Genomic DNA, 53,139 nt, shown 5'->3' on the forward strand with positions numbered 1-53,139 from the left:
GGTGGTCGCCGGCGTCGCGCAGGATCTGCGCATCGGCCTGGAAGATCTGCGCCTGGTCGACGGCCTCCGTAGGCTTCAGCTCGGCCAGCTGCTTGCGGGCTTCGTCGATATTGCCTTTGCGGGCAGTCAGCTGCGCCATCTTCATGCGCGCGGCCAGGTAGATTTTCTCGTCGCCGCCGTCGACCTTGTCGAGCCAGTTGTAGGCCGCGTCGAAGTCGTTGCGCTGCTCGGCGATCTGCGACAGTATCATCAGCACCTTGGACGGATCGCGCTCGTCGCTCGGATGTTCGGCCAGCACGTTGACGAAGCTGGTGAAATACTTCTCCGCCGCCGGAATATCGTTGGACTGCATGCCGATCACGCCCAGCGCGTACAGGGTGGCCAGGTTGTCCGGCTGGTCTTTCAGCAGCAGCAGGAATTCTTTGCGAGCCTGCTCGGTCTGTTTGGAATCGACCAGGATGCGGGCATAGGCGGCGCGCACTTCGCGCGACTTCGGATATTTGTCCAGGAAGGTCGACAGCACTTTCAGCGCCGCGTCGATATCGCCCGATACCTGCGCCGTGGTCAGTATCGCCAGCTCGGAATCGGGCTTGATGCGCAGTGCCTGTTCGGCCTCGGTGCGGGCGCGCTCGTTGTCGCCCAGCGCGAACGCCCCCTGCGCCAGGATCAAATGGCTTTCCAGCATGTCGCTGTAGGGCGCCAGCACGCGGTCTTCCAGCGCGAAGGCGGCGGCCTTGTCCTTGGCGCGCAGCAGGAATTGCTGCATCTGGAACATCGCCAGCGGACGCGCGCGCAATGGCGCATTTTTCAGGCGCTCGACAAAGATCTGCTCCGCTTCGCCGAGATCGTCATTGACGACGGCAAAGCCGAGGAAGTATTGGGTGGCCTCGTCCGAATCCGGCGCCAGGCTGCGCCACAGGCGGATCGCCGACAGCGCTTCCGAACCCTGCTTGGCGCCCAGCGCCATTTCGGCGGCGCGGCGTGCCAGGCGCGGATCGCGGGTTTGCTGGGCCAGCGCCATCATCGTGATGTAGGCGCCCTGCCAGCGCCCCTGCTTGAACTCCAGCTCGGCCTTGGTAATGCGGTACAACATGTCGCTGGTGAGGTCGACATTGGGCAAGGCTTCCTCCACCGGTGCCGCAGCTGGCGGCGCGGCGCTGTCCGCAGCCGCCTCGGCGGGCGCGGCCGGCTCCTCGGCGGCGGACTCCCCCTGTTTTTGCGGCGCGATGGCGCACGCGGACAGCAAGGCGGAGAGAGTTACAATGGCGAAAGCGTTTTTCAAGGGAAGATCCTGGCAAGTCGGCAATAGGTACAGAGTCAGTGGATTTTACGCCCAACGCAACGATCGCGTCTTTTGACTAGTGTAACCAAATATTCCGCCACGGCCAGAGTGTCGCCGCTCATTATTTCGACTGTTTGCCATCCAGATGCCAGAATTACCAGAAGTTGAAGTGACCCGCCGCGGCGTTGCGCCGCATCTCGAGGGCCGCACCGTGCACGAAGTGGTGCTGCGCCGCGAGGGCTTGCGCTGGCCGTTTCCGGCGCAGCTGCCGCAGCTGCTGGCCGGCCACCAGGTGCTGCACATCGGCCGGCGCGGCAAGTACCTGCTGGTGCATTTCGACCATGGCACGCTGATCATCCACCTCGGCATGTCGGGCCATCTGCGCATCATGCCGAGCGGCATAGAGCCGGAGAAACATGATCATTTTGATCTCGTTGTCGAAACGCCGGACGGCCTGCAGGTGCTGCGCATGAAAGACCCGCGCCGCTTCGGCGCCGTGCTGTGGCACGACCACGCCGACGGCATGCTGGAGCACCACGTGCTGCTGCGCGAGCTGGGCGTGGAGCCGCTGGAAGCGGGCTTTACCGGCAAATTGCTGTACGATCAAACCCGGCAGCGCAGCGCGCCCGTCAAGCAGGTGCTGCTGGCGGGCGACATCGTTGTCGGCGTAGGCAATATTTATGCTTCGGAAAGCTTGTTCAGGGCCGGCATCAATCCGAAGACGCCGGCCAAGCGCATCAGCCTGGCGCGCTACGAGAAGCTGGCCCAGGCCGTGCGCGAAATCCTGGCCGAGGCCATCGTCCAGGGCGGCAGCACGCTGCGCGATTTTATTAGCGTCAACGGGCAATCCGGGTATTTTCAGCAGACTTATTTCGTCTATGATCGTGCAGGCGTACCCTGCAAGGTGTGTGCGGCGCCGATACGGCAGATCAAGCAGGGACAGCGCTCCACGTTCTACTGCGTGAATTGTCAAAAATAAGGGCAGAGATGATGGTCAGGGATTTCGAACAATACAGCGCGTGGCGGCAAGGCGTGGTGACAGCCTTGAGGAACTACCAATCCTGGGTGGCCGACGCGTCCCTGACCGATGCCGCCACCGACCAGCGCATCGTACGCACGCTGGCGCGGCTGGCCGACGATAAATTGTCGGTGGCCTTCGTCGCCGAATTCTCGCGCGGCAAATCGGAGCTGATCAACGCCATCTTCTTTGCCGACTACGGCCAGCGCATCCTGCCGTCCGCCGCCGGCCGCACCACCATGTGTCCGACCGAGCTGATGTACGACGCCAGCTTCGCGCCCTCGATCCGCCTGCTGCCGATCGAGACGCGGGCCGAGAACCTGTCCACCAGCGACTACCGCGACCAGCCCGCCGCTTGGACCGTGCTGCCGCTGAACCTGGACGCCGGCGCCGACATGCACGAGGTGTTCAAGCAGGTCAGCCTGACGCGCCATGTGCCGGTGGAGGAAGCCAAGCGCTACGGCCTGTATGACGAGGACGATCCCGACATGCCGGTCACGCTGAACGATGCCGGCCTGGTCGAAATCTCGCTGTGGCGCCATGCGATCATCAACTTCCCGCATCCGCTGTTGAAGCAGGGGCTGGTGATCCTGGACACGCCGGGCCTGAACGCCATCGGCACCGAGCCGGAGCTGACGCTGAATTTGATCCCGAACGCGCACGCGGTGCTGTTCATCCTGGCCGCCGACACCGGTGTGACCAAGAGCGACATCGAAGTCTGGCGCAACCACATCGGCGCGGGCGCGGGCCGGCTGGTGGTGCTGAACAAGATCGACAGCATGTGGGACGAGCTGCGCAGCGAGGCCGAGGTCAACATCGAGATCGAGCGCCAGCAGGCCAACGTGGCACACGTATTGGCGCTGGAGCCGCGCCAGGTGTTCCCGGTGTCGGCGCAGAAGGCGCTGGTGGGCAAGATCACGCAAGACCCGGCGCTGCTGGAGCGCAGCCGTTTGCAGACGCTGGAAAGCGCGCTGTTCAACGAGCTGATCCCGGCCAAGAAGGAAATCGTGCGCAAGCAGCTGGGCGAGGAATTGCAGGCGCTGAGCACGGCGCAGCTGGCGATGGTCAACGCCCGCAGCCGCGGCGTGGTCGAGCAGCTGCACGAGCTGAAGAGCTTGCGCGGCAAGAACCAGAGCGTGATCGCGCACATGATGCGCCGCATCGATGTCGAGAAGAAGGAATTCGACGCCAGCCTGTTCAAGCTGCAGGCCACGCGCGCCGTGTTCACGCGGCTGTCGACCGAGCTGTACACCAGCATGGGCATGGACATCGTGCGCGACGACATCGAACTGGTGCGGCAGGAAATGCAGCGCAGCCGCTTCTTCACCGGCGTGCGCGAAGCGGTGCGCAATTACTTCGAACGCATCCGCGCCAACCTCGACGCGGCCGAGCACAAGACGCTGGAGATCAGCGAGATGATGGGCGTGATGTACCGCCGCTTCTCCAACGAACACGGCTTGACGCTGGCCTTGCCGATGCCGTTCTCGCTGGAGCATTACCGCGAGGAGATCGCCAGCATCGAGGCGATCTACTACAAGCAGTTCGGCACGGCGACCTTGCTGACCACCAGCCGCGTGGTGCTGATGGAGAAGTTCTTCGACACCATCGCCTCGCGCGTGCGCGGCTGCTTCCGCGCCGCCAACAACGATGCGGAGGCGTGGCTGAAGGTGATCATGGCGCCGCTGGAGGCGCAGATCCGCCAGCACAAGGACCAGTTGAAACACCGGCTGGCGTCGATCCAGCGCATCCACGATGCGACCGACAGCCTGGAACAGAAAATCGATGCGTTTGAAGGCAGCCAGCAGGAGCTGGAGGCGCAGAAGGCGCGGCTCAATGAATTGGCGGGGCAGATCAGCATCGCCATCAATGCGGAATTCGTGGCGCTGGACGCCGCCGCTTAAGACTTAGGAACAGAATGAAGGTTGTAGCAGCAGAGAACTTTGCAGATCCCAGTTTCTCGGCCGATCTGATCGGCTGGCAAAAAATACATGGACGCCATGTGCTGCCTTGGCAGAACACGCGCGATGCGTATCTGATCTGGCTGTCGGAAATCATGTTGCAGCAGACGCAGGTGTCGGCTGTGCTGGGTTATTACGCGCGCTTCCTGGAGCGCTTCCCTACCCTGCGCGACCTGGCCTCGGCGCCGGTCGAGGATGTGATGGCGCAGTGGAGCGGCCTCGGCTACTACACGCGGGCGCGCAATCTGCACAAGTGCGCGCAGCGCGTGGTGGCCGAGTATGACGGCGTATTCCCTTCCGATCCGGTGTTGCTGGCGGAGTTGCCGGGCATAGGCCGTTCGACGGCGGCGGCGATCTCGGCGTTTTCCAGCGGCACGCGGGCGGCCATCATGGACGGCAACGTCAAGCGCGTGTTCGCTCGCGTGTTCGGCATCGACACGTATCCTGGCGAGCGCAAGACCGAGGAAATGATGTGGCGCCGTGCGGAGGCCTTGCTGCCCGAGCAGGGGATCGAATCATACACGCAGGGCTTGATGGACATGGGCGCGACGCTGTGCACGCGCAGCAGTCCGTCGTGCGAGCGCTGTCCGATGCAGCCGCGCTGCGTGGCGTTCTCCACCAACCGCACCAAGGATCTGCCGGTGCGCAAGCCGAAGAAGGTAAGCCCGGAAAAGCATGCGGTGATGCTGGCGATTATCGACGGCGGCCAGGTGCTGCTGGAGCAGCGTCCGCCAAGCGGCATCTGGGGCGGTTTGTTGTCGCTGCCGGAGCTGGACGGTCATCTGCTGGCAGAGGATGATGAGGTGGAAGCGGTCGATGACGATGCGCTGATGCTGGCGGTAGGCAAGTTCGGCGAGATGGAATCGCACGAGCGATTGTCGACGGTGACGCATGTGTTCACGCACTACAAGCTGCACATCACGCCCTACCGCGTGACCCTGGCGCGCCGGCAGGCGATGGCAGCCGAATCCGGCCACGTCTGGTACGACGCCGCCAAAATCCCAGACGCCCCGCTGCCGGCGCCGATCAAGAAGCTGTTGCTGGAATTGGTTGGCGACAGCAAGGCCGCGCAGCAAAGGATGTTTTAAGGCCAGAGCTTGATGGCGGCGATTATTACGGTACAAATCGACGCCGCGGAGCCAAGGCACCATTTGATCATGCGGGATTCCAACTTAGCCAAGTCTTTTTTGGTAACGTAGTTTTCCTGGATTGCAGCGACTCTGGCTTCGAGGCGAGCAAACTCTTCTTTGGTTACGTAATTTTCTTGAATTGCAGCGACTCTGGCTTCAAGGCGAGCAAACTCTTCTTTGGTTACGTAATTTTCTTGAATTGCGGCGACTCTGGCTTCAAGGCGGGCAAACTCTTCTTTGGTTACGTAATTTTCTTGAATTGCGACGACTCTGGCTTCAAGGCGGGCAAACTCTTCTTTGGTTACGTAATTTTCTTGAATTGCGGCGACTCTGGCTTCAAGGCGAGCAAACTCTTCTTTGGTGACGTAATTTTCTTGAATTGCGGCGACTCTGGCTTCAAGGCGAGCAAACTCTTCTTTGGTGACGTAATTTTCTTGAATTGCGGCGACTCTGGCTTCAAGGCGAGCAAACTCTTCTTTGGTGACGTAGTTTGACTGGATAACCATCACCCGGCCCTCTACCCGGAGGAAGTCTTCCTTAGTGACATAGGGCTGGGCTGCCAAAGTCGCGTTGATGACAGCCGTGTCTTTTTCGACGGCTGCCACACGCTGCCCCAGTTGTGCGATTTGATCGTCCATCCCCCATCATTGTTCAATGACGGGGAATGTTCAAGGTCAGCTGCTTGAGTTGAATCAGAGCTCGTCGAGCGAGAACAGCCGGCGGTGTTCGCGGATGGCGTAGCGGTCGGTCATGCCGGCGATGTAGTCGGCGATCTTGCGCGCCTGCTTGCCGACGTCGCCCGACTTCTCCTGGTAATCCGGCGGCAACAACACCGGCTCGGCCATGAAGGCGTGGTACAGCTCGCGCACGATGCGGCTGGCTTTCACCCGCATGCGGTTGACCTTGTAGTGCCGATACAGATTCTCGCGCAGGAAGCGCTTGAGCTCGGTCGCGTCCTTGCGCATCGGATCGGAAAAACGGATCAGCGGCGGCGAGGCGCGCACCTCGTCCAGGCTCTTGGGCGCGGCGTCGGCCAGCAGCGCGCTGGAGGTGGCGATCAAGTCGTCGGCCAGCGCGGTGATCAGGCGGCGCAAGGTTTCATAAATCGCGCGGCGGCCGGACAGTCCCGGGAAAGTCTGCTGCACATCGCGCCACAGCCGCGCAAAAAACTCCACCTGCTCCAACTGCTCGATGGTGATCAAGCCGGAACGCAGGCCGTCGTCGATGTCGTGGCTGTTGTAGGCGATCTCATCGGCCAGGTTGGTCAGCTGCGCTTCCAGCGACGGCTGCGTGCGGTCGATGAAGCGCTGCGCCACCGGACCCAGCATGCGCGCATTGTTCAGCGAGCAGTGCTTGAGGATGCCTTCGCGGGTTTCGAACATCAGGTTCAGGCCGTTGTAAGCGCCGTAGTGTTCTTCCAGTTCGTCGACCACGCGCAGGCTTTGCAGGTTGTGCTCGAAGCCGCCATGGTCCTGCATGCATTCGTTGAGCACGTCCTGGCCGACATGGCCGAACGGCGTATGCCCCAGGTCGTGCGCCAGCGAAATGGCTTCCACCAGGTCTTCGTTCAGACGCAGATTGCGCGCCAGCGAACGGCCGATCTGCGCCACTTCCAGGCTGTGCGTCAGCCGGGTGCGGAACAGGTCGCCTTCGTGGTTGAGGAACACCTGGGTCTTGTACTCCAGCCGGCGGAAGGCCGAGCTATGGATGATGCGGTCGCGGTCGCGCTGGAACTGGCTGCGCGAGGCGTGCGCCGCTTCGTCGTAGCGGCGCCCCACGCCGCCCGCCGAATGGGCCGCGTACGGTGCGAGGAATTCGTCGGGCAACATGGCAGCCTCCGCTTAAACGCAGGCGGCCAGCGTGGCCAGCAACAGCTCCTGCGGCGCGTTGGTGATGCTCGGTGCGCCCAGCGGTTTCAACAGGATGAACTTGATGGCGCCGCCCTCATTCTTCTTGTCGACTTCCATCAGCTCCAGCCAGCGCTGCGTGCCCAGGTCCGGCGCCTTGACCGGCAAGCCGGCCGCCGTCACCAGCGCGCGCATGCGCGCCACCGTGGCCGCGTCGACCAGGCCCATGCGGTGCGACAACTCGGCCGCCATCACCATGCCGCAGCCGACGGCCTCGCCATGCAACCACTCGCCGTAGCCCAGGCCGTTCTCGATGGCGTGGCCGAAGGTGTGGCCGAAATTCAGGATGGCGCGCAGGCCGCCCTCGCGTTCGTCCTGGCGCACCACGTCGGCCTTGATCTCGCACGAGCGGGCGATGGCATAGGCCAGCGCGCCCTTGTCGCGCGCCATCAGCTTGCCGATGTTGGCTTCGATCCAGTCGAAGAAGGCGGCGTCGATGATGGCGCCGTGCTTGATCACTTCGGCCAGGCCGGCCGACAGTTCGCGCGCCGGCAGGGTTTCCAGCGTCGAGGTATCGGCGATCACCGCGCGCGGCTGGTAGAACGCGCCTATCATATTCTTGCCCAGCGGGTGGTTGATGCCGGTCTTGCCGCCCACCGAGGAATCGACCTGCGACAGCAAGGTGGTCGGCACCTGGATGAAGTCGACGCCGCGCATATAGCTGGCGGCCGCATAGCCGGTCAGGTCGCCGATGACGCCGCCGCCCAGGGCGATCAGCGTGGTCTTGCGGTCGGCCTTGGCGGCCAGCAGCGCGTCGAAGATCAGCATCAGGCTGGACCAGTTCTTGTGCTCCTCGCCGTCCGGCAGCACGATGGACGTGACGTGCTTGCCGGCGTTGCGCAAGCCGGCCTCGACGCGCGCCAGGTACAGCGGCGCGACGGTGGTGTTGGTGACGATGGCGACCTTGTCGCCGTGCACGTGACGCGCCAGCAGCGCGCCGTCTTGCAGCAGCGCCGGGCCGATCGAGATGGGATAGCTGCGCTCGCCCAGCTCGACATTTAACAGGATGGTGGATTCTTCGTTCATCGATGGTTCGGCTTGTGTGACGCAGTTGGGCGAGGCCTCGCAGGCCCGGGTTTCCAGCTGGGTCAGGATGGATTGAACCATCGATTGTACGTTAGGTCGGCCGGTATCGATGACGATATCGGCAATTTCCATGTACAAAGGATCACGGACCGCCATCAATTCTTCGAGTTTCTTGCGCGGATCGGCCGTTTGCAGCAGCGGCCGGTTCTTGTCGTGCGCGGTGCGCTGCAGGATGCTGTTGACGGTCGCGCGCAGATAGATCACGGTACCGCGCGACTGCAGGTAGGCCCGGCTGTCGGCATTGAGGATGGCGCCGCCGCCGGTGGCCAGCACCAGGTCTTGCTGGGAGGTCAGCTCGCGGATCACGTCCGCCTCCCGCCGGCGGAAGCTCTGTTCCCCTTCAATTTCAAAAATCCACGGGATCGAGGCGCCGGTGCGGGCCTCGATCTCGTGATCGGAATCGATAAAGCGCGAGCCCAGCTTGCGGGCCAGGATGCGGCCGATGGTGGTTTTTCCTGCCCCCATCAGGCCGACTAGAAACACATTAGGCATGAACAGTCCGGGTTAATTCGGGTTACTACATAAGGTTGAGACCCCGTAAGGGCTGGTAACGCCCGGAGGCTGAGTCGCCTGGGTCGAATAATCGAGGCCCAAACCCGGCAAGTGTACCAGACCCGTGTAGATGGACTCGGAGCCATTCACCGAGCCGCGCACGGTCAGGTTCACATCCAGCCAGAAAGCGTGGTCGCGCGGATACACCAGCGAGACGATGGCCTGGCCCTTGGAGTCGGTCGTGACGTTGGTGGTGACGGTGACCGGAATGCCTGGCGTCAGCACGCCGTCGCCGTTAGTGTCCTCGCCCGGATCCAGGATGCCGTCGCGGTTGATGTCCTCGTTGGAGCAGCCCACGTGCTGCACCGGTTCCCACGGTCCCAGCGGCAGCGTGTACTTCATGAAGCCCTTGAAGTAGGTGGTCGGCAGCACCGAGGCGGTCAGCTTGACGCCGGAGGCGGCGTTGCCGGCCGCATCGGTGACGAGCACCACGTAGTCCAGCTGGTAGGCCGCGGTGCCGCTCTGCCCCACAGTGCTGCCGGTGCCGGCGCTGATGAACAGCGATTTCTTCGCCACCGTCAGGCTGGCGATGGAACTGGCGCCGGAACCGCCGATGATCTTGGCCTGAATCTTCACGCCGTTCAGCGCCGACGGCGTGGCGCCGGCGATGAAGCTGACCGTGGCGGCGCCGTCGGCGCCGGTGATGACCAGCGCAGGCTGCGTCAACGTGCCGCCGCTCGAATCGGCCAGGATGGAGAAGGCCACGGTGGCGTTCTTGACCACGTTGTTGAGCGGCGTGCCGTCGCGCACCACGGCGCGCAGCGTGGTTTGCTCGCTGGTGCTGCCGGCGTTGTTGACGCCGATGACGGCCGGATCGGCTTGCACCGTGACGATGGCGGTATTGGTCAGCGGCGCGATGAACTCCAGGTCGGTCTGGGTGGTCAGGCTGCCGTTGGCGGCGGCGGTGATGGTGGCCACGCCAGGGCCGGTCGCGTTGACATACGCGTCGGCCGCGCCGCCGACCAGCGTGCGCGTGCCGCTCAGCACCGTGTTGCAGGTCGATTCGCTGTAGACCACGCCGCGCGAACTGCTGATGGCAACGCTGCCGGTCGGCCCGCCCGTGACGGCGATGTGCTGGCAGCCGCCGATGTAGGCCGCGCTTTCCGGATCGCCGTTCACGTCCAGCACCTTGACCGCGAAGGTCGACGAGTTGATGGCGATGCCGGCCGAGTTCGATTCGCCCGCCGCCTTGACCGTGATGACGTCGGAAGAGCCGGTGCTGGCGGCATAGGTCAGCACCAGCTGGCCGGCCGAGTTGGTGACGGCCGCGCCGCCGCCCTTGACGGTCAGCGTATTGAAGCTGGAGCTGAACGTCACCGCCTTCCCGCTCAAGCCGTTGCCGGCCGAGTCGACCAGCTTGACGGTGACGTCGGCGCTGGCGCCGACATTGATGGTCGGCTGGGCGTTGATGGTCAGCTTGTTGCCGGACACGTTGACGATGGTCGTCACCGGCACGGCGCCCGGCACCGAGGCGGTGATCTTGATCGCGCGCGAAGTCGGGTCGCCGCCGGTGCCCAGTTTCTCCGTCACCAGGCCCTGGGCGTTGGAGACGCGGTTGGTCAGCGACAGCGCGCCCGAGTCGGCCTTGAGGTCGACCGTCACGCCCGACATCACGGTGTTGTTGGCGTCGCGCACCAGGGCGACGACGTTGACTTCATTGCCGGCGGTGCCGACCGAGGCCAGCGTGCCGGAATCGGTGGTCAGCGTCAGCGTCGGCACGGCGGTGACGACCGTCACCGAGATCTCGCTGGACTTGGCCGCGCCGTTGTTGGCGCTGGCGGTGATGGTGATGGTGCGCGGGCTGGAATCGCCCTTGACGCTGAGCTTCTCGATCACCTGGCCGGAGCTGTTGGTGATGCGGTTGGTGTTGCTGATGGTGCCGGAACTGGCCGTGAAGTTGACCGTCTCGTTCGGCAGCGCATTGCCGCCGCTATCCTTGACGATGGCCGTCAGCGTCACTTCGGTGCCGTCCAGGCCGGACGAGGCGATGGTGGTCGCGCTGGCCGTCAGCACCACGCTGGCCGCCTTGGACGGCGCCACGCCGCTGCTGTTGGAGCCCGCCGAACCGCCGCCGCCGCCGCAGGCGGCCAACAAACTGGCGCAGGCCAGCACGGCCAGCCATCCGGTGAATTTTTTCATGGTGCTTTTTCCGATCGTGTTCATAGAGGACCTTGCAGAGCGGTGGTACGGGAAGGCTTAGCGCGTCGACAGCCGTTCGGCGACGATCTTCGGCGTGATAAAGACCAGCAATTCTGTCTTGTCGTTGGTGCGGCTGTTGGTGCGGAACAGATAGCCGAGCACCGGCACGTCGCCCAGCAGCGGCACCTTGGAGGTGGTGTTGCGTTCGGTCTGCTGGTAGATCCCGCCCAGCACCACCGTGCCGCCGTTCTCGACCATGACCTGGGTCTTGACGTGCTTGGTGTCGATGGCGAAGCCGGCGCGGGTTTCCTGGCCGACGCTGTCCTTGTTGACGTCGACGTCGATGACGACGTTGCCGTCCGGCGTGATCTGCGGCGTCACTTCCAGCCGCAGGTTGGCCTTGCGGAACATGATCGAGGTGGCGCCGCTGCTGGTGGCCACCTGGTACGGCAGTTCGATACCCTGCTCGATCAGCGCGATGGCCTTGTCGGCCGTGATCACGCGCGGGCTGGAGATGATCTTGCCGGTGCCGTCCGCCTCCAGCGCCGACAGCTCGAGGTTCAGGAAGCGGTTGGCGGCCGACGAGAACAGGCTGATCGCCAGGTTGCCCGCCTGCGCGCCGTTGATGGCGCCGGCCGGCAGGTTGATGAACTGGCTGTTGTTGTAGCTGGTGTCGGTCGGCTTGATCTGGCCCGTCACTTCGCCGACGCCGGTGATGTTGCCGCCGATGGCGACGCGGGTGTTGCTGGTGCCGAGCTGGTAGCCGGAATCGCCGCCGCGCTGGGTGCGCAGGTCGGCAAAGCCCAGCTTGGCGCCGAGGTTGCGGGTGAAGGTGTCGCTGGCCTCGACGATGCGGGCCTCGATCAGCACCTGCTTGGAGGCGATGTCGGTCTTGGCGATCAGCCGGCGGATGTCTTCCAGCTTGGAGGCGATGTCGGTGACGAACAGCTGGTTGGTGCGCGGCTCGATGATGGCGCTGCCGCGCTTGGACAGGATGCGGTTCTTGCCGTCACCGGCGCCCTCCAGCCCGAACACGGTCTTGAAGGCGTCGGCCTTCTGGTAGTTCAGCTGGAAGATCTCGGACTTCAGCGGTTCCAGGTCGGCGATCTGGGCGCGCTGCTCCAGTTCCAGCTTTTCCTTGGTCAGCAGTTCTTCCTTGGGCGCGATCCACAGCACCGAGCCGTTCTTGCGCATGTCCAGGCCCTTGGCTTGCAGCACCACGTCCAGCGCCTGGTCCCACGGCACTTCCTTCAGGCGCAGGGTCAGGTTGCCGCCGACGCTGTCGCTGGTGATGATGTTCAGGCCGGAGATGTCGGCGATCGCCTGCAGCGCCGCGCGCACTTCGACGTTCTGGAAATTGAACGACAGCTTCTCGCCGCGATAGCCCTGGGTGCCCTGGGTCAGCTTGTTCGGATCTTCCTTGATCGGCTTGACGTCGATCACCAGCTGGGTGTCGCTCTGGTAGACGGTCTGTTCCCACAGGCCGCGCGCCTCGATGGTCATGCGCGTGTTGTCGCCCTGCGGCACGGTCGTCACCAGCGCCACCGGGGTGCCGAAGTCGCTGACGTCGAGCCGGCGGCGCAGGCTTTCCGGCACGCCGGTCTTGAGGAAGTCGACCACCACGCCGGTCGGCGTCTGGCGCACATCGACCGCCACCTGGCTGTTGGGCAGGTCGACCACGACCCGGCCTTCGCCGTTGGCGCCGCGGCGGAAGTCCATGTCGCGCAAGAGCTGGCGGCCGGTCGGCGCGGCAACCTTGGCGGCCACCGGCAAGCCCTTGGCGTCGACCGCCTGGGCCAGGCCGCCGGAACCGTCGATGGTCAGGATGACGGCGTTGCCGTCGATGGCGATGGCGTAGTTGAGGCTGCGTTTCAGGTTGAACACCAGGCGCGAGCGCTCGCCGGCCTGCACCACGTTGACGCCGCGCAGGTCGCCCAGGCTCAGTTCCTGCACAGTCTTGCCGGTGGCGTTGGAGGTGGCGCCGAAGTCCAGCGCGATGCGCGGCGGATTGGTGATGGCGAAGCCGATCGGCAATTTGTCGGGAGCGTTCTTCAGCGCGATCTTGACGATCACGTTGGAACCCTGCTGGTTGGCGGTGATCGCTTCGATGGCGTTCGAAGACGGCGCCTCAGGCGCGGCTTGGGCGCGGGCGACGCCGGCCAGTTGCATGGCGAAGGCAAAAGCGAGCACCGGCATCCAGCTGGCGACGGCCAGGGCGCGCCGGGGCGTGATGTGAGCGGTCATTTGGTGATCTCCTTGCTTTCCTGCAGTTCCAACTTCGACATGCGTTCGACCCAGTCGCCGCCCGCATCCTGTACGATTTCCTTGACGCTGACGCTGGTGTCGTTGATGGCGGTGATCAGGCCGAAGTTCTGGCCCACGTGCTGGCCCACCACGACATGGTGCAGATTGCGGTCGACTTGCAGCAGTCCGTAGACCACGCCTTTTTTCTCCATCGTGCCGACCATCTTGACGGTGTCGAGCGGGAAGCTCTCCAGCAATTCCTTGCGCCGCTCCAGGTCCGGCTTGATGCCGTTGTTGCCACGGGCCGAGGCCTTGGCCAGCTCGGCCAGCAGCTTGTTGGGGTTGAAGGGATCGATCGCGTCGGCCTGGGCGTAGGCGAAGGGGATGAAGGTCTTGGGCTCGGCCAGCGGCGGCACCGCCACCTTGGCCTGCGAGTCGACCTGCTTCATCCAGGCGCGCACTTCCTGCACGTCGCTGTCGCCGCAACCGGCCAGCAACAACGCCGCCATGATTCCTGCGATCAGGGTTCTCATGATTTCTTCGCCGCTTTCTTCTTGTCGGCGGCGGCCTTGCGCTGGGCGCTGACCTCCTCCGGATCGAGGTAGCGGAAGGTCTTGACCACCGCCTCCAGCGTCAGCACCCCGTCCTTGCCGGTGGCCAGGGCCATGTTGTTGAGCGTGACGATGCGCGACAGATTGGCCATGTTGCCGGCAAAGGCGCCGATGTCGTGGTAGCTGCCGGTGACGCGGATGTTGATCGGCAGCTCGGCATAGTAATCCTTGACCACCACCGGCGCCGGCGTGAACGATTCGAACTGCAGGCCGCTGCCGGTGCCGGCGCGGTTGATGTCCTTCAGCAGCGCATCCATCTCGGCCTTGCTCGGCAGCTGTTTCTGCAGGCGGTCCACATACTGGTCGACCTGCATCTTCTGCGCGCGCAGCGCTTCCAGGTTGACGGCCTGGGCGGTCTTGAACTTGTACTCGTCGCGCAGCTTGATCTCGGCCTGGGCGCCGGCTTCCTGTTCGTCGAACTGCGAGCTCCAGTAGCCGAAGTAGCCGGCCGCCACCACCGCCGCCATCACCCCGATGCTGCACAGCACGCGCGGCGCCAGCGGCCACTGGCCCGGATGGCGGTCGCCGAGGTTGCGGAACTGGTCGGCCAGCTGCGCGCCCAGTTCGTTGATGTTGATTTTGGCCATGGCGGTGCGCGCTCCTAGCTCTTGGCCGGCGGCAGGCCGGTATTGGGGGCGTCGGCGGCGGGCGCGGCGTTCTTGCCTTTTGCGCCGTTGGCGCCGGCGCTGCCATTGGCGGCGGCGTCGCGATCGCGCGGGCGCTTGATGTTGACCGTCAGGTTGAACTCCACCACCTTTTTGGCGGTCTTGCCCTGGCCCAGGCCGGTGGACTTCACGTCGATCAGTTCCGGCCGCTCCAGCCACGGCGACACGCCGGCCAGGTTGCCCAGCAGTTCGGACACCCGTTCCTGCGACTGCGCATAGCCGCCCATCGCCAGCTTCTGCCCTTCCTGCTTGAAGCCCTTCAGGTAGACGCCGGCCGGGATCTGCTTGACCAGCTCGTCCAGCAGATAGACCGGCTGGTTACGGTCACCCTGCAAATCTTCCACCGCCTGCTGGCGCGCTTTCAGCGCTTCGATTTCCTGCTTCAGCGTGGCGATCTCGGCGATCTTTTTATCGAGGCCGGAGATGGCCGTCTTGATCGCCTGGTTGCGTTCGTTCTGGATGGAGATGGCGCGCGCGTTGTAGCCGCCCACCAGCAGCACCACGCCGATGCCGATGATGCCGCCCAGCGCCAGCAGCGCAAAGAAGGCGGCCTTTTTCTGTTTGCGTTTTTCCTCGCGGTGCGGCAGCAGGTTAATCTTGATCATCAGCCAAACCTCCGCAAGGCCAGGCCGCAGGCCACCAGGTAGGCCGGGGCGTCGCTGCGCAGTTGCGACTCGCGCACCGAGGAACCGAGCTGCATGCCCTTGAACGGCGAGATCACGGCGCTGGAAATCTTGGTGCGGCTGGCCACCAGTTCCAGCAAGCCCGGCAGCAGCGCGCAGCCGCCGGCCAGGAACAGCTGGTCGATCCGGGTGTAGGGCGTGGACGTGTAGAAGAACTGGATGGCCCGCGTCACTTCCAGCGCGGCGCTTTCCAGGAAGGGCGTCAGCAGCTCGGCGCCGTAGTTGTCGGGCAGGTCGCCGGATTTCTTGCGGGTCTCGGCCTCGTCGAAGTTCATGCCGTAGGCGCGCACGATGTCCTGGGTCAGCGCGTTGCCGCCGAAGGGCTGCTCGCGCTCGTAGACAGTAACGCCGTCCAGCATCACGGAGATGTGCGTGACCTGGGCGCCGACCTGGAACAGCGCCACCACCTGGCCGGCGCCGGCTTCGGGCAGCTGGGCGGTCACGCGGTCCAGCGCGGCGCGGGCGGCGTAGGATTCGATGTCCATCACGGTGGCCTTCAGGCCGGACGCTTCGGCGATGGCGACGCGGTCCTCGACCTTCTCGCGGCGCGAGGCGGCCAGCATCACTTCGATGTCTTCCGGCGAATTGGCGGCCGGACCGATGACGTCGAAGTCCAGGCTGACCTCGTCCAGCGCGAACGGGATGTACTGGCTGGCTTCGGATTCGACCTGCACTTCCAGCTGGTCTTCCGACATGCCGGCCGGCAGGATGATTTTCTTGGTGATCACGGAAGCGGGCGGCATGCCCAGCGCGACCAGCTTGGCGCGGGTGCCGCTCTTCTTCCAGACCCGGCGCACGGCTTCCACCACCTGGTCCATATTCTCGATATTGCCGTCGACCACGGAGCCGCGCGGCAGCGGTTCGGCGGCGTAGCGTTCCAGGCGGTACTCGCCCTTGCCGCTCTGCGCCAGCTCGACCAGGCGCACGCTGGAAGTGCTGATGTCTATGCCCACCAGCGGCGGGTTCCCCTGTCCCAGCAGCGCCTTGATGTCGATCATACGAGCTCCCCGGCGCCATCGTTGGCACCCGCGCTACATTGCCGCCGAATCAACATTCGAACTGTGTGCATAGAGGAACTCGTTTGAAAACCAGCGTTTAGCCTACGTATGTCAGCCCCTACATTAAATCGTGCCTATATAAGTGTAAAGGTATTTCTATTGTGCACAATTGCCATGGTGTGAGGCTTACGCCACACTTTTTTTCCGGCCTGTAGCCTCAAAAACAACTGAGTTGCATTGTTGCTTACGGGTAAATATTCCTGTCGTCCGGCAGTGCGCGCCGTGGGTGTTGGCTAGCTTATAATGGCCCGCATACTTAACAGAAAGATCTAACTGCATGGCCTCTTCTTCAAATTCGGCACCTCCACCCTCGAATCCGCCGGGCGCATCGGCCCAAGGCAAACCCGCTACGCGCTTCTTCCTGCTGGCCGGCCTGTCCGTGGTCGGCCTCGGGCTGGTGGCGCTGCTGCTGGTGGTGTTCGGCCTGGCGATGGCCTACCCCAACCTGCCCGAGCTCGACACACTGACCGACTACCGCCCCAAAATGCCGCTGCGTATCTTCTCGGCCGATAACGTGCTGATCGGCGAGTTCGGCGAAGAGCGCCGCAACCTGGTGCGCATCAAGGACATCCCGGACGTGATGAAAAAAGCCGTGCTGGCGATCGAGGACGACCGCTTCTACGAGCACGGCGGCGTCGACTACACCGGCATCCTGCGCGCGGCCGTGCACAACGCCACCGGCGGCGCCAAGCAAGGCGCGTCCACCATCACCCAGCAGGTGGCCCGCAACTTCTTCCTGTCGAGCGAACAGACGCTCAAGCGCAAGGCCTACGAAGTGCTGCTGGCCTGGAAGATCGAGAAAAACCTCAGCAAGGACCAGATCCTCGAGGTGTATATGAACCAGATCTACCTGGGCCAGCGCGCCTATGGTTTCTCGTCGGCCGCACAAATCTATTTCGGCAAGAATCTGAAAGACATTAGCGTGGCCGAGGCCGCCATGCTGGCCGGCCTGCCGAAGGCGCCGTCGGCCTACAACCCGGTGGTCAACCCCAAGCGCGCGCGCACCCGCCAACAGTACATCCTGCAGCGCATGCATGAGTTGGGCTATATCACCGACAAGCAGTTCGAGACCGCCAAGGCCGAGCAGCTCAAGGTCAAGACCGACAGCAGCGAGTTCGGCGTGCACGCCGAGTACGTGGCCGAGATGGCACGCCAGCTGGTCTACGAGCAGTTCAAGGAAGACACCTACACGCGCGGCCTGAACGTCTTCACCACCATCACCAAGGCCGACCAGGACGCCGCCTACCTGGCGCTGCGCAAGGGCGTGATGGACTACGAGAAGCGCCACGCCTATCGCGGCCCGGAAGCCTACATCGATATCCCGCAGAACAAGGAAGAAGCCGACGACGCCATCGAGAACGAACTGGCCGACCATCCGGACAGCGACGACATCGTGGCCGCCATGGTGCTGGCCGCGACGCCGCAGCTGATCACCGCCGTCACCGCCACCGGCGAGGAAATCAAGATCAGCGGCCCGGGGCTGGAGATGGGCCGCTCGTGGCTGTCCGACAAGGCTGCGCTGAACAAGCGCATCCGTCGTGGCGCGGTGATCCGCGTGATGCAGGAAGGTAAGGACTGGCAAGTGACGCAGCTGCCGGAAATCGAATCGGCCTTCGTTGCGGCCGACACCCACGACGGCGCGATCAAGGCCATGGTGGGCGGCTTCGATTACAACCGCAGCAAGTTCAACCACGTCACCCAGGCGTGGCGCCAGCCGGGTTCGTCGTTCAAGCCGTTCATTTATTCGGCATCGCTGGAGCGCGGCCTGTCGCCGGCCACCATCATCAACGATGCGCCGATCTCCTTCGACGCCGGCCAGACCGGCGGCCAGGCCTGGGAGCCGAAGAACTACGACGGCAAGTATGAAGGTCCGATGACCATGCGCCGCGGCCTGACCAAGTCCAAGAACATGATCTCGATCCGCATCCTGCACAAGATCGGCGCCAAGTACGGCCAGGAATACACCACCCGCTTCGGCTTCGACGCCGACAAGAACCCGCCCTACCTGACGCTGGCGCTGGGCGCGGGCAACGTCACGCCGCTGCAGATGGCTGGCGCCTACTCGGTGTTCGCCAACGGCGGCTACAAGGTCAGCCCCTACCTGATCTCCAAGGTGACGGATGCCGACGGCAAGATCCTGTCGCAAGCCAATCCGGACAAGGCCGGCGACGAGAAGAACCGCGTCATCGACGAGCGCAACGCCTTCCTGATGGACAGCATGCTCAAGGACGTGGTGCGCTTCGGCACGGCGACCAAGGCGCTGGTGCTCAAGCGTCCCGACCTGTCGGGCAAGACCGGCACCACCAACGATTCGATCGACGCCTGGTTCGCCGGCTACCAGCCGCATCTGGTGGGCATCGCCTGGATCGGCTACGACCAGCCCAAGAACCTGGGCAACCGCGAAACCGGCGGCGGCCTGGCGCTGCCGATCTGGATCAGCTACATGCAGAAGGCGCTGAAGAATATCCCGATCGAGGAACGCGCGGTGCCGGAAGGCGTGATGCTGGTGGGCGACGAGTACTACTACGCGGAAAACCCGCCGGGCGCCGGCGTGCATAACATCGACGGCGCCACGCGCGGCACGCCGATCGAGGAAAAGGCCAAGGACGCCGTCAAGAACGAGCTGTTCTAGCGGCGCCTCAATCGCCGGTAATCGCCCGGGACAGCAAGTCCCGGGCGAGCAAGTCCGACGCTTGCGGCATCAGATGACTGGCATCGAAAGTCGTGACGCCGCTCCTGGGATCCTCGCCCAGATACGTCAGGCAACCGTCCTGGTTGCAGAAGAAATCCATCACATTGACGAACACCGCATTGCCGCCCTTCGGGAAGCCGGCTTGCAGCGCCGCGTTGTGCGCCATCAGCTCGCGGTCCACGCCGTGGAAGGTGCGGCGCGGTTTGGTCAGCCACAGCTCGGTCGCCATCAGCTTGGGCAGCTCCTCGGTCCAGTGCGGGACGGGGCCGGTGAACACCACCCTTGGCACGCCCAGGCCCCGCAAGCGGTCGGCGATCTGCCGCATGCCGGCAAGCGTATGGCCGAGATTCTGCGCGACCACCACCACGTCCGGATGGGCCTCGGCGATGGTCTGCAGGGCGAACCAGTTGCTGCGCTCGCAATGGTTGACGATGGATTCATCACTCGCATCCGGCCGGGGTGGACAGCCGGAACTGGCCACCTGCAACACCTGCCAGCCGGCCGGCAGGTTGTTGCGGATGCCGAAGGACAGCTGCTCGACATGCGAATCGCCCCACAGCAGCACGGCATGCGGCCGGGAAGGATCGCGCCGGTAGCAGCTCTCGGCGATGGCCCGGCGCGGCACCATGTCGGCGCGGCCGGCGCGGTATTTGGCGATATCGAAGAACTCGCATTCCAGGTGGTATTTATCGGGTATGCCGACGCGCAGAAAGAAGCGCCAGTGGACCGGATCGTTTTCAAAATACTCGGTATAGGCCTGGCGATCCCGCATGCGGAAGGCCAGCCCCTCGCGCCGGAAAATGTCGTAGCCGATGCCGCCCACCGCCACCATCAGCAACAGCAGCGCCATGCTCTTGAGGCGCCGCCGGCCGCCGCTGCGGATCGGCTGCTCCAGCAGCAGGTAGGTGAGCGAGGCCAGCACAATAGCGGCCGCCACCGCGCCGATGCGCAAGGCCGCCGACGGCGTGCTGCGTACGGCCAGGCCGGCAAACACCAGCAGCGGCCAGTGCCACAGGTACAGCGGGAAGCTGATGCGTCCTATCCATCCCAGCACGCGGTTGGACAGCAGCGTCCGGTTAAGCCAGGCCCGGCCGCCGGCCGCGATGATCAGCGTTGCGCCCAGCGTGGGCAGCAGCGCCCACCAGCCGGGAATGGCGCGCGCCTCGGTAATGAACGCCAGCCCGGCCAGGATCAGGCCCGCGCCCAGCGGCGCCAGCCACGCTTGCAAGCCGCGCCGGGCGCCCTCCCCGCACTCCGGCAGCGAGGCCAGCACCGAACCGGCCAGTATCTGCCAGAAGCGCGTCTGCGGCGCATAGAAGGCGCGCACGGGGTCGTCCTGCACGGCGGCCAGGTTCAGCCCGAAGGACGCCAGCGCCAGCGCCATGGACACCGTCAGCGGGCTGATGCCGCGCCGCCACGCCAGCCACAGCAGCGCCGGCCAGACGATGTAGAACTGCTCCTCCACGCCAAGCGACCACAGGTGCAACAGCGGCTTGCCGTGGGCGGCGCTGTCGAAATAGCCGCTCTCGCCCCACAGCACGTAGTTGGCGACGAAGCCGGCGCCGCCGGCCATATGCTTGCCCAGCTGCTGGTACTCGCCGGGCAGCATGATCCACCAGCCGGCCGCGCAGCAGGCAGCCAGCACCAGCAGCAGCGCGGGGAAGATGCGCCGCACGCGGCGGCCGTAGAAATCGGCAAAGCTGAAATGGCCGCGCTCCAGCTGGCGGCCGATGATGCTGCTGATGAGGAAACCGGAGATGACGAAGAAAATATCAACGCCGATGAAGCCGCCCTTGAGCACCTCGGGAAAGGCGTGGAAGACAACGATGCACAGCACGGCGACGGCACGCAAGCCATCGATATCCGGGCGGCACTCCAGATGCTCAGGTCTCAGGTCGCGATTCACTGGCGGGACAGTAAAATAGACAGGATGCCAATTTTACTCCACCGCAATCACCGACCTGCCGAACTCAGCCCAATACCACCTGGCTGCCGCCCTGGGCGCTGACCATCTCGGACAGAGAATGGAACAGCTCGGAACCGTCGCGGGTGTTGAGCCACTTGCCGTCCTTCTGCTTGTAGTGGTAGCCGCCCGAGCGGGACGCCACCCACAGTTCCTGCATCGCCGCCTGGCTGTTGACGATGATCTTGGAACCATTGTCGATAAATTCGATTTCCAGCACATTGCCGCTGCGGCTGCACTCGACGTCGAGCATGTCCTCATCGTTCAAACGGTCCAGCGCGCCCTCGATGGCGGTGAGGGTGGCCTCGGCCTGCGCCAGGAATTCTGATTCGCCCATGCTACACTCCAATATCTATACTTAATCCATGATTTTATCGTGAAGTCCACTTTCCGTTTATTTATCGGCACAACAACCTTGTGCCTGACCACCTTGTTGAGCGGTTGCGGCCAACCCGGCCCGCTGTACCTGCCCAAGGCGCCACCGGCCAAGCCTGTCACGAGCAGCGACGCGCCACGTCCGGGCGCGGCTCCGGCCAGCGCCCCTATTCCGTCCACTCCTCCAGCTTCCCAACAATAAGTTTATGTCCCAATTCAGTTATCAAGACGGCGTGCTGCACGCCGAGGGCGCGTCGCTTGCCGCCATCGCCGAGCAGTTCGGCACCCCGACCTATGTGTACTCGAAGGCGCAGCTGCTGGCCAACTACGCTTCCTACGCCGACGCCTGCGCCGGCCGCGACGCGCTGGTCTGCTACGCGATGAAGGCCAACTCCAACCTGGCCATCCTCGACCTGCTGGCCCGCCAGGGCGCCGGCTTCGACATCGTCTCCGGCGGCGAGCTGCTGCGCGTGCTGGCGGCGGGCGGCGATCCGCGCAAGGTGATCTTCTCCGGCGTCGGCAAGAGCGTCGATGAAATGCGCCTGGCGCTGTCGCATGACATCCTGTGCTTCAACGTCGAATCGATCCCCGAGCTGCACCGCCTGAACGAAGTGGCCGGGGCTATGGGCAAGACTGCGCGCGTCTCGCTGCGCGTCAACCCCAACGTCGACGCCAAGACCCATCCGTATATCGCGACCGGCCTGAAGGCCAACAAGTTCGGCGTTGCCTTCGACGATGCGCTGGACACCTACCGCGCCGCCGCCAAGCTGCCGCACCTGGAAGTGGCCGGCATCGACTGCCACATCGGCTCGCAGCTGCTGGACGACGCGCCGCTGCTGGAGGCGCTGGACCGCCTGATCGAGCTGATCGACAAGCTGGGCGAGGAAGGCATCGTGCTGCACCATCTGGACATCGGCGGCGGCATCGGCATCAACTACGGCGAAGCGGGCGAAGCGGCGCCGGTGCCGGTGGGCGACTACCTGGGTCGTCTGTTCGCCAAAATCGACGCCTGGCGCGCGGCGCGCTACGAAGGCAAGGCTATCAAGGTGATCTTCGAACCAGGCCGTTCTATCGTCGGCGATACCGGCGTGCTGCTGACCAAGGTGGAGTTCATCAAGCACGGCGAAGAGAAGAATTTCTGCGTGGTCGATGCGGCGATGAATGACATGGCGCGTCCGGCGCTGTACCAGGCGTGGATGGACATGCAGCCTGTGGTGCAGGGCAAGGCTGGCGCGTTGACGTATGACGTGGTGGGTCCGATCTGCGAATCCGGCGACTGGCTGGCGCGCGACCGCGAACTGGCGGTGGAAGCTGGCGATCTGTTGGTGATGCACAGTGCCGGCGCGTATGGCATGACGATGGCGTCCAACTACAACACGCGCGGCCGCGCGGCGGAGATCATCGTTGATGGCGAGGTGTGCCACATGGTGCGCCAGCGCGAGAATCCGGCCGATCTGTATGCGCTGGAATCGCTGATCAAGTAAGCCGTTCAGTCTGAAAGCAAAAGCCGCCCGCCTCACCGCCGGCGGCTTTTTTCATGCAGGCTGGTCTTCGGCGAAAATATCCTGGATGCTGCGTGCAGCAAATATCCTGTCAAACCAGACGTCCAGATCGTCCATCTCGGCAGCGTCGACACGCCGGCTCAACTTAGTGGAGAGTGAACCAAAACGCTTAGCGAGCAACTTCTTTAAGCGCTGCCTGTCACCGTAAAGTTCTGCTTCGTAGCGAAGCGCATCATCAAGACTATCGAAAAATGGAACGGTCATCGCTTTAGCCTCCCGAACGATACCTAAATTAATCATACGCTCGCGTGCCAGTCGTTGCAAACGAACCGCAGTCCACCGCGTCAGCGCTTGCTTCGCTTGCTGTGCGCCGACACAGTGCGCAATCCCGGGTTGACCACGCCATTTTTCAAGCTCGCCAGCAATGTCCTGTTCGGTGGCCAAGCGCTCGATGCGAAACGCCCTAGCGACAAAATTATCAAACTTCTCCAACGCCCACTTCGAAATGCGTTGCTGGTCAATAAGCAAATAGCTCTGTGCCGGCTGCAAATGCTGGATTTCCGGCGGTACAGCAGTGATCAGGCTGGTAAGGCTCAGACTGGCTTTCCATCGGCGTTTTCCATTATAGAGAACCAGCGGGAATACCGGGGGCAAGCGGCCCGCCTCAGGAATCTCGTTGCGCTTGATCAAGTCCTGGTACAGCAGCACGATATAGACCTGCATGCGCAAAGCCATCCAATGGTCGGAGCGGGATTGGAATTCAAGCAGCAGGTAGATATAGATCCATTCGCCAGCCAGGCGCACGCGCCAGACCATGTCGCTGTGGCGCTGGACGCCGCCATCGCTGACGTAGCTGCCGTTGACGCGCTCCAAGCTGGTCAGATCCAGCTGGCGCACCCACTCTCCCGGCACAAAGCCCAGCAGCAGGTCGCGCACCATTTCGGGATACGCGAACAGTTGCTTGTATGCGGTGTCGTCCTCGCTGGCCATCGGCTCAGTGTAGCGAGGCGATGCGCGCCGCTGTTGGGCGCGCTCAAAGCGATGCTAGCGCACCGCCGCCGCTGCCGCCACCGCCTTGCTGCGCGCCCAGTACACGCGCATCAGCAACAGTGCGCCCAGGATCACGCCGAAGATGATCGGCTGCGTGAAGTTGTGCTTGCCCGCCTTCATCCACCAGAAGTGCAGGATGGCCAGCGGCGCGATCACGTAGATCACCCGATGCAGCCACTGCCAGCGCTTGCCGCCCAGCCGCTTGACCATGGCGTTGGTGCTGGTCACAGCCAACGGTATCAGCAGCACAAACGCAATGAAGCCCACCGTGATGAACGGCCGCTTCAGCACATCCTTCCACATCTCCTGCACATCGAAGAAATGATCGAACCACAGGAAGGTCATGAAGTGCAGCAAGCCGTAGAAGAACATGTACAGCCCCAGCATGCGGCGCAGCTTGATCAGCCAGTTCCATTTGCTGAGCCTGCGCAGCGGCGTCACCGCCAGCGTGAAGCACAGGAAGTACAAGGTCCAGTCGCCGGTGCCGCGCGTGATGAATTCCAGCGGCTCGACCAGTTGCCCGGTCAAGGTCAGATACACCATGCGCGCCAAGGGTACCAGCGCCAGCACAAAAATCGCGGCCTTGATCAGCCCGGCCTGCCGCGTTGAAGGATTGAACGCCATACGATCAGAAGAACTTCTTCAGGTCCATGCCCGCATACAGCGGCGCAACATCTGCATAGCCGTTGAACATCAGCGTCTTGCGCTTGCGAGCCAGGAAGCCGTCCTCGCCGATGCGGCGCTCGGACGCCTGCGACCAGCGCGGATGATCCACTTCCGGATTCACATTCGAATAGAAACCGTACTCATTGGGCGCCGACAGATTCCACGACGTGCGCGGCTGCTCCTTGACGAAGCGGATCTTGACGATGGACTTGGCCGATTTGAAGCCGTACTTCCACGGCAGCACCATGCGCACCGGGGCGCCGTTCTGGTTGGCCAGCGTTTCGCCATACATGCCCAGCGTGAGCAAGGCCAGCGGATGGTTGGCTTCGTCGATGCGCAAGCCTTCGGTGTACGGCCATTGCAGCACGCGGCTGCCCACGCCCGGCATCTGTTTCTTGTCCGCCAAGGTGACGAACTCCACATACTTGGCATTGCCGGTCGGCTCGACCTTTTTGATGATCTCGGAGAACGAGTAACCGATCCAAGGAATGACCATCGACCAGCCCTCGACGCAGCGCAGGCGGTAGACGCGCTCTTCCAGCGGCGCCAGCTTCAGCAGCGCGTCGATGTCCAGCACCATCGGCTTCTTCACCTCGCCCTCGATGGACACCGTCCACGGATGCGTCTTCAGCGTGCCGGCGTTCATGGCCGGTTCGCTCTTGTCGGTGCCGAATTCGTAGTAGTTGTTGTAGCTGGTGGCGTCCTTGTAGGGCGTCTGCTTGTCGAGCGCCGAGTAGGACGGGTTGAGCTTGGCAGCCAGCTTGGGGTTGCTGCCCTGCGCGAAGGCTTCACGGTTGGCCATCTCCAGCAGCGCGGCGCTGCCGATGGCGCCGGCGGCGATCTGCTTGATGAACTTGCGGCGCGACTCGTAGACGTCGCGCGAGGTGATTTCTGATGAAAACGGCAACTCGATGCCGTTGGGGCTACGCTTGATCAGCATGCTGACTCCAAAGAAAGTGCAAGGTTGAGACTTGGTCGCCCCAGTAGCCTGAACCTTACACCAATCTTCGTCAGCCGTTTATAACATCGCGTTTACAACTTGCCGTAGGAATGCAGGCCGGACAGGAACATATTCACGCCCAGGAAGGCGAAGGTCGTCACCAGCAAGCCCACCAGCGCCCACCAGGCCGCCGGACGGCCACGCAAGCCCGTCATCAGGCGCATGTGCAGCCAAGCCGCGTAGTTCAGCCAGACGATCAGCGCCCAGGTCTCCTTCGGATCCCACGACCAGTAGCCGCCCCACGCCTCCGCCGCCCACAGCGCGCCGAGGATGGTGGCGATGGTGAAGAAGGCGAAGCCGGCCGAGATGGCCTTGTACATGACGTCGTCCAGTACTTCTTCCGACGGCAGGCGGTCAACCAGATAGCCCGAGGTTTTCAGCAGATAGGCCGCCGCCACCATGGCCGCCAGCGCAAAGTTGCCATAGCCGATGAAGTTGGCGGGAACGTGGATCTTCATCCACCAGCTTTGCAGCGCCGGCAGCAGCGGCTGGATGTCGGCGGCGTCGCGCGAGGTGGTGTACCAGAACAGGAAGCCGATCGCGGCGGTGATCACCAGCGTGACGAAGGCGCCCAGCTGGCGCGTGGCGTAGCGCTGTTCGAAGTACAGGTAGAACATCGCGGTGATCAGCGAAAACAATATAAACACTTCATACAGATTCGACACCGGGATGTGGCCGACGTCGGCGCCGATCAGGTAGGACTCGTACCAGCGCACCATCATGCCGGTCAGGCCCAGCACCACGGCGGCCCAGCACAGCTTGGAGCCGATGCTGGAGGCGGAAGCGGAACGGGTCGCCAGGCCGATCACATAGAACAGCGTCGACAGGCAGAACATCACGCTCATCCACAGGATCGCAGATTGGCTGGACAGCATCATGCGCAGCCAGAATTTCTTGGTGCCGTTATCGAGCTCGCCGGCATACATGGCGATCGCGCCCAGCGACAGCAGGGCCACCAGCGGCATCAGCCAACGCGCCGGCTTCCAGTGCCAGCCCAGCGCGGCAAACGCCGGCGCGGCCGCCAGCAGGATGCCCTTCTCGTAGACATCCATGTAGTGGCCGTAGCGGTTCAGGCCGAACAGCGAGCCGGCCACCAGGGCCAGCGCGAACAGCCAGTCGAACGCGTTCAGGCGCTTGAAGTAGCCGGGCGCCTGGGTATAGGTTTGGGTCGATTGCGTCAGTTCCATCATTTATCTCCGTGGCCGCTATAGCTTACGCCGATTGCGGCAGCTTTTCTTTCAAAGTTTCAAACTCGCGTTCGAAGTCCAGCGTTTTGCGCTGGGTGCTCATGGCCATCAGTGCCTCGGCGCCGTTGGCGTCATCCTTGATCCAGACCCACAGGCGGCGCTCGCGGATGTAGAACATCGAGAATACACCCAGTACCAGGAACACACAGCCCAGGTAGACCACGTTCTTGCCCGGCGAGCGCGTGACCTGGAACACCGAGGCCTGCACCTGGGTGAAATCGTCCAGTTGCAGGTAGACCGGGGCGCCGTAGAAGAAGGCGTCCGACAGCGCGTTGGTGGCCAGTTGCAGGAAGCGGGCGTGCTGCTCGTCGGCGCTGACCGGGGCCAGGCCATCCTTCTCGCGCGCGGCCTGCCACAAGTCCCACAGGCTGCCGTTGAGGATCTTCATGAAAACGTCGGCGGCCTTCTCCTGCTCGGCGGCCGGGATTTTTTCCAGGAACTGCGAGATGGCGACGAAGCCGGCCGCCTTGTCGTTGCCGGCGAAGATGGTCAGGCTCTTGTCGGCCGAAGCTTGCAGCTGCACGCGCAGCGCGTCGGAATTATTCGATTGCGGCGTGGCGCGCTCGGCGTAGCGCTTGGCGGCGGCGGCGCGCAGGCCGGGGTCGCCGAGGGCGGCGCGCAGGCGCATCCATTCGTTCACGCTGTGGGCGTCGTCGGCCGGGATGCGCAGGAAGCTGAACTGGTCGGATGGATTGACGCGCATGCCGGCCAGGAACACCGTGGCGCCGTCGACCGTCACCGGCTGCATATAGTTCTGGTATTCGCGCGCCTGGCCGGTCTTGTCGCGCAGCTTGTAGGTCACGCTGGGACCGACGTTCTTCAAATCCTTGTTGTTGGCGTTGCGGCCGGCCGAGCCGGTGTGCTTGTCCAGCGAGTTGGCGAACTGCTCTTCCAGCGTCTTGCCCTTGGCCACGGCGCGCGGGTCTTGCGTGGCCGCCAGGTTCTCGACGTTGAAGGGACGGAAGCCCGACCATTCGACGGTGTAGGCGTCGGTCATCGGCGTGCTGCCGCCCACTTCGCCGGCGATGTCGAAGGTGGTGGTGGCGCCGCCGCGCATCGGGTAGCCGGTGAGCTTGAGCTTGCTGCCGCCATCGTCAAAGCTGGACTGGTAGATCGCCAGGCCCTTGTACAGCAAGGGCTTGTTGACTTCGATGACGGCCTTGACCACCTCGCCGCTGGCGTGGTCGCGCACTTCGACCTCGCTGGCGAACAGCTTGGGCATGCCGGTGCTGTAGAAATCGATGGTGAATTTCTTCAGGTTGATGGTGAACGGCAGGTCCTGAATCAGCACGCCGTCCGGACGGGTGATGATGGCGCTTTCGCTGGACTGGCCTTCCGGGATCATGGTGTTGCCGCGGAAGGTGGGGTTGCCCAGGCCGAGGCGGCTCTGCGCCGGCACCTCCGAGATCAAGCCGCTGCCGCTGAACGGCACCTTGCCGAGGAACCATTCCTGCAGGCGGATCGGCACGTCCGAATCGAGCAGGCCGCCGATGCAGATGACCACGATGGCCGAGTGCGCGAAGATGTAGCCGAACTTGTTGGCCGCGCCCTGCTTGGCGGCCACCAGCGTGCCGTTGTCCTTCTCGACCAGCTTGATCTTGTAGCCGGCGTCGGCCAGGCGGGCGGCGGTCTGCTGCGCCAGCGCGGCGCGCGCCAGCGGCGAACGCCATTGCATCTTGTGGTGGAAGTTGAGCAGCGAATTCTCGCGCACGTTCTCGCGCCAGCTGCGCATGTCCTTGAGCATCTTGGGCGCGTTGCGGACGATGCAGAGCGAGGTCGACGTCACCAGCGCGGTCATCAGCAGCAGGAACCACCAGGCCGAGTACACGGCGTACAGGCCCAGCTTGCCGAACACTTCGAACCAGAACGGCCCGAACTGGTTGATGTAGTTGTTGGTCGCCTCGCCCTGCTTCATCACGGTGCCGACGATGGCGGCTATCGCGATCATCGCCAGCAGCGCGATGGCGAAGCGCATGGAGGATATCAGTTCGACGATTTCGCCGACGATGGGGCGGCGGGTCTTGAGTTCGATGCCGGTGGTGCTGGGGCTGCTGCTCATGCTGGGACTGTCTCAAAAAATGTACGCTGCGGGCAGCATATCAACAAAAAGGGCAGCCCGCTTACGCTGCCGCCCTCTATGCACTATCAGTTGCACCGCAACCCAGGGGCGCGGTGTCGTGTTTTATTTCAAGCCGGCGACGTAATCGGCCACGGCTTTCATTTCTTCATCCGACATGCGCATGGCGATGGTGCTCATCTGCGCGCTGTTCTTGCGGCCGCCCGCTTTGAACAGGCCCAGCTGGGCTACCGTGTAGTCCTGGTGCTGGCCGCCGATGCGTGGATACTGCACCGGGATGCCGGCGCCGGCCGCGCCGTGGCAGCTGGCGCAGGCGGGCACGTTTTTCTCGGCGATGCCGCCGCGATAAATCTTCTTGCCCAGTTCTACGGTGTCCTTGTTCTTGGCTGCGCCCGGCTTTTGCGCCTGGGCGGCCAGCCAGGCCGAGATGTTGTGCTTTTCTTCGTCGGTCAGCATCTTGGCGTAGGTCGTCATGACTGCTTGATTCCGATCGGCCGCCGTAAAGTTCACCAGTTGCTTGTAAAGATAGCCCTCGTGCTGGCCGGCCAGCTTGGGATTGACCGCGATGGTCGAATTGCCGCCGGCGCCGTGGCAGGAAACGCAGGCCGGCAGGCCGCGCGCGTTGTCACCCGTTTCAAACAGCGTGCCGCCCTTGGCCGCATCGACCTTGGGTGCGGCGGCTTCGGCGTGGGCCGGTTTTTTTTCTTCGTTGGCGGATGCGGTACCCGCAACTGCCAGCACGGCGACCAACAGGGATTTTACAAACGGTGAAAACGCACGATTCATTCAAGCACCCTCAAAAAAGTTTGTCGAACGTATGCCGCAGGCTAGACGCTAGAGGCTATGGCAACACTTCGTAACCACTCATTGTACAATAGCTTTCCAGCATATTTGCTCCCTTTTGTTGCATTTTCCCCCATCCCATGTCCAAACTCTGGCAAGCCCGCTTCTTTACGACCGTCAACCAATTGCGCGACCTCCCCGACACGCAAGTGCCGGAAATCGCCTTTGCAGGTCGCTCCAACGCCGGCAAATCGACCGCCATCAACATCCTGTGCAACCAGAAAGGCCTGGCGTTCGCGTCCAAGACCCCTGGCCGTACCCAGCACATCAACTACTTCTCGATCGGCGGCGCGCACGTCGCGCAGCACCGCAAGGATCCGACCATCGTCGATGAGATCGAGTGCCTGCTGGTCGACTTGCCGGGCTACGGCTACGCCGAAGTGTCCGGCTCGGCCAAATTGCACTGGCAACGCCTGCTGGGCGACTACGTCCAGCGCCGCGAGCAATTGGCGGCCTTGATCTTGATCATGGATTCGCGCCGCCCATTCACCGAACTCGACGTGCAGATGCTGGAATGGTTCGCCCCGACCGGCAAGCCCATCCATTGCATTCTGACCAAGGTTGACAAATTGAACCGCAATGAATCGGTCAATGTGCTGCGCCAGGCGAAAGCCAAGCTGGACAGCTATGTCGACGAAGATGGCGAAGGTTTCCCTTTCACCGTGCAACTGTTCTCCGCGCTCAAGCGCATCGGCATCGACGAAGCCAACGACAAGATCCTGGAACTGGCCGGCGTCACCGACGACGAAGCGGCGGCCCAGGTCGATCTGATCGAAATGGAAGACGACGTCGAGCCCGACGAGCAATAACCCTCAGCCTTAGGAAAGTTTTAGCGATGCCCTATCCACACGTTTCCGCCCAGTTCCCCGCCATCCGCATGCGCCGCATGCGGCGTGATCCGTTTTCGCGCGCCTTGATGCGTGAAAACAACGTCACGGCCTCGGACTTGATCTACCCGGTGTTTATCCTGGAAGGCACGCACCAGCGCGAGCCGGTGCAATCGATGCCGGGCGTGGAGCGGGTGTCGGTGGATCTGCTGCTGAAAGTGGCGGAGGAATGCGTGGAACTGGGCATTCCGGTGCTGGCGCTGTTCCCGGTGATCGACGCCGCCAAGAAGACGCCGGACGGCGTCGAAGCGACCAATCCGGACGGCCTGGTGCCGCGCGCGGTGCGGGCGCTGAAGCAGGCCTTCCCGCAACTGGGCATCCTGACCGACGTCGCGCTGGATCCTTACACCAGCCACGGCCAGGATGGGTTGATCGATGAAAACGGCTATGTGATCAACGACGTCACCACCGACATGCTGGTGCGCCAGGCCTTGTGCCAGGCCGAGGCCGGCGTCGACGTGGTGGCGCCGTCGGACATGATGGATGGCCGCATCGGCGCGGTGCGCGCGGCGCTGGAAGAGAAGGGTTTCATCCATACCCGCATCATGGCGTACTCGGCCAAGTATGCGTCGGCGTTCTACGGCCCGTTCCGCGATGCCGTGGGTTCGGCCAAGAACCTGGGCAAGAGCGACAAGAACACTTACCAGATGGACCCGGCCAACAGCGATGAAGCCTTGCGCGAAGTGGGCCTGGACCTGGCCGAAGGCGCGGACATGGTGATGGTCAAGCCGGGTATGCCCTATCTGGACATCGTGCGCCGCGTCAAGGATGAGTTCAAGGTGCCGACCTTTGCCTACCAGGTCAGCGGCGAGTACGCGATGATCAAGGCGGCCGCGCAGAACGGCTGGCTCGATCACGACAAGGTGATGATGGAAGCCATGCTGGCCTTCAAGCGCGCAGGCGCCGACGGCGTGCTGACCTACTTCGCCCTCGACATCGCGCGCCTGCTGAAGGCGCAAAAGTAATCCTGGCTTAACCGTCGCTGCGCAATGCGGCGATGGGATCGAGCGCGGCGGCCTGGCGCGCGGGGAACACTCCGAACGCCAGCCCCACGCCGACGCACAACAGCACCGCCACAATCAAACTCAACGGCGACCACGCCACCGACCAGCCGGCCAGCGCGGCGATGCTGTAGGCCGCCACCGCACCCAGCACCACACCCAGCAACGCGCCGCTGACGGCGATCACCAGCGCCTCCGCCAAAAACTGCTCGACCACGTCGCGCCTGCGCGCGCCCAGCGCCCGCTTCAAGCCCACTTCGCGCCGCCGCTCCAGCACATTGGCCAGCATGATGTTCATGATGCCGATGCCGCCCACCAGCAGCGACACCGCCGCGATCGAACTCATGACGATGGTGAAGATGCGCTGCGTCTGCTGGTTCTGGCGATACAGGCCCATCGGCACGATCAGGTTGGTGTCGTCGGCGCCGCCGTGGCGTTGCGCGATCAGCGCCTGCAGCACGCGCGCCGCGCTATCCGGCGCCACGTCCGCGCCCAGGCGCACGCTGATGCCGTCCACCTCATCTTCGATGCGCTTGAAGGCAAAGCGCGCACGGCCCGTCTCCCACGCCACGAACAGGCGCTCGTCGTCCAGCCCCAGCTTGACGCCTTCGAAATCCGATTTGCTTTGCGCGCGGTCCGCCAGCACGCCCACCACTTCCAGCCACACATGGTTGAGCTTGACCCGCTGGCCGACCGCCGGCCCATCGCCGAACAAGGTGCGCGCCAGCCGCGCGCCGACCACGCACACCGGCGCCAGCGTGGCGCCGTCCTGCACGGCCAGCCAGCGTCCGGAGGCCACCTGCAAGCCGCTGTGCGACGCGTACGATGGCGACACGGCATAGGCGCGCCCGCTCACCACCTTGTCGCCCAGCACCAGCTGCTCGACCTTGATTTCCTTCTTCAACGCCACCGACTGCGCGCCCGGCACCACCAGCAAGGCCGCGTCGGCGTCGGCCGCCGACAGGCCCAGCGAACGGGTGCGGATTTCCTTCAGCTGCTCGGGGTCGATGGCCTTGCTTTCGATGAGCACATTGTCCAGGCCCAGCTCGGCCACCAGGCGCAGCGCCTCGCGCTTGCTGCCCTCGCCCACCGCCAGCATGGCGACGATGGCGGCGACGCCGAAGATCATGCCCAGCAAGGTCAGGCCGGTGCGCAGCTTGCGCCGCTGGAGTTCAGTAACGGCTTCCCGTATCAATGCCAGATTCATGCCGAAGTTCATGACTTTACCGCCGTTGTCGATGGCGGCAGCAGCACGATGCGCGCGCCGGCCGTCAATCCGCTTTTGAGTTCGCTACGCACCGGGCCGCGCTGCCCCAGTTCGATCTTGTGCCGCACCGGCTTGCCCTGCTCGTCCGTGTAGACGGCGTAGCCCGCGCCCTCCTGCACCAGCGCCAGGTTGGGCACGGTCAGCGCGGCCGGCCGCGCCACCAGCTGCACGCTGCCGCGCAGCGCCTGGCCCGGCTTCAGCCCCAGCGTGAGCGCGGTGTCGTTCGGGATGGCGGCGTCGAAGTCGCTGTACTTGACCGGCGACTCCTGCGAGGTGGTGCTGGCGCTGTTGCCGACGCGGGTGACGGTCAGCGTCAGCGCGGTGCCGGTACCGGCCAGGCGTACCTGTACCGGCAGGCCGGGCTTGAGTCCGTAGGCCTGGCCCTCGGCCACGCTGAAGTGCGCCACCAGTTGATGCAGGTCGGGCAGCATGCCGAATTCCTGTCCGGCTGACTGGCTGGCGCCGACCTCCGGCTTGGCGCCGTCCCAGCGCGGCACCAGCAGGAATACGCCGTCGTGCGGCGCCACCAGTTCCAGTCCGGCCAGGCTGTCGCGGTTGCGCTTGGCGCCCTGCTCCACGCTGTCGCGCTGCGAGTGTAGCACCGCGTCCTGCGCCGCCGTGCGCGCCTGCGCCTGGCCGCCCTTCCAGTCCAGGTAAGTGCGCTTGGTGCTGAGGAAGCCGACGTCGGCCAGCGCGTCGAGGATGGTGTTGCGGGCGAAGATGGTCAAGTCGACCTTGGCGTAGCGCTGGCTCAGGCCGAGATCGTCCTCGACCTTGGCGCGCTCGCCGGCCAGCGTGCTGCGCTCGACGGCGGCGTTGCCGGTGTTGCCGGCTTCGGCGATGGTCTTGCGCAGCAGTTCCAGCTCGGCCTGCGACAGCTCCATGCGCGCCTGCGGCGCGTCGAAGCGCGCCACCACGTCGCCCTTGCGGACGGCGCTGCCGTCGGCCACCATGCTCACCAGCACGCGGCTGCTCCAGCCGCTGCCGGGCACGGGCAGCGTGGTGCTGGCGGCGGCCTTGATTTCGCCGTCCACCGCCAGCGTTTCGGACCACGGCCGCGCGGCCAGGGTTTCGATGGCGCCGGGCGCGGTGCTGGCGCTGTCGCCGCAGCCGGCCAGCGCCAGCAGCACGGCCACGCTCAATAGATGCTTGTTCATTGCTTGCGCTCCTTGCCGGCGGCATCGGCCACCAGCACGGCCTGCACGGCGGCGCCCGGCTTGAGGCCTTGCGGGTTGTCGTCAAACTGCAATTCGAGATTGCGCACGATGGTCGATTGCGCGGTGGACTTGCCGTGGAAGGCGCGGCCCAGCGCGACCACATGCGCGTTCAGCGCCTGGTTGGCGCCCGGCACCGTCACGCGGGCGCGCTGCCCCACATGGACCAGCGAGGCCTGCGCCTCCGGCACGGTGGCGTTGATGTACAGCTGGCCTGGGTCGGCCAGCGTGGCGACCGACAGCCCCATCCACACCTGGCTGCCGACCGCGACTTTCTCGCCCGAGAAGGTGGTGCGGTACATCAGCAAGCCCTTGCGCGGCGCCACCACGGTCATCGCCGCCTGGCCCTTGGCCAGCGCGGCCAGCTGCTGCCGGATGTCGGCCACTTCCGCCTGCAGGCCGGTGCGTTCGGCGCGGCGGGCGCGGATCTGCACGGCGCGCTGCGTGACGGCCAGCTTGGCCAGCGCGGTCTTTTCGGTGCGCTCAATGACCAGCTTGTCGTAGTCGACGCGGCGTATCAATTCCTTGGGCTGCGTGGCTTTGCGCTCTGCCTTCTCGGCATTGCTTTGCGCCTCGGCCACGGCCAGTTCGCCGGCGCGGTCGGCCTCGGCCTGGTCGAGCAGCATCTTGTCCAGCGCCCGCTGTTTTTCCCTGAGCTGGCCTTGCTGCTGCATCAATTGGGTGGTGACTTCGCCCGATTCGAACTGGGCGATGGTCTGGCCGGCCTCGACCATCGCGCCCTCGGGGGCGATGCTGGCCAGCTTGTATTGCCACACATACGGAATGCTCGGCGGCGACACCGGCAGCGCCTGGCGCGAGGCGATCTCACCTTCGATGGCCGGCGCCTCGGCGGCGGCGGCCGGCTTGCGCGCCGTGCCCGCGCCGGCGTGCGGTTCGGCGAACACGCTCATGCCCGCCACCAGCGGCAGGCCGTGTCCCTCCGGCAGGCCGATGCGGACGCGGAAGTAGCGGCCGTTGCCCCAGCTGGCGCGCGCTTCCGGCGCGCTGGTGATGCTGAGGATCTTGCCGGTCAACGCGGCGCCCGGCAGCGCGTCGAAGCGCAGACCGAGTGCATCGCCTTCGGCCAGGTAGGGCCGGTCGGCTTCCAGCACCCAGGCCGTGACCGCCATCTGGCCGTCGCCCTGCACCACGCCGGCGGCGTTGCCGGGCCAGGCCGACGAACCTTCCTCGAAGCGCTCGCCCTTCCACGGGCTGTAGCCGTGCACCACCACGCCGTCGCGCGCGGCGCGCACTTCGGCCTGCTTGAGCTGGGCGATCTGGAAGGCCAGGTTGATCTGCAATTTCTTCACTTCCAGCTCGCCGTCCTCGCGGCGGCGCGACACCGATTGCCGGTAGTTGTCGCGCGCTTCGAGCTTGATCGCCAGGTCGCGCGTGGCGCGGTCCAGCTCGGCCTGGTTGCGGTCGTAGTTCAGCGCCGTGATTTGCAGCTTGGGCAAAGCGGCGTCGACCTTGGCCTTGGCCAGCGCGGCCTCGGCGGTGATCAGCGCTTTCTCGGTATCGATGGCGCCCGCCTCGAGGTTGGCGGTGTCGCGCTCGACGCGCGCGGCGGTGCGCTCAAGGTCGGTCTTCAGGCGGTCGATATTGGCGGCGCCGCCGGTTTCGATGCGCAGCACCAGGTCGCCCGCCTTGACCTGCGTGCCCTCGGCGACGAAGTTGCGCAGCACCAGTGGCGACGAGTTCGATGGCGGCACCACGATGGTTTGCGTGTCCAGCGCCTCGACCTCGCCGGTCAACAGCACCGGGCGCCTGGCGGGCGCCTGCTCGCCGGCGGCGTGCGGCGCGGACGGGGTCGCGGACGGCGCGGTATGCGATGCGCTTGCGGACGAGACAGCGGCGGCAATGCCGGCGGCCAGCAGCGGCACGGCGCACAGCACGGCGATGGTGGAGCGTTTCAGGCGTGGTTTCATGCATGGCCCTGGTCGATGCGGCCGTCGCGCAGGTGGATGGTGCGCTGGGCGGCGGCGGCGATGTCGGGATCGTGCGTGACCAGCACCAGCGTCTGGCCGCCCGCGTGCAGTTCCTTCAGCAGCGCCATCACGTCGGCGGCGCTTTTGGAGTCGAGGTTGCCGGTGGGCTCGTCGGCCAGCAGCAGCGCGGGCTGGTTCAGCAGCGCGCGGGCGATGGCGGCGCGCTGCAGCTGGCCGCCGGACAACTGGCCCGGCAAGTGGCCGGTGCGCTCGCCGAGACCGATGCGTTCGAGCAGCGCGACGGCGCGGCCGGCGGCGGCCGGATCGGCGGTGCGGGCGTAGCGCTGCGGCAGCAGCACGTTTTCCAGCACGGTCAAGCGCGGCAGCAGGTGGAAGGATTGGAACACGAAGCCGATGCGGCGGTTGCGCACTTCGGAGGCGGCGTCGTCGTCGAGGGCGCTGATCTCGTCCTCGGCCAGACGGTAGCGGCCGCTGTCGGGCCGGTCCAGCGCGCCGAGCACGTTCAACAAGGTGGATTTGCCGGAGCCGGACGGCCCCATGATGGCGACGAACTCGCCGGGCGCGATATGCAGGTCGATGCCGTCGAGGGCACGGATGTCGTTGCCGCCCTGGCGGTAGGTCTTGCGGATATCGCTCAGTTGTATCATCGCGGAAGTATCTCCGCCGATGAGGGCTTTGTCAATTCATTAACTTGACTTTTTGTGTAACGATTTTTCGCAAAACCGCGCCCCGTCACTGGAAGCAATGACGGGGCGCGCTGCTGCTTACTCGATGCTGACTTCCTTGCGGTTGTCGCGCGAGACGCGGTCGATCATCTTGTTGTAGGGATCGACGCCGACATCGAACGGCTGCTCCTTGACCGTCACCGTGACCACCGGATCGCTGCCCTGCAACACGCGCTTCTCGCTGAACAGCACGCGCTCGTCGCGTTCCTTGGCGCCCTTGGCGCGGGCGAACACGGCGATCTCCACCGGTTCGTCATACGCGCGCGGCGTTTCCTTGCCCTTGCCGTCCGCCTCCAGCTTGGCCAGGTGCAGCGTCATCGTCACGTCCCACTGGCCGTCGGCGCGCTTGCGGGCCTTGGCCTCGGTCACGCGGTTGTCGTAGAAGACGATCTTCTCGAACAGATCGGTGATCAGCGCCTGCTTGTCCTGCGGCGCCTCGGCGCGGATGTAGGCCAGCAGTTCGCGGCTGGTGGTGTACGGCGCCTGCTGATAACCCTTGTCCTGCAGGAAGCGCTTCAACGCGCGGTTGAGCGCCGCCTCGCCGATCTCGTCGCGCAGGCGGTAGAACACCAGGCTGCCCTTGCGGTAGTGGATGTACTGCTGGTTTTCCACGCGCATCAGCGGCTGCTCTTCGACCAGCTCGCCGCCACGGTCGCGCAGATAGTGGTCCAGCTCGAAGCGCAGGAAGCGGCGCAGCTTGTCGCGGCCGTATTCCTTCTCCATCACCATCAGCGCCGAGTACTGCGCCAGCGCTTCGATCAGCATGGTCGAACCCTGGACGTTGGCGCCCACCACCTGGTGGCCCCACCACTGGTGCGCCATCTCGTGCGCGGTGACGTAGTAGACGAAGTCGATGTCATCCTTGTCGCGCAGGTCGGCGATGAAGCCTATCGATTCCGAATACGGGATGGTGTTGGCGAACGATTGCGCAAAGCCCTGGTAGTTCGGGAACTCCAGCACCCGCACCTGCTTGTGCTGGTAGGGCGTGTAGTTGGCTTCGAAATAGTCGAGCGATTTCTGCGCCGAGGTGATCATGCGGTCGACGTTGTAGGCGTGCTTGCTGTCGTAGTAGATCTCGATCGGCAAGCCGTGCCACTCGCCCTTGCGCACCTGCCAGCGCGCCGACAGGTAGGCGAAGAACGGCACCATCGGCCGGTCCATCTTGTAGTGGAAGTAGCGGCGGCCGTTCTGCTCCCAGCTCTTCTGCAGGTAGCCGGGGGCGACGGCGATCTGGTCGGCGCTGGTCGAGACCGTGGTCTCGAAGTTGATCCAGTCCGCCTCGTTGCTGAAGATGGCGTTGGCGCGCGCCTTCTCGTCCTCCAGCTTGGCCATGCGCACCGGCTCGCCCAGGCCGCGCTTGCGGCGTTCGTTGCGGTCGGTCAGCTCGACCTGGTCGTTGTAGCCGAAGTGCGGGAAGTAGGTGAAGTTATTGAAGAAGGTGCCGTTCAGGTTGACGTTGTCGGCCGCGCCGCTGTTGGTGAAGCCCTGGTTGTGGATGTCCACGTTGAAGGCCAGGTTCAGCTTGGCGGCGGGCGCCAGCGGCTGCGTCAGCTTGATGATGCTGAAGCCGGCTTCCTTGTCGTCCAAGACCACCGAGTGCGGCGGCAGGTTGTCGAAGCGGGTGTCGACCTCGGGATTGCGCTGGATGCGCAACACGTCCAGCGGCAGGCCGGTTTTGTTTTCCAGCAGGTAGTGGCCGCGTATCGCCACGCGGCGCTCGGCCGGATAGATGTCGACGTCGGCGCGCACGTCGGTGACGCGCGGTTGCGGCAAGCCCTTGTACTGGCGGTACAGCTTTTCGTAGCGGGCCAGCTGGTCCATGGTCACGTCGGACGCCACGTACTTGTTCAGCACGTTGGTGTTGTAGAAGATCCAGGCGCCGCTGCCGACGAAGCCGGCCAGCAGCATGGCCAGCGCCACGCCGGACGGGCCCTTCAGGCGGGCGGCAGCCACGCGCAGGCGCTCGCGCCATGGACGCGCCAGACCGCGCACCCAGAACGCCTGCGCCAGCACCAGCAAGGCCGCCGTGAACAGACTCCAGTACAGCGCGAACCACGACCAGCCGGTCAGGAAGTGGCCGTAGCCGTTCATGTCCGAATAGCGCAGGCCCGGCAGCGAGGCGAAGTTGTACAGGTTGTGGTCGAAGTGCATGATGCTCAGCACGATCTGCGACACCATCAGCACGATCACCAGCAGGTAGCCGATGAACTTGTTGTTGGTGAAGACCTGCAGCGTCAGCGCCAACAGGCCCATCAGCACGAAGAACATCGATTCCAGCAGCACGCCCTGGACGTACAGGCCGACCTCGACCGGTGCGCCGCCCTTGAACAGCTGGTAGCCCGCGCCCGCCAGCACGCCGGCCAGCAGGAAGCCGGCGATCACGCCGACCAGCGCCAGGCACTTGGCCGCCAGCGGCGCCCAGTCCGGCACCGGCATGGCGTCGCTGACGTCGGCGATCTTGACCTGGCGTTCCTTGAAGATCAGCTCGCCCGCGTAGAAGGTCAGCACGATGATCAGCATGAAGTTGAAGCTGCCGCTGAGGGTGCGCAGCATCAGGTAGGTCACGGGATAGACGGTGGTGCCGAAGATAGAGCCGGCCTGGGTGACGGCGCCGACAAAGTTCAGCACGCCGAACAGCAGCATCACCAGGAAGGGCACGCTCTTGAACACGCCCATGGCGTCGAAGCGCAGGATGTGCCAGCACTGCAGCCAGCCGGTCGCGGCGCTGAAGCGCGCCACGCTGCGCGGCAGCGCCAGGCTCGACGGCGCAGGCGCGGGCGCGGCGACCGTTGCCTTGGCCTTGCCGAACAGGCGGCGGCCGGTGCCGGCGCGCTGCGGTTTGAACAGCACCAAGGTGGCGCCGAAGAACACCAGCGCCACCGCCAGCCACAACGCGCGGTTGGCCAGCAGGAAGCCGCTGAACGGCGGCAGGCCGGCGTTCGATTCGGCGGCCGAGAAGTAGCGCACCGCGCGGCTGAAGGCGCGCACGCCGAACGGGTCGAGCAGCACGGCGGTCCATTCGCTGTTGATGTCGCGGGTGAAGACGCCGGCGACGATCCACAGCACGAAGAAGCCCAGCACGCCCACATACACCAGCATCATCGAGCGGGTGGTGGAAGCCAGCAGCATCAGCAAGGCGCCGATGAAGACCAGGTTGGGAATGACGAAGAAGCAGAAGCCCCACAGGTAGGCCGACAGCGACAGCGGACCGACGCGCGCGGCGTCGACCCAGGGCATCACCGGCCCCAGCAGGATGCCGACGGCGATCAGCACGAAGATGCTCAGGCAAGCCACCAGGCCGGCGATGAAGCGCCCGGCCAGGTACTGGTACTTGCGCATCGGCGTGGCGAACAGCATGTCGGAAATGCCGACCTCGCTGTCGCGCAGCACGGTGCCGGCGATGAAGATGGTGACGATGAAGGTCGACACCACGGTGAACGAGCCCAGCAGCTGAGCCACGACCACCGGCGCGTTGCGGTGCACATTGCCGATCGCCCCGCCGACCTGGATGGCGTCGCTGGTGGACGCGCCGAAGGCCAGCAGGCCGAGGATCAGCCCCGTCACCCACAGCAGCGGCTGGCGCAGCTGGTAGCGCAAATCGAATTTAAAGAATTCCATCAACATGGCGGGCCCCTCAGACCACGGCGGCCGCGGAGGCGGCGGCGTTACGCACATGCAGGAAATACACGTCTTCCAGGTCCGGCTCGACCTGGATGAAGCCCTCCTCGGGCTGGCTGTCGGCGTAGACATTGATCTGCGGCTTGCCGCCGACCAGGCGGGTGTGCAGCACCTTCATGCGCTGCTGGTATTCGGTCAGCGCTTCCGGGCTGACGCTGCGGCGCCAGACCTTGCTGCGCAGCGTGTCGATGGTGGCTTGCGGTTCGCCCTGCAGCTGCACCTCGCCCTTGACGATCAGCGCCATGCGCGGGCACAGGTCGGTGACGTCGGCCACGATGTGGGTCGACAGTATCACCACCACCTGCTCGCCGATCTTGGCCAGCAGGTTGAGGAAACGGTTGCGCTCGTCAGGGTCGAGGCCGGCGGTCGGCTCATCGACGATCACCAGCCGTGGCGAACCGAGCAGCGCCTGGGCGATGCCGAAGCGCTGGCGCATGCCGCCCGAGTAGGTGCCCAGGCCGCGCTTGCGCGCCTCCCACAGATTGGTCTGGTGCAGCAGCGCTTCGACCGCTTCCTTGCGCTCGCCGCGCCCGGTCAGGCCCTTGAGCACGGCGAAGTGGTTCAGCAGCACCTCGGCCGTCACCTTGGGATAGACGCCGAAATCCTGCGGCAGGTAGCCGAGCTGGCGGCGCAGCGCCTCGGGCTGGGCCAGCACGTCGAGACCGTCGAAATGGATGCTGCCGCTATCGGGATCTTGCAGCGTGGCGATGGTGCGCATCAGCGAGGACTTGCCGGCACCGTTGGGGCCCAGCAGGCCGAACATGCCGTTGGGGATGTCGAGGGTGACGTCGTTGATGGCTTTGACGCCGTTGGCGTAAGTCTTGCTCAGCTGTTTGATCGATAGCATGGAACACATTCTCCTGATAGGGGGACGGACGGAATCCGCAACAAAATTACTTTAAAGTAAAGTTGTCAAGCTATCAGGGTTTTTGCGACCAAACGGCGGTTTTGAGGGATGGAACGTGGTTTTTCAGCAATATTCAGAAAAATCTAACGGGAAGCGCCACGGGTGTACTCGGGGAACATCTCTTTCAGCAGGAAGGCGATCAAGTCCTTTTCGTCTTCCTTGCGGGCGCTCATGATGACCACTTTGCCCAGGCGGCGCGATTCCCACGGGAAGTCGCCGGTCTTTTCCTTGCGGATCACCTTGATCATTTCCTTGACCACGGCGGTTTCGATATCCGGCTCGGCGCCCTGCTCCACGTGCAGCTGCTGGGTCCAGTTGCGCTTGAAGTTGGTGTTCCAGCCGCGGAACTTCACGTCGGCGCTGTGGTAGCTCTTGTCGACCGAGAAGATGCCGCCGGTGTCGTCCTTGTCGGCGCCGCCGGAACGGCCCTGGGCGCCGGCGATATTGGCCTTGGCGATGCGCAGCGAACGTTCGGCATCGCTCTCTGCCGGGGCCGGCGGCGCCGGTTGCGGATTGTTGGCCTCGCGCGCGGCGCGGCGCTTGGCGATCATCTCGGACATGTCCTGCTCGGGCGGCGGCGTCATCGTCGCCTGCACCGGCGGCACATAGGTTTCCAGCTTGGGGCGGATGGCGGCCGGCGCATCCCTGGACGCCACCTGCTTCGGCGGCGGCGGCTTGCTGGCCTTGGCCACTTCGGTTTTCTTCGGCTGCGGCTTGTTGGGGTTTTTCTTTTCCGGCAGCGGCGCGATGTAGACCATCACCCCGCCCTTGGGCGGCGCGGCATGCTTGCGCTCGGGCGCCGGCGCCAGGAAGTAGTACAGCACGCCGATCAGGTGCAGCGCGATGGAGATGCCGATGCCGACCCGGTTGGATTGCGATTTACGATCCCACGCGGCATATCTCTCGCCGGCCTCGGGCAGACGCTGGCCGCAAGTTTCGCAATATTCGGAATTTGCAGAGAGTAAGTGGGAATCGTGATGCAAAATAGCAAACCTTGATTGGAACGACGTCGACAAAATGCGGCCATAGTGCCAGAGTCCCGCAATTTTGGGAACCGCTGTGCATGGCCATGATAACGCGCCGGGCTGCGGCGCGTACGCTCCAGGGTGTTTAAGGGGAATAGCTTACAAGTTCCGCGTCTTGACGGGTGTTACCGTATGTATCAACGGTCTTTACAAAGCGGCCTGCGGCAACGCCCTGGCGGCGGTTTCGGCGACGGTGCGGCGGGCGCCGGGCCGGGGCAAATCCTCCATCTGCGCGCACATGGCGTGGACGCAACGGTCGGCGTCCAGCACCTGGCGCGAACGCATCTGCGGGCGCGGCAAGGCGTGCGTGTAGTAGTGCGCGCCCTCCACCAGGTAGCCCAGCGCCCACAGCCTGCCCGAGGCCTGGCCGCGCGCATCGAGCGGCTGGCCGCCGGCGTCGATGTCGATGCCGCCGGGGTGGAAATCGCCGTTGCAATACGGCCGCACCAGCCCGCGTTTCAGCACATTACGGATAAGTAAGGAATCGTCGGTGGCGGGGAAAAAGCCGTCCAGCCGGGCGACCACCAGCACATCGAACGCATACGTGACGGCGCCGTCGGCGAAGCCGGTGCCGAGCACATAGCTGGCCGCCTGCTCGTCCATGTCGATGCGGCTGCGCGGGCCGGAGACGATCTCGATCACGCCCGCGTCCAGCAGCGCCAGCAATTCCTGGTTGCGGCGCAGCGGCGGACCGAAGGCGCTGCGGTTGATGGCCGCGTGGTAGACGCCGAGGAAGTTGCGGTGCGAGGCCGGCGTCAGCCCGCCGTGCTCGACGGCCGCCTGCAGCGTGGCGCGCACATCGCGCAGCACGTCGGTGGCGGCCTTGGTCGCACTGCCAACATTGCCCAGCCGCGCTTCGGCCAAGTCGTCGCGCAGCCAGTCCGTGAAGTACTGGCGGAACGCCTCCAGCGTGGCGAAGCGGCGCCCGCGCAGCGGGAACAGCAGCTGGTCGACCAGCACGTCGTCCTCAGCGGTCAGCACGAAGCCGGCCGGGTCGGGCGCCACGCCGCCGGGCTTGGCCCTGGCCAGCGTGCTGCGGTAGACCCAGGCCATTTCGCGCTTGAGCAGCGGCAGCAGCTCGCGCTCGAAGTCCAGCTGGCGGCTGCCGCGCCCGGCCAGCGCCATGCGCCGCAGCGCATCCACCGCGGCCGGCGTGAAGTAGTGCGGCTGGTGGCGGCCGTCGATGCCCTTCTGGTTGACGCCGCGCGCCGCCGCCGGCAGGCAGTTGCGCGAACACAGCGTCAGCTGCGGTTCGGCGCCGGAGCGCTGGTAGCGCAAGTTCCCCTGCCCGTCTTCCACGAAGGCGCCGCCGCGCCCCACCGTCAGCTCGGCGATGATGTCGTGCGCGCTCAGGCCCAGGCCCTGGATGGCGACGCGGGCGTCGGCGCCGATGCGCGCCAGCTGCTCCAGCGGATAGGCGTGGCGCACGAAGGCCAGCCGGCTGTTGCTGCGCGCATGGTCGCGGGCGAAATCGGCCAGCCGGGCGTCGACCTCGTCGGGCTCGTTGCGGCCATGGCCGGTGGTCAGGAAGACGAAGTCGCTGTGCAGGCGATAACCCGTTTCGAGCTCGACGGCGTAGCGGCCGTCCGCCTGCGGCAGCAGGTCGACGGCGCGCTGGCGGTGGTGGTTCAGGTTGACGCACGACGGCAGCAAGGCGGCGATCTGGCGGTAGGCCCAGGCCAGGTATTCGCCCAGCAGGCAGCGCGGCAGGTAGTCGGCTTCGGTGATGTCGGCGCCGCCGTCCTCGCCGAGGCGGTAGTAGCGCTCGCCGACGCGGCGGTAGCCGGCCTGGCGCGCCCACGCGGTCAGCGAGGGCGTGGCGCACAGCGGCGGATGCTGGACCGCGCCGGGCGCGGGGAATAGCGTGACCTGGCTGGCGATGGTGTTGATCAGCAGATGCTGCGGCTGGCGCACGCTGTGCACGCCGGGGCCGCAGTCGCCGGGCTCGACCACGTGGATGTCGAGCGGCAGCCGGCGGCTGCCGGCTACGGCGGCGATGCGTTCAAAAACGCTGAGCCCGCGCGGGCCCATACCGATGATGGTGACACTGTAGCGTTTCATTTCCAACCGTCCTTTTATCGAGGGCTAACTTGCCCATGATAAAGAGACAGTCTTCAGAGCAACTTGTCGGTGGTCAATGCTTGACGGTGTTCACGGCCTTCAGCGGCAAGGCATGGACGCCTTCGACCACCGGCGCGGCGTCGCCGGCCAGCTCGGCGTCGCCCATCGGGCCGGTGCCGCTGTACTTGTCGAGGAACAGGTAGATCACCGGCGTGATGTACAGCGTGATCACTTGCGAGAAGATCAGGCCGCCCACCACGGCCAGACCGAGCGGCTGGCGCAGCTCGGCGCCGGCGCCCAGGCCCAGCGCGATCGGCAAGGCGCCCATCAGCGCCGCCATGGTGGTCATCATGATCGGACGGAAGCGCAGCACGCAGGCTTCGCGGATCGCCTCGGCCGGCGTGCGGCCCTCGTTGCGCTGCACGTGCAGCGCGAAGTCGATCATCATGATGGCGTTCTTCTTGACGATACCGATCAGCATCAGGATGCCGATGATGGCGATCATCGTCAGGTCCAGGTTGAACAGGCGCAGCGTCAGCAAGGCGCCGACGGCGGCCGACGGCAGGCCGGCCAGGATGGTCAGCGGATGGATATAGCTTTCGTACAGCACGCCCAGCAGCACGTAGATCACGCCCAGCGCGGCGATGATCAGGATCAGCTGGCTGCCCTGCGAACTCTGGAACACCGCCGCGTCGCCGCCGTAGTTGGTGATGATGGACGGCGGCAAATGCATGTCCAGGCCCATCTGGTCGATCTTGGCGGTGGCCTTGCCCAGCGGGACGTCCGGCGCCAGGTTGAACGACAGCGTGATCGCCTGCAGCTGGCCCTGGTGGTTGACGGCGGTCGGGCCGATGGTGCGCTGGACCGTGGCAAAGCTGGACAGCTGCACCAGGTTGCCGCTCTTGTTGCGCACCGAGATGCGGGTCAATGCGTCATCGAACTGGCGATCGGCCGTGGCCGCCTCCAGGATCACGTTGTAGCTGGCGGCCGGCGAATAGATGGTCGACACCTGGCGCTCGCCGAAGGCCAGGTAGAGCGCGGTGCGGACATCGCCGATGGCCACGCCGAGGTTGTTGGCCTTGTCGCGGTCTATCTTCAGCGAGGCTTGCAAGCCCTTGTTCTGCGAATCGCTGGTGACGTCGCGGAAGTCCGGATCGGCGCGCAACTGGTCGAGGTATTTCTGCGCCCACTCGTTGAGCGCGCCGGGGCTGACCGATTGCAGCGTGTACTGGTAGCGGCTCTTGGACTGGCGTCCGCCCAGCTGCAAGTTCTGCACCGGGCTCAGGTAGACGGAGATGCCGGGCACGGTCTTGGTGGCCTTGCGCAGGCTGTCCAGCACCTGCGGCATCTTCTGGCGCTGGTCACGCGGCTTGAGCACCAGGAACATGCGGCCGCTGTTGCCGCCGCCGACGAAGGACGTCACGTCCTGCACATTGGGGTCGGCCTTGATGACGGCCGCCACGCGCTCCTGCAAGTCCAGCAGCGAGGACGAGGAAATGTCTTCCGACGCTTCCGTGTTGACGCGGATCTGGCCCAGGTCTTCCTCGGGGAAGAAGCCTTTCGGGATGGTGATGTACAGCACCGCCGTCAGCGCGAAGGTGCCGATCGCCGCCGCCAGCACAACGTAGCGGTGGTGCAGCGCGATGTCCAGTGTGCGCACATAGCCGTTGCGCAGCGCGGTGAAGCCGGCCTCGAACCAGCGGCCGATGAAGCCGCCCTTGTCGTGCTCGGGATCGATGGCGTCGGCCGGCAGCAGGCGGCTGGCCAGCATCGGCACCAGCATCAGCGACACCGCCGCCGACACCAGCACCGACAACGCCACCACCACGGCGAATTCATGGAACATCAAGCCGATCACGCCCGGCATGAAGAAGATAGGAATGAACACGGCCACCAGCGAGACCGAGATCGAGATGATGGTGAAGCCCATTTCCCTGGCGCCGATCAGCGAGGCCTGCAGCGGCTTCTTGCCCAGCTCGATGTGACGGACGATGTTCTCCAGCACCACGATGGCGTCGTCGACCACCAGGCCGACCGCCAGCGTGATGCCGAGCAGGGAAACGTTGTCCAGGCTGTAACCGAAGGCGTACAGCAGGGCCAGCGCGCCCAGCAGCGAGATCGGCATGGTGATCGCCGGGATGAAGGTGGCGGCCGCGCGGCGCAGGAACAGGAAGATCACCAGCACCACCAGGAAGATGGTCAGCAGCAGCGTCAGGTTGACGTCGTGGATGGCTTCGCGGATCGACACCGAGCGGTCGTTGACCAGGTTGATGTTGATCGACGCCGGCAGCTGGTTCTTGAAGCGAGGCAGCAGGCGGCGCACGCCGTCGACCACCTGCACGGTGTTGGCGTCCGGCTGGCGCTGCACCAGCAGCACGATGGAGCGCTCGCCGTTGTAACTGCCGGCGGTCTTGACCGACTGGAAGCTGTCCTCGACGGTCGCCACATCCTTCAGGCGCACCGGCTGGCCGTTGCGCTGGGCGACGATGAGCTCGGCGAATTCGGACGCCTTCATCAGCTGGGCGTTGCCCTGGATGGTCAGCGTCTGGCTCGGGCCGTCGAGGATGCCGAGCGGCGTGTTGGCGTTGGCCGACTTGATCGCCTGCTGCAATTCGTCCAGCGTCAGGTTGCGGGCGTTCATCAGCTCGGACTTGGCGCGTATCCGCACGGCGAAGCGCTTCTGGCCGTTGACGGTCACTTGCGCCACGCCAGGCAGCGTCGACAGGCTGGGCGCGATCAGGTTTTCGGCGTAATCGTTCAGCTCGGCCAGGGTCAGCGACGGCGAGTTCATCGTCATGAACAGCACCGGCGCGTCGGCCGGGTTGACCTTGCGGTAGGACGGCAGGTCGGTCATCTCGATCGGCAACTGGCGCTGGGCGCGCAGCAGCGCCGCCTGCACGTCGACCGCCGCTTCGTTGACGTTGACGCTGGGATCGAACTCCAGCGTCAGCGAGGAATTGCCCAGCGTGTTGGTGGAGGTGATCAGCGCCAGGCCGGCGATGGTGGAGAACTGCTTTTCCAGCGGCAGCGCGACGGACGAGGCCATCGTGTCCGGCGCGGCGCCCGGCAGGTCGGCCGAGACGTTGATGACCGGGGTGTTATAGCTCGGCAGCGCGGCCACCGGGATGTAGAAGTAGGCCAGCACGCCGGCCAGGATCAGGGTCAGCGACAGCAGCACCACCATGACCGGACGGCGGATGCACAACTCGGAAAGGTTCATTGCTTAGCCCTTCTGTTTGGTCGTGTCGGCAGGCTTGTCGGCCCCGGCGATACGCACCTTGCCGCCCGGCCGCAGGTTTTGCTTGCCGTCGACGATGACTTTCTCGTTGCCGCTCAATCCGGACACGGCCGCATTGTCGCCAAACGAATACAGACGCTTGATGTTAACCACCTTGGCGGACTGGTCGGCGTCGACCGCGTAGATGAAGGTGCCGCGGGTGTTGCTAATGATAGCGTTTTGCGGGATCACCGTTGCATCTTTCAACACCTGCGAGATCAGCTTGGTGTTGACGTACTGGCCCGGCCACAGCATGGTGTCCTTGTTGTCGAACTGGGCCTTCACGCGGATCACGCCGGCCACCGGGTCGACGGTGTTGTCGATGAAGCTCAGCGCGCCGCCGATTTCCTTGTCGGAGTTGCCCAGCGCGACCTTGACCGCCACCGCCCCCTCGTGCTGCGCCTGCAGCAGGCCGGCCAGCGCCGACTCCGGCAGTGTGAAGGAGACGTTGATCGGATCGAGCTGGGTGATGGTGGTCAGCGAGGTGGCCAGTTGCACCAGGCTGCCCGGATAGACGTTGATGGCGCCGACGCGGCCGTTCATCGGCGCGCGGATCGCGGTGTAGCTGGCGTCGACGCCGACCGAGCGGGCGGCGGCGACATCGGCCTGCAGCAGCGCGCGCGCCGAATCGACCTGGCTCTTGAGCGTGTCGACGGCGCCCTGGGCGATGAAGTTCTTGGACAGCAGTTCCATCGAGCGCTTGTACTGGCGCTCGTAGTCGGCCAGCGCGGCCTGGTCGCGCGCGACCTGGGCCTGGGCCTTGTCGACGTTGGCGCGTTCGCTGCGGTCGTCGAGCGTGAACATCAGCTCGCCCGATTTGACGAACTGGCCTTCCTTGATGTGCACCTTGGCGATGGTGCTGGTGGTTTGCGGATGCAGGTCCACCGTGCTGATCGGCGTGACGGTGCCGTTGGCCTGCAACACCACCGGCACATCCTGGCGCGTCGGCGCGACCACGCTGACGGTGGTCGGGCCTTGCTGGCCGCCCTGGGCTTTCGGCGGTTCGGCCGTTTGATGGGTGCTGACCCAGATGCCGCCGCCGACCACCACGATGGCGCCGACCAGAAATGCTAAGGAAGTTTTTTTCATTTTTTGCACTAGGTTTTACCGTCGAAAAATATTGCCGCCTCGCACAAGGCGGAATATTGTCGCACAGTATTTGCTGGAAAAACCGCGCCACGGCGACTGCCAGGCGCTTTTTTCGTAGCGAGAGTTGGTCGACGGATTCAGGCGCCGGCGTAGTATTCCGGCACGATCAGCGTGACCTCCAGTCCGCCGTCCGCGTGGTTGGACAGCATGACGTTGGCGCCGTGCTGCTCGGCGATGTTGCGGGCGATGGTCAGACCCAGGCCGGTGCCGCCGGATTCGCGCGAGCGCGAGGTCTCGATGCGGTAGAACGGTTCGAACACGCGCGCCATCTGGTCCTGGTCGATGCCGGGGCCGCCGTCGCGGATGCGGATGCGGGCCGCGCCCACCATGCGCTCGACGGTAACATTGGCGTAATGGCCATACTTGACGGCGTTGTCGATCAGGTTGACCAGGCAGCGCCGTATCGCCAGCGGCCGGCCCATCAGCGCCATCGCCGCGCGGCCGCGCAGTTCGACCTGCTGGCCGCCGTCGGTGGCGTCGCTGCACACGCTGTCGAGCAGCGCGTCGAGGTCCAGCGCCTGCATGGTTTCCGTGGTGTCCATGCTGCGCGCCAGGTCCAGGCCTTCCTTGACCATCTGCTGCATGGCCGACAGGTCGTCGATCAGGCGCTGCTGCAATTCGGCGTCGCTGACTTTTTCCAGGCGCAGGCGCAGGCGGGTCAGCGGCGTCTGCAGGTCGTGGGTGATGGCGGCCAGCATCTGCGTGCGCTGCATGATGTGCTGGCGGATGCGCGCCTGCATGGCGTTGAAGGCGGCGCTGGCCTGGCGGATCTCGGCCGCGCCGCTCAGCACCACCGGCGCGTGGTTGATGTCGTTGCCCAGGTCCTTGGCGGCCTGCGCCAGCTGCTTCAACGGACGCACGGTCATGCGCGTGACCAGGTAGGCCAGCGCGGCAATGCTGAGCAGGAAAGGCAGCATGGCCAGCAGTTCGCTGTGGGCCGACGGCGGCGGCGCGCGCGGCGGCAGCACGGACAGCTTCAGCACCTGGCCGTCGTGCAGGCGCACGTTCATGGTTTCGCAGGTGCCGCGCCATTGCGTCGGCGCGAAGATGTTGTTGCTCTTGCGCGGCAGGTCGCAGGCGGCAGGGTGCTCGGCCAGCGGGCCCAGCTTGTAGCCCTCGCCCAGGCGCTGCTGCAGGACGGATGAAAACTCGGTCGGCGGCAGCGCGGTGGCCAGCGGCATGTCGGTCGCTTCGAGGCGCACGGTGCCGCGGTTGGCCATGCGCAGATAGGTCGGCCGCGAGGCTTCGGGCAGCACGTCGGCGGTGGTGATCAATTGCTCGGCGCGCTCCAGCGCGTGGAAGTCGCGGTAGCGTTCCAGCGCGCGGGTACGCTCGCCCACGGCCAGCCACTGGGTCAGCGCCGCCGAAGCGACGATGCCGAGCAGCAGGACCAGGAACACGCGCCCGGTCATCGATCCGAGGAAGGCTTTCACGGCTGCGGCTCCACGGTGACGGTGCCGGCCAGCACGTAGCCGCCGTTGCGCACGGTCTTGATGATTTGCGGCAGGCGCGCGTCCTCGCCCAGCTTCTGGCGCAGGCGGCTGATCTGGATGTCGATCGAGCGGTCGAACGGGTCGGCGTCGCGGCCTTGCGTCAGGTTCAGCAGCTGGTCGCGGTTGAGCACGCGGTTCGGATGTTCGAGGAAGACCTTGAGCAGGCGGAACTCGGCGCCCGACAGCATGATGACGATGCCGTCCGGGTTGAGCAGGTGGCGCGCGGTCAGGTCCAGCGTCCAGCCGGAGAAGCGCATCTGCTGCGCCTTCTCGGCGCCGCTGCCGACCGGCATGGCGTTACTGCGGCGCAGTACACTGCGGATGCGCGCCAGCAGTTCGCGCGGCTCGAACGGTTTTGGCAGATAATCGTCGGCGCCCATTTCCAGGCCGAGGATGCGGTCCAGCGGTTCGTTGCGGGCGGTGAGCATGATGACCGGCAGCGTGGAGTGGGCGCGCAGCTTGCGGCACAGGGTCAGGCCGTCGTCGCCGGGCAGGTTGAGGTCGAGCACCACCAGGTCGGGGCGCGCTTCGTCGAGCTGCTTCCACATGGCGGTGCCGTCGGCGGCGCACAGGGCGCGGTAGCCGTTCGATTCGAGGTAGTCGGCCAGCAGGGTGCGGATTTCGCGATCGTCGTCTACGATCAAGATAGTTGATGTGGGTTCCATGTGCTAATTATCCCCAGTTAGCCGGTGCGTGACCAATCACCAATTGTATCTTCTTGTATATCCCCCTAGGGACGAAACATCTGGATACAAAATCTGCGGCTGGCGAAACTTCGTGGCAACCTTGCGCTGCCAACATGGGTTCAAGCGCGGTGATCACGCATCGCGATACCTAACTTTCAATGATAGAGGAACGACCATGAACGTCTTACGCAAAAGCATATTGATCGGTTTTACCGTACTGGGCATGGCGGCCGCACAGGCGCAGGACATGACGCCTCCGGCCGGCCGTCACGGCGCGGTCGTCAACAGGGAGCAGATGCAGGCCAAGATGGAGGAAATGTTCGCCAAGCGCCAGGCCAAGCTGCATGATCTGCTGAAGCTGACGGCGCAGCAGGAATCGGCGTGGGCCAGCTACCAGGCGGCCATCAAGCCGGCCGCTGCCGGCGGCACGCTGCCGGACCGCGATGCCGTCGCCAAGATGTCGGCGCCCGACCGCCTGGCCAAGATGATCGACCTGAGCAAACAGCGCCAGGTCAAGATGGAAGCGCACCTGACGGCGCTGACGGCCTTCTACAGCCAGCTGACGGCCGAGCAGAAAGCCATCTTCGACGACCACACCCGGGGCGGCGCGCACGGCGGCCATCCTGGCCATCGCGGCGGCTGGGGCGGCCACCAGGGCTGAATCAGTTCAGGCGCGACAGGGATGCGGTGAACTTGGCCGCATCCTGGAAGCCGATGACGCGGGCGCCGTCGATTTCCTTGCCCTGCTTGTCGAACAGGATGATGCCCGGCGGGCCGAACAGGCCGAAACGTTTCAGCATGGCTTTGTCGTCGGCATCGTTGGCGGTGACGTCGACCTGCAGCAGCACCGTGCGGGCCAGCCGCGTGCGTACTTGCGGATCGACGAAGGTCAGCTTTTCCATTTCCTTGCAGGACACGCACCAGTCGGCGTAGAAGTCCAGCATGGCGGTCTTGCCGCCGGTCTGCGCCAGCGCGGCGTCGAGCTGCTGCACGGTCTTGACGCGCTGGAAGGCCAGCGGCGCTTCGTGCTTGCTGCTCAGGTGGGCAAGCGGCGCCAGCGGATCGCGGCCGCCGCTGACCACGCCCACCAGCTGCGTCAGGCCCAGCACCGCGAGGATGATGCCTTCCGCCCGCGCCACCCATCGGCCCGGGTTCAGCAGCAGATACATGCCGTAGCCGACCAGCAGCGCGGCCCAGCCCAGCATCTGCACGGCGGCCGGCAGCACCGGCGACACCAGCCACCAGCCCATCGCCAGCATCAGCACGCCGAAGAAGCGCTTGACCGCGTCCATCCACATGCCGGCCTTGGGCAGCAAGGCGCCGGCCGAGACGCCGACCAGCATCAGCGGCACGCTCATGCCGGCCGCCATGGCGAACAGCGCGGCGCCGCCGATGACGACGTCGCGGCTCTGGCTGATGTAGACCAGCGCGGCGGCCAGCGGCGCGGCCACGCAGGGGCCGACGATCAGCGCCGAAATCGCGCCCATGACGAACACGCCGGCCAGCTTGCCGGAAGATTGGCGGTTAGACACCGTGCTCAGTTTGGATTGCAGCGCGGCCGGCACCTGCAGTTCGTAGAAGCCGAACATCGACAGCGACAGCGCCGCCATCAGCACGCCGAAGCCGCCCAGCACCCACGGGTTTTGCAGCGCGGCGGCCAGGCCTTCGCCGGCCAGGCCTGCCGCCACGCCGAGGATGGTGTAGACGATGGCCATGCCGAGCGAATACGTGGCCGACAACAGCAGGCCGCGTCCACGGCTGCTGCGCTCGCCTTCGCCGACGATGATCGACGACAGGATGGGCACCATCGGCAGCACGCAGGGCGTGAACGACAGGCCCAGTCCCAGCAGGGCGAACAGCGGCAGGATCACCAGCAGCTTGCCGGACTTGAGCGCGGCGGCGAGGCGGCCGGCGTCGTCGGCCGGGGCTGCTGCTGCGGCAACCGGCGCGGCCAGCGGCGCCAGGACGGTGGGTGTTCGATTATATCGATGCCAAAGTCAACGTGGCCAATTTCATTGTTAAAGAAGACAAGGATTTCTCGGAGCCTGCTCGAGGAATGGCCGAAATCGTCC

General features: G+C 64.9%; 39 protein-coding genes and 1 pseudogene (1 of these 40 running past the window's edge). 9 read left to right on the top strand and 31 right to left on the bottom strand.

Annotated elements, in window-relative coordinates; genetic code table 11:
- A protein-coding gene (locus GEV01_RS28790; protein ID WP_152809584.1) for a tetratricopeptide repeat protein crosses the window boundary here: on the bottom strand, window positions 1-1,282 show its 5' portion. Its footprint begins 503 nt before the window's first position; the window shows 1,282 of its 1,785 coding nt (coding positions 1-1,282); its start codon is at window positions 1,280-1,282; its stop codon lies beyond the left edge, outside the window.
- A gap of 145 nt (window positions 1,283-1,427) precedes the next feature.
- Here GEV01_RS28790 and mutM point away from each other — a divergent pair, with 145 nt between their 5' ends.
- Genes mutM through mutY form a run of 3 tightly spaced genes read left to right on the top strand, consistent with a single transcriptional unit; the run spans window position 1,428 to window position 5,346 of the window.
- On the top strand, window positions 1,428-2,261 hold the full coding sequence (gene mutM, locus GEV01_RS28795; RefSeq protein WP_152809586.1) for a bifunctional DNA-formamidopyrimidine glycosylase/DNA-(apurinic or apyrimidinic site) lyase: 834 nt from the start codon (window positions 1,428-1,430) through the stop codon (window positions 2,259-2,261).
- An 11-nt stretch (window positions 2,262-2,272) separates the two neighbouring features.
- Window positions 2,273-4,201, top strand: coding sequence for a dynamin family protein (locus GEV01_RS28800; protein ID WP_152809656.1), 1,929 nt, complete (start codon window positions 2,273-2,275; stop codon window positions 4,199-4,201).
- A 14-nt stretch (window positions 4,202-4,215) separates the two neighbouring features.
- Window positions 4,216-5,346 (top strand): A/G-specific adenine glycosylase, encoded by a 1,131-nt coding sequence (gene mutY, locus GEV01_RS28805; RefSeq protein WP_152809588.1) that lies wholly within the window; start codon window positions 4,216-4,218, stop codon window positions 5,344-5,346.
- Here mutY and GEV01_RS28810 read toward each other — a convergent pair.
- Genes GEV01_RS28810 through GEV01_RS28850 form a run of 9 tightly spaced genes read right to left on the bottom strand, consistent with a single transcriptional unit; the run spans window position 5,343 to window position 16,273 of the window.
- Window positions 5,343-6,026 carry a hypothetical protein gene (locus GEV01_RS28810; protein ID WP_152809590.1) on the bottom strand — a complete coding sequence of 228 codons (684 nt, stop codon included), beginning with the start codon at window positions 6,024-6,026 and terminating at the stop codon, window positions 5,343-5,345. The genes mutY and GEV01_RS28810 overlap by 4 nt on opposite strands.
- 54 nt (window positions 6,027-6,080) lie before the next feature.
- Window positions 6,081-7,217 (bottom strand): deoxyguanosinetriphosphate triphosphohydrolase, encoded by a 1,137-nt coding sequence (locus tag GEV01_RS28815; RefSeq protein ID WP_152809592.1) that lies wholly within the window; start codon window positions 7,215-7,217, stop codon window positions 6,081-6,083.
- Window positions 7,218-7,229: 12 nt separating this feature from the next.
- The gene (gene aroKB / locus GEV01_RS28820) at window positions 7,230-8,873 is read right to left on the bottom strand and encodes a bifunctional shikimate kinase/3-dehydroquinate synthase AroKB (protein ID WP_152809595.1); all 1,644 of its coding nucleotides are present in this window, start codon (window positions 8,871-8,873) and stop codon (window positions 7,230-7,232) included.
- Between the two features lie 12 nt (window positions 8,874-8,885).
- Window positions 8,886-11,072 (bottom strand): beta strand repeat-containing protein, encoded by a 2,187-nt coding sequence (locus tag GEV01_RS28825; RefSeq protein ID WP_175023276.1) that lies wholly within the window; start codon window positions 11,070-11,072, stop codon window positions 8,886-8,888.
- 57 nt (window positions 11,073-11,129) lie between these two features.
- Complete coding sequence (gene pilQ, locus GEV01_RS28830) at window positions 11,130-13,316, bottom strand: type IV pilus secretin PilQ family protein (protein WP_152809597.1); 2,187 nt, start codon at window positions 13,314-13,316, stop codon at window positions 11,130-11,132.
- A complete protein-coding gene (locus GEV01_RS28835) occupies window positions 13,313-13,849 on the bottom strand; it encodes a pilus assembly protein PilP (protein ID WP_152809599.1) in 537 nt (178 codons plus the stop codon). The genes pilQ and GEV01_RS28835 overlap by 4 nt, the downstream gene beginning before the upstream one ends.
- On the bottom strand, window positions 13,846-14,514 hold the full coding sequence (locus GEV01_RS28840) for a type IV pilus inner membrane component PilO (protein WP_152809601.1): 669 nt from the start codon (window positions 14,512-14,514) through the stop codon (window positions 13,846-13,848). The genes GEV01_RS28835 and GEV01_RS28840 overlap by 4 nt, the downstream gene beginning before the upstream one ends.
- 14 nt (window positions 14,515-14,528) lie before the next feature.
- Window positions 14,529-15,197, bottom strand: coding sequence for a PilN domain-containing protein (locus GEV01_RS28845; RefSeq protein ID WP_152809603.1), 669 nt, complete (start codon window positions 15,195-15,197; stop codon window positions 14,529-14,531).
- Window positions 15,197-16,273, bottom strand: a complete 1,077-nt coding sequence (locus GEV01_RS28850) for a pilus assembly protein PilM (RefSeq protein WP_152809605.1) — start codon at window positions 16,271-16,273, stop codon at window positions 15,197-15,199. The genes GEV01_RS28845 and GEV01_RS28850 overlap by 1 nt, the downstream gene beginning before the upstream one ends.
- Before the next feature lie 337 nt (window positions 16,274-16,610).
- Here GEV01_RS28850 and GEV01_RS28855 point away from each other — a divergent pair, with 337 nt between their 5' ends.
- Complete coding sequence (locus GEV01_RS28855) at window positions 16,611-18,965, top strand: penicillin-binding protein 1A (RefSeq protein ID WP_152809607.1); 2,355 nt, start codon at window positions 16,611-16,613, stop codon at window positions 18,963-18,965.
- A 7-nt stretch (window positions 18,966-18,972) separates the two neighbouring features.
- Here the strand turns inward: GEV01_RS28855 and GEV01_RS28860 are convergent, their stop codons facing one another.
- Entirely contained in the window at window positions 18,973-20,931 is a 1,959-nt protein-coding gene (locus tag GEV01_RS28860; protein WP_152809609.1) for an acyltransferase family protein, read from the bottom strand.
- A 64-nt stretch (window positions 20,932-20,995) separates the two neighbouring features.
- Window positions 20,996-21,325, bottom strand: coding sequence for an iron donor protein CyaY (cyaY, locus tag GEV01_RS28865; RefSeq protein ID WP_152809611.1), 330 nt, complete (start codon window positions 21,323-21,325; stop codon window positions 20,996-20,998).
- Window positions 21,326-21,364: 39 nt separating this feature from the next.
- On the opposite strand from cyaY, the gene lptM reads away from it, so the two are divergent.
- Together lptM and lysA are read left to right on the top strand one after the other, a co-directional pair.
- Complete coding sequence (gene lptM, locus GEV01_RS28870; RefSeq protein ID WP_141758747.1) at window positions 21,365-21,565, top strand: LPS translocon maturation chaperone LptM; 201 nt, start codon at window positions 21,365-21,367, stop codon at window positions 21,563-21,565.
- Window positions 21,566-21,569: 4 nt separating this feature from the next.
- The gene (lysA, locus tag GEV01_RS28875) at window positions 21,570-22,847 is read left to right on the top strand and encodes a diaminopimelate decarboxylase (RefSeq protein ID WP_152809613.1); all 1,278 of its coding nucleotides are present in this window, start codon (window positions 21,570-21,572) and stop codon (window positions 22,845-22,847) included.
- Between the two features lie 51 nt (window positions 22,848-22,898).
- Here the strand turns inward: lysA and GEV01_RS28880 are convergent, their stop codons facing one another.
- From GEV01_RS28880 to GEV01_RS28905, 6 genes are all read right to left on the bottom strand, one after another.
- On the bottom strand, window positions 22,899-23,855 hold the full coding sequence (locus tag GEV01_RS28880) for an Rpn family recombination-promoting nuclease/putative transposase (protein WP_152809615.1): 957 nt from the start codon (window positions 23,853-23,855) through the stop codon (window positions 22,899-22,901).
- A 54-nt stretch (window positions 23,856-23,909) separates the two neighbouring features.
- The gene (locus tag GEV01_RS28885; protein WP_152809617.1) at window positions 23,910-24,539 is read right to left on the bottom strand and encodes a protein-methionine-sulfoxide reductase heme-binding subunit MsrQ; all 630 of its coding nucleotides are present in this window, start codon (window positions 24,537-24,539) and stop codon (window positions 23,910-23,912) included.
- 4 nt (window positions 24,540-24,543) lie between these two features.
- Window positions 24,544-25,521, bottom strand: a complete 978-nt coding sequence (msrP, locus tag GEV01_RS28890; protein ID WP_152809619.1) for a protein-methionine-sulfoxide reductase catalytic subunit MsrP — start codon at window positions 25,519-25,521, stop codon at window positions 24,544-24,546.
- Window positions 25,522-25,613: 92 nt separating this feature from the next.
- Complete coding sequence (gene ccsB, locus GEV01_RS28895) at window positions 25,614-26,768, bottom strand: c-type cytochrome biogenesis protein CcsB (RefSeq protein WP_152809660.1); 1,155 nt, start codon at window positions 26,766-26,768, stop codon at window positions 25,614-25,616.
- A gap of 25 nt (window positions 26,769-26,793) precedes the next feature.
- On the bottom strand, window positions 26,794-28,887 hold the full coding sequence (locus GEV01_RS28900; RefSeq protein WP_152809622.1) for a cytochrome c biogenesis protein ResB: 2,094 nt from the start codon (window positions 28,885-28,887) through the stop codon (window positions 26,794-26,796).
- Window positions 28,888-29,010: 123 nt separating this feature from the next.
- Complete coding sequence (locus GEV01_RS28905; RefSeq protein WP_070361197.1) at window positions 29,011-29,691, bottom strand: c-type cytochrome; 681 nt, start codon at window positions 29,689-29,691, stop codon at window positions 29,011-29,013.
- Window positions 29,692-29,828: 137 nt separating this feature from the next.
- Here GEV01_RS28905 and yihA point away from each other — a divergent pair, with 137 nt between their 5' ends.
- Together yihA and hemB are read left to right on the top strand one after the other, a co-directional pair.
- Window positions 29,829-30,557 carry a ribosome biogenesis GTP-binding protein YihA/YsxC gene (yihA, locus tag GEV01_RS28910; protein WP_008444374.1) on the top strand — a complete coding sequence of 243 codons (729 nt, stop codon included), beginning with the start codon at window positions 29,829-29,831 and terminating at the stop codon, window positions 30,555-30,557.
- Window positions 30,558-30,583: 26 nt separating this feature from the next.
- Window positions 30,584-31,600 carry a porphobilinogen synthase gene (gene hemB / locus GEV01_RS28915; protein WP_152809624.1) on the top strand — a complete coding sequence of 339 codons (1,017 nt, stop codon included), beginning with the start codon at window positions 30,584-30,586 and terminating at the stop codon, window positions 31,598-31,600.
- 7 nt (window positions 31,601-31,607) lie between these two features.
- Here hemB and GEV01_RS28920 read toward each other — a convergent pair whose 3' ends face one another.
- The 12 genes from GEV01_RS28920 to GEV01_RS28975 form a co-directional block, all read right to left on the bottom strand.
- Complete coding sequence (locus GEV01_RS28920; protein WP_152809626.1) at window positions 31,608-32,855, bottom strand: ABC transporter permease; 1,248 nt, start codon at window positions 32,853-32,855, stop codon at window positions 31,608-31,610.
- The gene (locus GEV01_RS28925; protein WP_152809627.1) at window positions 32,852-34,060 is read right to left on the bottom strand and encodes an efflux RND transporter periplasmic adaptor subunit; all 1,209 of its coding nucleotides are present in this window, start codon (window positions 34,058-34,060) and stop codon (window positions 32,852-32,854) included. Before GEV01_RS28925 ends, GEV01_RS28920 begins: the two co-directional genes overlap by 4 nt.
- Complete coding sequence (locus GEV01_RS28930) at window positions 34,057-36,045, bottom strand: HlyD family secretion protein (RefSeq protein ID WP_152809629.1); 1,989 nt, start codon at window positions 36,043-36,045, stop codon at window positions 34,057-34,059. Before GEV01_RS28930 ends, GEV01_RS28925 begins: the two co-directional genes overlap by 4 nt.
- Window positions 36,042-36,713, bottom strand: coding sequence for an ABC transporter ATP-binding protein (locus tag GEV01_RS28935; RefSeq protein ID WP_152809631.1), 672 nt, complete (start codon window positions 36,711-36,713; stop codon window positions 36,042-36,044). Before GEV01_RS28935 ends, GEV01_RS28930 begins: the two co-directional genes overlap by 4 nt.
- 117 nt (window positions 36,714-36,830) lie before the next feature.
- On the bottom strand, window positions 36,831-40,415 hold the full coding sequence (locus GEV01_RS28940) for a M1 family aminopeptidase (RefSeq protein WP_152809633.1): 3,585 nt from the start codon (window positions 40,413-40,415) through the stop codon (window positions 36,831-36,833).
- A gap of 10 nt (window positions 40,416-40,425) precedes the next feature.
- Window positions 40,426-41,316 carry an ABC transporter ATP-binding protein gene (locus GEV01_RS28945; protein ID WP_152809635.1) on the bottom strand — a complete coding sequence of 297 codons (891 nt, stop codon included), beginning with the start codon at window positions 41,314-41,316 and terminating at the stop codon, window positions 40,426-40,428.
- A gap of 143 nt (window positions 41,317-41,459) precedes the next feature.
- Window positions 41,460-42,359, bottom strand: a complete 900-nt coding sequence (locus GEV01_RS28950; RefSeq protein ID WP_152809637.1) for a hypothetical protein — start codon at window positions 42,357-42,359, stop codon at window positions 41,460-41,462.
- Window positions 42,360-42,548: 189 nt separating this feature from the next.
- Complete coding sequence (locus tag GEV01_RS28955) at window positions 42,549-44,462, bottom strand: FAD/NAD(P)-binding protein (protein WP_152809639.1); 1,914 nt, start codon at window positions 44,460-44,462, stop codon at window positions 42,549-42,551.
- Between the two features lie 73 nt (window positions 44,463-44,535).
- Window positions 44,536-47,682, bottom strand: a complete 3,147-nt coding sequence (locus GEV01_RS28960) for an efflux RND transporter permease subunit (protein ID WP_152809641.1) — start codon at window positions 47,680-47,682, stop codon at window positions 44,536-44,538.
- A 3-nt stretch (window positions 47,683-47,685) separates the two neighbouring features.
- Entirely contained in the window at window positions 47,686-48,828 is a 1,143-nt protein-coding gene (locus GEV01_RS28965; RefSeq protein WP_152809643.1) for an efflux RND transporter periplasmic adaptor subunit, read from the bottom strand.
- A gap of 137 nt (window positions 48,829-48,965) precedes the next feature.
- Window positions 48,966-50,321 (bottom strand): ATP-binding protein, encoded by a 1,356-nt coding sequence (locus tag GEV01_RS28970; RefSeq protein WP_328595652.1) that lies wholly within the window; start codon window positions 50,319-50,321, stop codon window positions 48,966-48,968.
- Window positions 50,318-51,046, bottom strand: coding sequence for a response regulator (locus tag GEV01_RS28975; protein WP_152809646.1), 729 nt, complete (start codon window positions 51,044-51,046; stop codon window positions 50,318-50,320). The genes GEV01_RS28970 and GEV01_RS28975 overlap by 4 nt, the downstream gene beginning before the upstream one ends.
- A gap of 196 nt (window positions 51,047-51,242) precedes the next feature.
- On the opposite strand from GEV01_RS28975, the gene GEV01_RS28980 reads away from it, so the two are divergent.
- Window positions 51,243-51,728: a Spy/CpxP family protein refolding chaperone gene (locus GEV01_RS28980; protein WP_152809647.1), complete on the top strand. Its 486-nt coding sequence runs from the start codon at window positions 51,243-51,245 to the stop codon at window positions 51,726-51,728.
- Window position 51,729: 1 nt separating this feature from the next.
- On the opposite strand, the pseudogene dsbD reads toward GEV01_RS28980, so the two are convergent.
- Window positions 51,730-53,028: pseudogene (gene dsbD / locus GEV01_RS28985) on the bottom strand (protein-disulfide reductase DsbD); the annotation flags it as partial.
- Between the last annotated feature and the right edge of the window lie 111 nt (window positions 53,029-53,139).

It is taken from the genome of Rugamonas rivuli (assembly GCF_009380165.1).
In the GTDB taxonomy this organism is placed as follows: Bacteria; Pseudomonadota; Gammaproteobacteria; order Burkholderiales; family Burkholderiaceae_D; genus Rugamonas; species Rugamonas rivuli.

Bases quoted from the DNA above. Each gene is read 5' to 3' on its own strand.
- GEV01_RS28855 (WP_152809607.1), top strand. From the start codon at position 16,611: ATGGCCTCTTCTTCAAATTCGGCACCTCCACCCTCGAATCCGCCGGGC.
- yihA (WP_008444374.1), top strand. From the start codon at position 29,829: ATGTCCAAACTCTGGCAAGCCCGCTTCTTTACGACCGTCAACCAATTG.
- GEV01_RS28845 (WP_152809603.1), bottom strand. From the start codon at position 15,197: ATGATCAAGATTAACCTGCTGCCGCACCGCGAGGAAAAACGCAAACAG.
- GEV01_RS28965 (WP_152809643.1), bottom strand. From the start codon at position 48,828: ATGAAAAAAACTTCCTTAGCATTTCTGGTCGGCGCCATCGTGGTGGTC.
- GEV01_RS28925 (WP_152809627.1), bottom strand. From the start codon at position 34,060: ATGAACAAGCATCTATTGAGCGTGGCCGTGCTGCTGGCGCTGGCCGGC.
- GEV01_RS28975 (WP_152809646.1), bottom strand. From the start codon at position 51,046: ATGGAACCCACATCAACTATCTTGATCGTAGACGACGATCGCGAAATC.
- GEV01_RS28810 (WP_152809590.1), bottom strand. From the start codon at position 6,026: ATGGACGATCAAATCGCACAACTGGGGCAGCGTGTGGCAGCCGTCGAA.
- GEV01_RS28840 (WP_152809601.1), bottom strand. From the start codon at position 14,514: ATGGCCAAAATCAACATCAACGAACTGGGCGCGCAGCTGGCCGACCAG.
- hemB (WP_152809624.1), top strand. From the start codon at position 30,584: ATGCCCTATCCACACGTTTCCGCCCAGTTCCCCGCCATCCGCATGCGC.
- GEV01_RS28940 (WP_152809633.1), bottom strand. From the start codon at position 40,415: ATGTTGATGGAATTCTTTAAATTCGATTTGCGCTACCAGCTGCGCCAG.
- GEV01_RS28850 (WP_152809605.1), bottom strand. From the start codon at position 16,273: ATGATCGACATCAAGGCGCTGCTGGGACAGGGGAACCCGCCGCTGGTG.
- GEV01_RS28880 (WP_152809615.1), bottom strand. From the start codon at position 23,855: ATGGCCAGCGAGGACGACACCGCATACAAGCAACTGTTCGCGTATCCC.
- ccsB (WP_152809660.1), bottom strand. From the start codon at position 26,768: ATGGAACTGACGCAATCGACCCAAACCTATACCCAGGCGCCCGGCTAC.
- mutM (WP_152809586.1), top strand. From the start codon at position 1,428: ATGCCAGAATTACCAGAAGTTGAAGTGACCCGCCGCGGCGTTGCGCCG.
- GEV01_RS28980 (WP_152809647.1), top strand. From the start codon at position 51,243: ATGAACGTCTTACGCAAAAGCATATTGATCGGTTTTACCGTACTGGGC.
- msrP (WP_152809619.1), bottom strand. From the start codon at position 25,521: ATGCTGATCAAGCGTAGCCCCAACGGCATCGAGTTGCCGTTTTCATCA.
- GEV01_RS28885 (WP_152809617.1), bottom strand. From the start codon at position 24,539: ATGGCGTTCAATCCTTCAACGCGGCAGGCCGGGCTGATCAAGGCCGCG.
- GEV01_RS28960 (WP_152809641.1), bottom strand. From the start codon at position 47,682: ATGAACCTTTCCGAGTTGTGCATCCGCCGTCCGGTCATGGTGGTGCTG.
- GEV01_RS28945 (WP_152809635.1), bottom strand. From the start codon at position 41,316: ATGCTATCGATCAAACAGCTGAGCAAGACTTACGCCAACGGCGTCAAA.
- GEV01_RS28825 (WP_175023276.1), bottom strand. From the start codon at position 11,072: ATGAAAAAATTCACCGGATGGCTGGCCGTGCTGGCCTGCGCCAGTTTG.
- GEV01_RS28835 (WP_152809599.1), bottom strand. From the start codon at position 13,849: ATGAGAACCCTGATCGCAGGAATCATGGCGGCGTTGTTGCTGGCCGGT.
- GEV01_RS28930 (WP_152809629.1), bottom strand. From the start codon at position 36,045: ATGAAACCACGCCTGAAACGCTCCACCATCGCCGTGCTGTGCGCCGTG.
- GEV01_RS28800 (WP_152809656.1), top strand. From the start codon at position 2,273: ATGGTCAGGGATTTCGAACAATACAGCGCGTGGCGGCAAGGCGTGGTG.
- mutY (WP_152809588.1), top strand. From the start codon at position 4,216: ATGAAGGTTGTAGCAGCAGAGAACTTTGCAGATCCCAGTTTCTCGGCC.
- pilQ (WP_152809597.1), bottom strand. From the start codon at position 13,316: ATGACCGCTCACATCACGCCCCGGCGCGCCCTGGCCGTCGCCAGCTGG.
- GEV01_RS28920 (WP_152809626.1), bottom strand. From the start codon at position 32,855: ATGAACTTCGGCATGAATCTGGCATTGATACGGGAAGCCGTTACTGAA.
- GEV01_RS28955 (WP_152809639.1), bottom strand. From the start codon at position 44,462: ATGAAACGCTACAGTGTCACCATCATCGGTATGGGCCCGCGCGGGCTC.
- aroKB (WP_152809595.1), bottom strand. From the start codon at position 8,873: ATGCCTAATGTGTTTCTAGTCGGCCTGATGGGGGCAGGAAAAACCACC.
- cyaY (WP_152809611.1), bottom strand. From the start codon at position 21,325: ATGGGCGAATCAGAATTCCTGGCGCAGGCCGAGGCCACCCTCACCGCC.
- GEV01_RS28900 (WP_152809622.1), bottom strand. From the start codon at position 28,887: ATGAGCAGCAGCCCCAGCACCACCGGCATCGAACTCAAGACCCGCCGC.
- GEV01_RS28905 (WP_070361197.1), bottom strand. From the start codon at position 29,691: ATGAATCGTGCGTTTTCACCGTTTGTAAAATCCCTGTTGGTCGCCGTG.
- lysA (WP_152809613.1), top strand. From the start codon at position 21,570: ATGTCCCAATTCAGTTATCAAGACGGCGTGCTGCACGCCGAGGGCGCG.
- GEV01_RS28935 (WP_152809631.1), bottom strand. From the start codon at position 36,713: ATGATACAACTGAGCGATATCCGCAAGACCTACCGCCAGGGCGGCAAC.
- GEV01_RS28815 (WP_152809592.1), bottom strand. From the start codon at position 7,217: ATGTTGCCCGACGAATTCCTCGCACCGTACGCGGCCCATTCGGCGGGC.